This is a genomic window from Actinoplanes sp. ATCC 53533 (assembly GCF_003947245.1).
This window is the reverse complement of record NZ_QHHV01000158.1, coordinates 1-57,671: the sequence shown is the minus strand read 5'-3', so window position 1 is coordinate 57,671 and position 57,671 is coordinate 1. Positions and strand designations below refer to the sequence as shown.

Sequence of the window (57,671 nt, the reverse complement as noted above, 5' to 3'; positions counted from 1 at the left end):
CCCGCTGGTGGTATCCGAAGCCGTCCCACCACGGCGACGTGCTGGCCGCCGTCGGCGCAGCCCTCGGCGAGGACGCCCTGGTGGTGCCGGCCGGCCGGCTGGTCGACCTCGGCCTCGTGGCCACGGATGGTGTGCTGCTGGACCGCATCGGCGAGGTGGTGGCGATCGCGCTGGGCGACCGCTTTCCGCTGGTCGATCCGGCCGACCGCTACGAGCACGGCTCATTGACGGCGGACGAGATGCTCGCCCCGCTCGCCGTCTGGGCCCCCGATCACTGACGCAACAGCTACCCGAGGAGGAACCACCGATGGCGCACGCCACCTTCCACGACAAGATCGGAAACGTCCAGGGTCTGGACGTGCGGCCGGGGCAGACCCTGCGGGCCCTGCTCCAGGCCAACGGCATCCCTCGCAACGCGGTGCTGACCTCCGTGAACGGAGCCGTGGTCACCGAGGAGATCGGCGTGATCGGCCCGGACGACCACGTCGAGATCCGCCAGGTCCGCCACTACGACCTGGAGATCACCCGGCAGCCTCCCCGCCGGATCTTCTCGGCCCCCGCGCCGGTCTACACCAAGTCGGTCATGTTCGACGAGCGCGGCAAGCTGGAGGTGCGGTCCGAACAGCTCGACGCGTTCGGGTTCGTGGAGTACGTCGAGCGGACGTTCGTCGAGAGCATCACCTCGGCCGGCCTGATCGAGCCGGGGGCGGAGATCATGACCGGGCTCTCCGGCGGCCGCGACAGCGTGGCGTTTCTCAAGCTGCTCGAACGCACCCGCGCCCAGCTGCCCGCGTTCACCATGGTGGCCACCACCGTGACCGGGACCCCCGACTGGGAGGAGCCCGCGACGTTCCACGCCGCCCAGCTCGCCTGCGAAGGGCTCGGCATCGACCAGGTGCTGGTCACCGCGGACGAGATCCAGGCCACGTTCAACCTGGACCGCCCGTACATCGACGTGATGAACGAGGTGGTGACCGGCGAGTCGGCCATGTTCAACATGGTGATCGCGCACCACACGCTGCGACGGATGGTGGAGATCGAGGCCGAGCGCCGCGGGGTGACGACGATCGCGCTGGGCTTCAACGCCGACGACCTGGTGGCCAGCATGGTCACCTGGTTCACGACCGGGTTCCGGATGGGCCCGATCCCCAAGCGCCGGGTCGGCCCGTTCACCTATCTGTTCCCGCTGTTCCACATCACCAAGAAGGAGCTCACCCTCTACCTCGACCTGGTGGCGCCGGAGCTCAACCAGCAGGGCGCCCCGGGCCGGTTCACCACCGGGCCGGCGGAGCGGTCGTTGGCCTACGCGATCACCGACCACCTCTTCGACCTGTGGCCCGGCGTGGACTACTACCTGTTCCCGGCGCTGGACAACGTGCAGCGCTCGATGATGCCGGCGGCCGAGGACGAGTGCGCGGTCTGCGGCGCGGCGTTCCTGCTGCAGGAGGGGGTGGACAACCCGGTCGCGATCTGCGATGTCTGCTCGTTCTTCGCCCGGCACAAGTACACAGTGAGAGACAGCCGCTTCATTCGCTGACGCAGGCGAACAGCGGTACGGGCCGCATCCCGTACCGCATCTTGAAGTCACCGTTGCGGCGGCCGCCCTCGACCAGCGCCAGGCCGCGTTCGAGGGCGATGCGGATCGAGGTCGACCACAGGACGTAGTGCGGGCTGAACCCGTCAACGGTGGCGTAGCGGAAGCCGGCCACCCACATGTGCAACCGATCGTCGTCGACCAGGAGCACCGCCGCGCCGAGCAACTCCCGTGGGCCGTCGATCCGCACCACGAGGGCCTGCCGGCCGAGGCCGAGGACGAAGTCCGGAAAGCGGTTCGGAGAGTAGAACTCCTCGTTGCCGAACTTGGCCGCGGTCAGCCGGCAGACCTCGCACACCTCGTCGAGGCCGGCCCGATCGGGCGCGGCCACCGAGACGACCGCCCCCGCGTCGGCGCAGCGGCGAAGGTTACGCGCGAGGTTGTGCCGGGCCTTGCGGTTGAGCGACGCCAGGTAGCCGGCGAAGCTGCCCAGGCCGGCCAGGGGCAGCTGGTGCCGCGTGTCCACCGGCACGACCGTCCAGCCGTGCCGGCGGGCGACGGCCAGGACGGGGTCGCGACCGTCCACATTCACCAGCCCGGCCAGCACCGCACCCTCGTCCGATCGAAGCCGCGCCAGCCGGTCCAGCACGGCCCGCCCGATGTCTTCGGCCCGCTCGGGCCGGTCGGCGAGCATGGGTATCCGGGTGTCGTAGCAGTACCAGACGTGGCCGAGCAGCGCCCTTCCGGCCGTGGGGAGTTCGGCCGGAAAGACGCCGAGGGGGTCGAACGCCCGCTGCAGGTAGCAGGGAAAGACCGCCACCGGCTCACCCGACCGGTAGACGGTCAGGTAGCGGACGGCGTCGACAGGGCCGACCGGATAGCGCTCGTAGGACCGCAGGTAGTCCAGCCCATAGAAGAGCGGAGCCCGGGCGCCGGCCACGACGCGCTGCCAGTCGTCGACATTGACCGACCCGATGGTGTGGGCGACCTCGACGGTCACGTCGGACCCGCTCACGGCTCCGCCCCGACCGGAGCGGGGTCACCGGCCAGCCAACCCGTGTCCCGCAGGACGGCGAACAGCCGGGTGGCGAGCGGCACGGAGATCGGTAGTTGGCTGGCGAACGCCGCCCACCGGATGGCCGCCCCGGCGCCCCGATGGCCGTCCAGCGAGTGGGCCAGGGCCACGAACGTGGCATAGGCGCCCGGCCCGTCGAGCGCCAGCTGCTCCGACAGCCAGGCCCGGTCAGCCTCGCTCGCGTCCTCGATCAGCGCGCGCAGGTTGAACGGACCCGGCCAGCCCGGAATCAACGACGGCCCCCGGTCGACCACCGCCGGCTCGCCGGCCACGGCCTCGCCCGCCACGGCCTCGCCCGCCACGGCCTCGCCCGCCACGGCCTCGCCCGCCACGGTCTCACCCGCCACGATGACGTGGAGGTGGTCGGCCAGACCGTCCAGCCATCGTTCGGCCGTCCGGCGGCGGTCGTCACCCGAGCCACCATCCAAGCTGGACAGAGAGCCCACCGAGGCGACCGCGACCCGGCGCCGATGCTCGAGCAGATCCGCACGCGCGTCGTCGCACCAGGGGTCGAAATCGCCCGGCCCGGCCTCGCGGGCGCCGGCCGGCGGCTGGAGGCACGACCGGATCAGCTCGGCCCCCCAGGCCGTGGTCAGGCGCTCGATCTCGGGCAGGTCGGCCGCCCCGGCCTCGCAGATCGTGGCCAGCGCGCCGCTGGTCACCGCGACCACCCGCCGCAGTTCGGCCCGGTCCACCTTGTCCAGGGTGTCGGCCGAGGTGTGATGGTACCGGTCCGGCCAATGTCCCAGTTGGACGCTGGGCCGGCCTATCGACCGGTCGGCCGGCAGCAGGTGGTCGGAGGCGCCGACGAACGGCGTGGCTCGCCACGACCAGGTGTCACAGGCCACGGCGGAGCTGAACGACCGGCCGGTGGGCGGCAGCGACTCGACGCACCGTTCGACGACCGCGTTGAGGTAGGACGGCAGATGGTCAGGGCTCCGTTCGACGATCAGCGGGCCGCCGCAGACCCGCTGGTCCTCGCCGACCATGTCGAGGTTGATCGCGAGGTCGAAGCCGGTCCGGGCCGGGTCGGCCCGGTGCTCGTGCAGGTGGGCGGCGAGCCCGACGAACTCCGGCCCCCACACGAACCACAGCCCGCGCCGCAGCTGCGACCGGCGGGCGGCTGCGGCCCGCGCGACGGCGAGCAGCGCCACCACTCCCGAGGCGTTGTCGTTGGCGCTCGGCGCGGGATGACACAGGTGCGCGCAGAGCAGGACACCGCCGGGTCCGCTTCCGGGCAGCCGGCCGGTGACCACCGGCAGGCCGGCCCCCCGCCGCACTGACACCGTGACCCGGGCCGATCCGCCCGCCGCTGCCGCGGCGATGATCCGGCGCAGCTGCGACGGCGAGACGCTGAAGCCGAACAGGGTCGACCCGTTCGGCAGCTCCAGGCGCCGGGCCAGGTCGTCATCGGACGGTCCGCCACCGACCACCACCCCGATCGCGCCGGCCTCAGCCACCGCGACGAGCGGCAGCCCCGGTGTGTCGACGACGACGGTGCACCCCGGCAGCGGCCCACCCGACCATCGCGACCACAGCACGAGCGGCGTGACCACGCCCTGGTCGGCGGTGGGCGCCGACTGGAAGGCCAGCCGGTAGGGCTGCTCCGGATAGGACACCACCGGCTCGTCCGGCCGGCCGTCGACCCCGAGCAGGGTCAGCTCGGCCCGCTCGGGGGTCCACGACATCGGTGCGGCGAACGTCCACCAGCGCCGTTGGCCGTCGGCCGGGTAGCGGTGCACCTCGACGTCGTCGAGCCCGGCGGCGACCGCGCGCTCGGCGACATAGACGGCCGCTCCCTCGGCGCCGGCCGACGCCTGGTAGCGGTCGAAGGTCACCAGCTCGCGCAGCTCACGTCCGGCCAGGTCGGGATCGAACCCCTGATATGCGGCCCGGACGAGCCGCGTCACCCGACTCACGGCCGGCCACCCATGCCGTCCGAGCCGCCCAGGCCGCCCAGGCCACCCGGGCCACCCAGGCCGCCCGGGCCACCCAGGCCGCCCGGATCGCCCAGGCCGTCCGGACCACCCAGGCCGTCCGGGCCGTCCGGGCCTGCGTCCGGGCCGTCGACCAGGCCGAGAAACCGTTGGTACCGTTCGGGCGAAAGAGGGACTGCCAGCTTGACCAGCGGGTAGCGGGCCGCACCCGGCGGGCCGAGGCTCAGGTGCTTGGCCGCGAGATGACGCGACCGGAGCAGACGCTCGGCCGCCGGCCCACCCGGCGTGGTGAGCCACGGCAGCGCCTCGTGGTGCGAGTCGACCGGGACGCCGGCCGCCCGCAGCCGCCCGGTCACCGTCGGCTTGACCTCGGCGATCCGGCGCCGAAGCGCGCCGAAGACGTCTCCCTGGGCGAGCAGCCGCAGCGCGAGGTCGTAGGCGAGGGCAGACGTGCCCAGCCCGGCCACCGCCAGCCGAACCCGGAGGGTCGCGGCCGCGGCGCCCAGCGCATAGCCCACCCGGAGTCCGCCGCAGCAGTACCCTTTGGACAGACCGCGCAGCACGACCACGTTCTCGCACTCGTCGATCAGGGCGGCCACGCTCGCGGCCGGCCCCAGATAGCTCGCCTGCGCCTCGTCCACGATCACCAGCGTCTCGACGGCCACCGAGCTGAGCGCCCGGACCGTGGCCTGGTCGACGAGCCGGCCGAGGATGTCCGGCGACTCGAGCACGACCAGACTGGGCCGCTCCCGCCGAATCGTGTCGACAGCCCGGTCGAGATCGTCCCACGGGTCGATCGGCACGACCCGGGCGCCGAGGCGGCTGGCCCACGTCGGCAGGTCGGGGTGGCCGAGCCGGCCGGCACAGACCGGCGCCGTGGTGGCCAGCGTCGCCAGCTCCCGCAGCAGACCGCTCACGCCCGCCCCGAACGTGATCTGCTCGGCGACCACCGTCCGGCCGAAGTGCCGCGACAACGGCTCGGCGGCGTTCTCGGCGCCGTAGGGGTCGAACACGTCGAACCGGCGGGATCGCTCAACCAGGGACGGAGCTCCCGGCCCGGCGAGTCCACGCCAGGCCCGATCGATCGCCGGCCACACGAACTCGACCTCGTCCGGCGACCACCGCAGATCCAGCGCACCGAACGGAAGGTCCGCCTCCCGATAGCTCTGTACCGCCAGGTCCGGGCCCCTTTCGACACTCACAGCTGTCTATCCTAGGCCCGGGCGGCTAGCCGACTCGGACCATTTCGGAGGAGAAGTTGCCCTGCGCGCTGAAGGTGTAGAGGTCTTTGCCGGTGCAACGGTATTGGCTCGGCTCGGGAAAGAACGTGACCGGCGTCTTGGCGTTGACTTTTCCGTTACGTCGCAGCGTGTCCACCGCGTTCGACTTGGTGACGGTGTCGGTGATGGTGCCGTCGTCGGCGTAGTACCGGCTGGATACCGTGCCGCGGTGAACGTCTGACCAGGTGTTGCCGCGATAGCGGGCAATCCGTGGTCGCATCTTGCTGTAGTCGGTGCGTGCGGTGCCGTCGGCCCGGAAGATGACGATGGTTCCAGCGCCGCCGGTGTACAGCACGCGGGTGTCGTCGATCAGGCCCCACGCTCGGTTCGTCGTGGTCCGCCAGGTGCCCAGCAGGCAGGGATCGATGCCGGGTCGGTAACTGGGCGATGGGCTCGCCGATACCGATGGGCTCATCGCCAGGGACGGGCTCGGTGCCGGTTGGGACACCGGTCCCTCGCCGCGTTGGGTGGCGAGGTTCATCACGGTGACGGTGAGCGCGATGACCCCGGCTACCACGGCGGCGGCCCCGGCGATTCGCGGGCCGTTGGCGACCGGCCGGGTGGGCGACACAGGCAGTGGCCCGGGCTGCGGGTAGGTGCCTGCGGGCACTTCGCTGCAGGCGGACCGAGGGTCGGTTCGGGGCTGCGGGGCCGGCAGCTCAGCCATGGTGTCCGCAGCCACCGGGTCCGCGGCCCTTGTGGTCGGGTCTTGCGGGCCGGCGACAGTGGTGGGGATGGCGAGACCGGGTGCGGGCTTTTCCTCGTGCGCCACCGTGGCGGGATCAGCCTCGGTCGGAGTGACCGCCGTCGGGGCGGACGGCTCGACGGTGCTTGCCGGTGGCGCCGCCTGCTCGGTGTCGGATGATCGCTTGCCCTGTGCCGCCTGGAGATCCGTCGGTGCCGCCTGGAGATCCCCCGGTGCCGCCTGGAGATCCCCCGGTGCCGGCTGGAGATCCGTCGGTGCCGGCTGGAGATCCGTCGGTGCCGGCTGGAGATCCGTCGGCGCCGCGATGGTGGGTGGCGGGGCGACGAGAGTGGCGTCGATGGTGTCCGGTGTGAACCGGCGTCGTCGCCGCCGCCGCGAGGACGTCGGGGTTTCCGGCGGCTGCGCCGCGATGGCCAGCAGGGGTGCTGCCCGGTCGGCGGTGAGCCGCTGGTCGGCGTCCTTGGCCAGCAGTCCCTTGATGACGGGCCACAGCTGCCCGGCGTGGGCGGGCGGTTTGGGTTGGCTGGTGAGCACGGCGGCGAGGGTGGCCTGGGTGTCCTCGCCGTGGAATGGCGGGCGGCCGGTCACCGCCGCGTACAGGGTCACGCCCAGTGCCCACAGATCGGCGGCCGGCGTCGCCGGCCGGCCGTTGATCCGCTCGGGCGACAGGTACGACGGTGAGCCCACCATCTGCCCGGTCGCGGTCAGCATGGTGGCGCCGTCGACGGCGGCGATGCCGAAGTCGGTCAGCACCACCCGGTCTTCGTCGAGGAGGATGTTGGCCGGCTTGACATCGCGATGCAGGATGCCGTGCCGGTGCGCCGCACGCAACGCGTCCAGCACTCGCAGCCCGATCTCGGCAGCCTGCCACGCGGACAGCACACCCTGCGCTCGAATGGCCTCGGCCAGGGAACGGCCGCCGACCAGCTCCATGACGATCCATGGCCGCCCGTCATCGGTGACCACGTCGTGCACCGTGATGATGCCCGGGTGGCGAAGCTGAGCGGCTGCTTGCGCCTCCCGCAGCGCCCGCCGGATGAGCGGATCCGCGGGATTGTCGCCGGTGGAGGGGAGGTGGATCTCCTTGATCGCGACATCGCGGTGGAGCAACCCGTCGCGGGCCTGCCACACGACTCCCATCCCGCCCCGGCCCAGCTGCCGCACCAACGCGTAACGGCCGGCCACCACCCTAGCCGCGTCCTGGGACATGCCCGGAACTGTACCGGTGCCCGTGGACCGCCCGTACCCCGCCAACGATCCGATCTGGAGCCTGCCGACCGCTTCGTTACCGTAGGCAGCGAGGGGGCCCGATGTTCATCATTGCGATCTTGGTTGCCGCCGGCTCGGCCATCGCCTTCATCTGGCCCTGGTACGTCCAGGGCCGCAAGGAATACCGGCGGCTTGTCGACGCGCCGCGACTGACGGTCCGCGCCCTCAACGACCTGCGGGAGCTGCCCGAGTGGGTCGTGCTCGAGGCCCGCACCGGCGCCGGAACGGTGACGGCTCCCCTGTCCTCGACGGGCTGCGCCTGGTATCAGGTGACGGCGGGCAGGACCCGGCCGCAGGGTGATGCCGGCATGGAGTTCATCGTCAAAGTTCTGCACACCGCGACCTCGCCGGACAGCGGAATCCCGCTGGTCGATCCCGGTGATCCGGAAACCGTCGTCTGGCTGAGAAACGATCTGGCCGACAAACGCCTCGGCTACACGATCCCGACGCTGACCACGCTGACTGTCAACGAGCGGATCGGCATCGCCGGCCGGTCCGACGCCGCCGGGTGGCTGCACCTGCGGCAGCTCCAGGCTGACGGCCATGTGTCGGTAGCGGACCTCGCCCTCGGCGTGGGCGACGAAGGACTGACGGTGGTCGAGGAAACCGCCCCGGCGGACACCCCGGTCCTCGTCCTCGGAAAGCCGGAGATGCGGGACATCGGCATCGTCCTGTCCGCCACCCCCGGGTGGCGGACCAGGCTTGAGGGCGTCAGCACGTGGCCGGACTCGGAGGTACGGCGTCGATTCGCCTTCCGGGTCACCGTGTACCGGCGGCTACTCATGGGAGCGATGATGGCGATTGTTCTGATTTGCGGTGGGGCGATCGGCTGGAGCGCGATCTTCGAGGAGGGCTGAAGCCCCGGTCCGGCCCGAACCGGGGCTGACCTCCGGTATCAGGTTCGTAACCTGCGGTTCATCTGCCCTTGACATGGGGAATGCCGGCGTAGAGACTCCGACTACGTAGTCAAAGACTACGTAGTCAACCCAGAGTCCGGGAGCGTCATGTCCGAGTCCTCAGGTGCCACTCCAGCGTCCCGTCCCGCTCGCCCCGCCCGGGCCAGCAGCACGGATGTGGCCCGGCTGGCCGGCGTCTCGCAGAAGACCGTCTCCCGGGTCATGAACGAGGAGCCGCACGTCAAGGACGACGTGCGGCGGCGGGTGCTGCAAGCGGCGGCCGAGCTCGGCTACCGCCGCAACAACGCGGCACGCACGCTGCTGTCCGGCCGTTCGCGACGGATCGGCGTGGTGGCCCTCGGCTCCGCCCTGTACGGGCCGTCGTCGCTGCTGGTCGCCCTCGAACGCGCCGCGCACAGCACCGGCTACGCACTGAGCCTGGCCAACACCTTCGAGGACGACCCGGCCGAGGTGCTCTCCGCCGTCGACGCGCTGCTGGAGCAGGGGGTGGACGGCGTTGTCATCTCCGAGCCGATCGACATGGGCGACGTGTCCTTCGCCGTGGACGTCCCCGTCCTGAGCCTGGGTCACTTTCCCGGGCTGCGCGCGCCCCGGCTGATCACCGTCGGCGAGGAGGAGGACAACGCCGCCGCCGGGGCGGTGGCGACCGAGCACCTGCTCTCCCTGGGACACCGCACGGTCCGGCACGTGGCCGGCCCGCAGCGGTGGTGGTCGGCGCGGGGGCGGGTCGACGGCTGGCGGCGCGCGCTGAAGGTCGCCGGCGCCGAGGAGCGGCCCTACCTCGAAGGCGACTGGACCCCCGAGTCCGGCTACCGCGCCGGGCAGGAGCTCGCGCGGGATCGCGACCTGACCGCCGTGTTCGTCGGCAACGACGACATGGCCATCGGGGTGATCCGCGCCCTGCACGAGGCCGGGCTGTCCACGCCCGGCGACGTCAGCGTCGTCGGCTTCGACGACATCCCGAGCGCGGCCTACCTGGTGCCGTCGCTCACCACCGTCGCGCAGGAATTCGACACCATGGCCAGAAACGGTCTCACCCGGCTGGTGCGCGTGATCGAGAACCCCGCCGACGAGGGGCCCGGCGACGACACATCGACACCGCGACTGGTCATCAGATCGTCCACCGCGGCACCGTCGAGGTGACGGCGAAAGCCGCCACCTCGACGGAAATACACCCGTCATAGAACAGCCGCTCCGCCACTGCCATGGCCGGAGCAATGCCACCGAGGAGTTTACAACGTGATCCAGATACAGCCAAAAACGGTCGGGAGACGGGCTTTGCTGGCCGGCGCCCTCGCCTTCACCACGGTCCTGGCCACCGCCTGCGGCGGCGGCGACTCCGACACCGCGACAACCGCCCCGGCCGTGGCCTCGCAGGCCGACATCGACAAGGCCCTGCAGACCCCCACCGAGCTGACCTTCTGGACCTGGGTGCCGAACATCCAGAAGGAGGTCGACCTGTTCCAGCAGAAGTATCCGGCGATCAAGGTGAAGGTCGTCAACGCGGGGCAGGGCGAGCCCCAGTACACCAAGCTGCGCACCGCCCTCAAGGCCGGCACCGGCGCACCCGACGTGGCGCAGATCGAGTTCCAGTACATCCCGACCTTCTCCATCACGAAGAGCCTCGTCGATCTGCGGGCCTACGGCGCCGACACGCACAAGGACAAGTTCGTCGACTGGACGTGGGGCCAGGTCACCGGCGCCAACGGTGAGGTCTGGGCCTATCCCCAGGACACCGGCCCGATGGGCATGCTCTACCGCCAGGACATCTTCGACAAGCACCAGATCGCCCCGCCGAAGACCTGGGACGAGTTCGCCGCCGCCGCCGAGAAGCTGCACGCCGCCGACCCGGGCGTGACCATGACCAACCTCGCCGCGAACCAGAACGGCGTCTGGATGGGCATGCTCTGGCAGGCCGGCGCGAAGCCGTTCGCCACCACCGGGCCGGAGTCGGTGAAGATCAACGTCAACGACGCCGCCTCGAAGAAGGTCGGCGCCTACTGGGAAAAGCTGATCAAGAGCGGCGCCGTCTCGGCGGACCCGGACTTCACCGACGCCTGGTACCAGTCCCTGAACCGGGGCAAGTACGCCACCTGGCTGACGGCGGCGTGGGGCCCGGTCTTCCTCACCGGCAGCGCCGCGAGCACCTCGGGCAAGTGGCGCGCGGCGCCGCTGCCGCAGTGGGACGCGAGCAAGCCGGCCTCCGGTAACTGGGGCGGATCGACCAGCGCGGTCGTCACTGGCACCAAGAACCCCATCGCGGCCGCCAAGTTCGCCGAGTTCCTCAACACCGATCCGGCGTCGACGAAGATGTTCGCGAGCGAGCAGTTCCTCTTCCCCGCCACCAAGGCCCTGCTGGCGGACGCCTCCTTCACCGGGCAGAAGCCCGCCTTCTACGGCGGCCAGGCCGTCAACCAGGTCTTCTCCGAGATCAGTTCCACCGTGGACCCCCAGTTCCAGTGGCCGCCGTTCCTCGACCAGGCGGTCAACGACTGGGACGAGACCGTCGGGAAGTCCTTCGCCGACAAGGGTGACGTCGGCGGCGCGCTCGACGCGTGGCAGAAACGGATCACGGACTACGCCGGCAATCAGGGCTTCAAGGTCGAAACGAGCTGACGCTGCGGCTCCCGGGCCGTCGGGTCCGGGAGCCGGCACCCCGCATCCTCCCGAAGAAGGGCAAGTACCGTGAGCATCTCGCCCGGGCTGCCGGGGGTTCGCCGCCGTCGCGTCAACCACGCCAACAGCGGATACCTCTTCGTGGCACCGTTTCTCCTGATCTTCGTCACCCTCCTCATCCTGCCGCTGGCGTACGCGGCCTACCTGAGCTTCTTCAGGGAGCAACTCATCGGCGGCACCGTGTTCGCCGGCTTCGACAACTACACCCGCGCCCTCGGCGACGAGCGCCTCATCTCCGGCTCCGTCCGGGTCGCCAAGTTCTTCCTGGTCCAGGTGCCGATCATGCTGGCGGTGGCGGTGCTGGCGGCCCTCGCGATCGACAGCGGGCTGCTGCGCTTCGCGAAGGTGTTCCGGCTCGGCATCTTCGTGCCCTACGCGGTGCCGGCGGTGGTCGCCACGCTGATGTGGGGCTACCTGTACGGCCGCGACTTCGGCCCCTTCGCGCAACTGGCGGACACGTTCGGCGGCACCGGGCCGGACTTTCTCAGCTCGGGCCTCATTCTCGGCTCGATCGGGAACATCGTCACCTGGGAGTTCACCGGCTACAACATGATCATTCTGTACGCCGCCCTGCGCACCGTGCCCACCGAGTTGTACGAGGCGGCCGCGGTGGACGGCGCCGGCCCGCTGCGGATCGCGTGGAACATCAAGATCCCGGCCCTGCGGCCCGCGCTGCTGCTCTGCCTGATCTTCTCGGTGATCGGCAGCTTCCAGCTCTTCGCCGAGCCGAACCTGCTGCAACGCCTGTCGCCGAGCGCCATCGACAGCGCCTACACCCCCAACCTGTACGCCTACACGCTGGCCTTCACCGGCCAGGAGGTGAACTACGCCGCGGCGGTGTCCTTCCTGCTCGGCCTCGTCATCGTCGTCGCCTCGTCCGCCGTCCTGTTCGTGACCAGCCGAAGGAGCCGGCGATGAGCACCACGCGGCGCAGCAATCTCCTCACCCTGGGCATGCTGGCCCTGCTGATCTACTTCCTGTTGCCGCTGTTCTGGCTCGTCGTCGCGTCGACGAAGAGCACAGCCGACCTCTTCTCCACCTTCGGGCTGTGGTTCAGCGACGACGTGTCGTTGTTCTCCAACATCGGCAAGACGTTCACCTACGACGGCGGCGTCTACTCCCGGTGGATGCTCAACACGATCATCTACGCGCTGGTCAGCGCCGGCGGCGCGGCGCTGCTGAGCGCCCTCGGCGGCTACGGCTTCGCCAAGTACAAGTTCCGCGGCAACAACAGCCTCTTCGGCATGGTGCTGGGCTCCATCATGGTGCCGACCACCGCGCTGGCCATCCCGACGTACCTGCTGTTCAGCAAGGTGGGCCTGGTCAACACGCCCTGGGCGATCATCCTGCCGTCGCTGGTCAGCCCGTTCGGGCTCTACCTGATGCGCATCTACGCGCAGGACGCGGTGTCCGACAGCATCATCGAGGCGGCGCGGATCGACGGCGCGGGCGAGTTCCGGATCTTCTTCCGGGTCGCGTTGCGCTCGCTGGTGCCGGGACTCGTCACCGTCCTGCTGTTCACCCTGGTCGCGACCTGGAACAACTACTTCCTCCCGCTGATCATGCTGAACGACCCGGCGCTGTACCCGATCACCGTGGGGCTCGCCTCGTGGTCGTCGCAGTCGGTGGGCGGCAGCGGGTCGACCGGCGACCTGCTGGCCCTGGTCGTCACCGGCTCCCTGTTGTCGGTGATCCCCCTGATCGCGGCCTTCCTGTTGCTGCAGCGCTACTGGCAGTCCGGTCTGACCACCGGCGGTGTCAAGGAGTAGCCGGGCAACACCCGAGAAGTCTCGAACCTCAAGCACTGGGAGTGTGTCCATGGTGGAGCAGTTGCCTCCGCGCGTGCTGTTCGGCGCCGCGTACTACCACGAATACCAGCAGACCGACCGCCTGAAGGAAGACCTCGATCTGATGGCCGAGGCGCGATTCTCGGTCATCCGGGTCGGTGAGTCGGTGTGGTCGACCTGGGAGCCCGAGAACGGCGTGTTCAACCTCGATTGGCTCGAGCCGGTGCTGGACGCGGCCCACGAGCGGGGCATCTCGGTCGTGCTCGGCACCCCCACGTACGCCGTACCGCCGTGGCTGGCCAGGCACTACCCGGAGATAGCCGGCGAGCGGCGGACCGGCGAGCGGATCGGCTGGGGCGCGCGCCAGGAGGTCGACTTCACCCACTCGGCGTTCCGCTTCCACGCCGAGCGGGTGGTCCGCAAGATCGTCGCCCGGTACGCGGCCCACCCCGCCGTGATCGGCTTCCAGGTCGACAACGAACCCGGCAACGAACTGCTGCACAATCACGGCGTCTTCCAGCGCTTCGTCGACCACCTGCGGCAGACCTACGGCGACGTGGAGAACCTCAACCGCGAGTGGGGGCTCGTCTACTGGTCGCACCGGCTGTCCACCTGGGCCGACCTGTGGACCCCCGACGGCAACCTGCAGCCCCAGTACGACGTGGCGTGGCGCCAGTTCCAGGCCGACCAGACGACCGAGTTCATCGGCTGGCAGGCGGACATCGTCCGGCAGTACGCCCGGCCGGAGCAGTTCGTCACGACCTGCCTGTCCTACGAGCGGCCGGCCGTGGAGGACGACCGGCTCGCCGACCGGCTGGACGTCATCGCGGGCAATCCCTACTACACGATGCAGGACGCGCTGGAACTGCCGGATCGCCGTGCGGCGGCGCAGAACTGGACCACGTCCGGCACCTGGGCGCTCTACCTGAGCGCCGACCGCATGTTCTCCTCCCGGCAGGAACCGTTCCTGGTCACCGAGACCAACGCCATGCACATCGGCTACCCCTGGGACAGCCGTCCCGCCTACGACGGACAGTGGCGCCAGGCCGCCTGGGCGCTGGTCTCCCGGGGCGCCCGCATGATCGAATACTGGCACTGGAACACCCTGCCGTTCGGCACCGAGACCTACTGGGGCGGGATCCTGCCGCACAGCGGCCGCCCCGGGCGCACCTACCGCGAGCTGGCGCGGCTGGGCGCCGAGTTCGAGGCCGCCGGCGACCTGGTGGCCGGGCTGACACCGGACGCCGAGATCGCGATGGTCTACTCGGCGCCGAGCAAGTGGCTGATGCAGAAGTACCCGGCGCTGGCGCAGCCCGACGGTGGCCCGGACTACGACGCGTACCGGGGGATCTTCGACCCGTTCTACCGGGGGGCCTTCGACGCGGGACTGAACGTGCGCATCCTGCACAGCCGCGGGCTCGTCGAGCGGCCCCCCGGCGAGACCGCCGCGCGGCACCCCGTCCTGATCGTTCCCGGCCTGTACCTCGCCGACGACGCCACGATCGACTGGCTCGTCGGCTATGCGGCCGCCGGTGGCCACCTGGTGCTGGGACCGCGTACCGGATATGCCGACGAGCAGGCCCGGGTCCGCACCCGGACCGCGCCCGCCGGCATCGCGGCGGCCGCGGGCGTCGGCTACGACGAGTTCAGCAACCTGGCCGATCCCCTGCCCGTGCGTGCCGCGCCCGGCTCGTCGCTGGTCCTGCCGCCGGACGCGGCGGCCGAGCGCTGGGCCGACGCGCTGGAGACCACCGGAGCCGAGGTCCTCGCCGGATATTCCCATCCGCACTTCGGACGGTGGCCGGCCGCCACCACCCACCCGCACGGCCGGGGCCGCATCAGCTATCTCGGCACGGTGCCGAACCAGCCGTTCGCCCGGGCCCTCTGCGACTGGCTGGTCCCCCGCCGCGGCGGCGACTGGCGGGACCTACCGGAGAGCGTCACGGCCGCCGGCGCGACGGCACCGGACGGGCGCCGGGTGCGCATCGTGCACAACTGGTCCTGGAATCCGGCGGCGGTGACGCTGCCGGCCGCCGTCCGCAACGTGCTCACCGGCGACCGGCTGGACGCCGGCGCGGAGCTGCTGCTCGGGCCGTGGGACGTCCAGATCCTGGCCGAACCGGCCGAACCGGCGGAGCATCGGACCGGTGCGTAGCCGTCCTCACTTCACGGCCGAAGTGATGGCCTCCGCGATGGACTGCGCGATCTCCTCGGCGGTGGACGGCCGCGCCTGCCCGCCGGCGGGCGTGGCCAGGTTGGCCAGCTCGATCCGGACCGTGCCGCCGGGCTCGACGACGATGGTGAAGCCCTGTTCGACCTGGTTGCGCGCCGCCCGGCGGGACAGCCAGGCCGACAGCGCCTGGATCGCGGCGCCGCTCGCGACGAGCGCCACGGTGATCAGCGTCAGCTCGCCGTAGTGGGTGACCGACCGCTCCGGGCCCTCGACGGTCTCCACCGAGTCGGGCGGCACGGCCTCGGTCAGCTCGTCCAGCTCGATGCCGTGCAGGCCGTCGACCCGCAGAACAGCGTGGCGTCGCATGGGCGTCACCTCCGTGCCGGTCAGAGGAAGGGGACCAGGACTTCCCGCTTGCCGGGGGACTCGTGCACCCGCGGCGGGAACCCGTGCTCCTCCCAGCGCTGATTCAGCGTAGTCAGCAGGGACGGCAAGTCCAGCCCGCGCCGCTGGAAATGCTTCTCCAGCTCGTCGCGGTAGGAATTCATGCTGGCCGCCAGGCCGAGGAGCGCCACCTGCCGCAGGGTCTCGGTCGAGCCGAGCAGCGGCCGGAGCCCGTGGTCGGCCATCAGTTCCGAGCACCGGTCCATCGCGTCGTATCCGGAGCTGTATCGCAACGCGATGTCGTGATAGACCTTGTCGACGACGGATCTCAGGTGCTCCCGGACGTGATCCCGGTTCATCCGCAGGCCCCAGTCCTCCGCGACGATGGTGTCCGCGGTGAACTGGAGGTTGCGGGCCATCGATTCCCGTTGCTCGCGGGAGGCGAAGGACGTCGACAGCGAGTCACGCAGCGCCTGCTTCTGCTCCGGCGACCCCAGGACCACGGTGACGGAGTGCAGTTCGTCGCCGCGGCTGATCGCCGCGACCCGGCTCAGCGCCTGATCGCCCGACATGCCGAGCAGGATGTCCAGGGTGTGCGCGCCCTTTCCCGGGTGGACCAGGTCGTCGGGGGCGACGGTGAGGATCTGGTGGCCCTGCCAGGTGACCGTCCCCCGCTCGTCGACGTCCACCTCGACCGACATGATGGTCACGAACCGGCGGAGGGCCATCAGCGAGTTGAGGCTGTCGACGGCGTGGTGCAGCGCGAAGTCGCTGATCCGCGCGGCCGGGCTGGACCGGAAGTCGTCGATCCGTTCCTGGATCAGCCTGCGCGCCTCGTGATGCTGGCCGGGCGTGCGCAGCATCCCCGCCCCCTCGACGGGACCAGCGCTGTCCAGCGCGTCCTCGAAGGCGGTGAGGTCCGCCGGGGTGGCCTCGAAGAACTCGCTCATCCTGGCGTTGAAGCGGCCGAGCAGCCGGTTCGTGCTCAGCACGCAGTTGTTGATCGGCGGCGCCAGGAGTTCGGCGGCCAGGTCCAGGTCCTCGAAGAAGAAGTTCCGCACGTAGGTCAGCACCATGTCGGACTCCCCGTACAGCCGCGGGTCCTGCCGGAAGAGGTTGCGCCACATGCTCTTGACCGCGAGGTAGCCGGGCAGGTAACCGCCGCCCGTGCTGCGGAAGGGTGCCCGCAGCAGCGAGGCCTTGGTGGTGACGGCCCACTCGCTCAGGCGGGCGTCGTAGAGGATCTGACTGGCGATCATCGTGGTGGAGAAGGGCTCGATGAAGCCGCGCTCCCCCTGCTCCGCGAAACGCTCCGGGCCCCCGAAGTTCCACGCGACCGCCAGCGGCAGCGGGCTCCAGGCCCGGCTGGCGAACCGGGACACCGCGTCGTACTCGGCGAACAGGGCGAGCCCCTCGGCGAGCGGCCGGAACAGCTCGCTGACGGCCTCCAGCCGGATGACGTCGTCGTGGATGTGCAGGCCGAGCTGATCCCGTACGGTCCGCACCGTGCCGCCCAGGCGCGGGCGCGGATCACCGACCAGGGCGCGGACCGCCTGGCCCAGCAGCTGCAACATCAGGGTGGGCGACGCCTTGCCCGGTGCGGCGCGCTGCGCCGGATCCGGCTCGTCCTGGAGCATCAGGTACGCCATGGCGTTGAGTTCGGCGCGCCCGGCCACGTACATCTGCGCGTGGACCACCGCCGAGTTGAAGCACCAGTTGTGCGTGGCCTCGTGCAGGAAGGTCAGCAGGCGGTCGTTGCCGGACGCGATCGGCGTCAGCCACGGCCGGGGATCCTCTCCGGGCGCCGGCGTGATCCGGGTGACGTTGCTGATCCAGTCCGTGACACCGGAACCATCGCCGGAACAGTGCAATGCGACTGCCATGCTTCACTGTCGTCACCAGCAGCCACGGCGGCCATCGTGCAGTCGCCAAGCGGACACGGGGTGGATGTCCAATCGAGGACATTCCGCTGACGGCCACCCGGCACCCGCGCCGCCCCGGCCCTCCGCGGAGGGCCGGGGCGGGCTGTGCCGGGGGTACGGGCGTCACACGCCGCGCGGGGCGACGGTGAGGCTGGTGAGGACGCTGCCCCGGCCGAGCTTGCCGATGAGCCGGGCCTTGCCGGTGGTCAGGTTCACCGAGTAGATCCGGCTGCCGCCGGAGCGGGAGAACGCCGCGATGGCGTCCCCGTCGGCCGCGATGTCGAAACCGCCGGCGCTGTCGACGTTCAGCTTCAGCTTGCCGGTGGTGCGCAGGGTGCCGTCGTTCGGCGGGTTCTGGACCGCCAGCGCGTCGGTGCCGGTGTCGACGTCATACAGGATCGTGCTCGCCGTGCCCGCCCGGTTGTTGGTGTACGCCGCGTGCGCCACCTTGGGCTTGGTGCCGGCGTTCCGGTCGCCGGCGGCGTACGCCAGCGGCTTGTCCACGCCCGCCACGGCCCCGGTGTCGGGGACGAGGCGCAGGTTCTGCCCGGTCGAGGTGACCACGCGCAGCCGGTCGACCACGGGGTTCACATCAAGACCCACCCCATTTCCGTACGCGGCCGGGCTGAACGGGGTGCCCACCGCGGTGGCGGCCGCGGTCCCCGGGTTGACCGTGTAGATCTGGTTGGTGCTGCCGAGCGCGTACAGCTGCCCGTTCGCCGGCCGCACGTCGATGCCCAGCACCTTCTCACCGGACGCCAGCCCGGTGATCGGCCGCTGCGCACGGATCCGCAGGGTGTCGCGGTCGAAGCTCACCAGGTCGTTCCTGGCCGTGGTGGCGTAGACCGTGACCGGAGCGCCGGCCGAGGCGGCGATGCCGACGACGGTGCCGGGCAGCTTCGCCTTGGCGGTCGCCCGGCCGCTGCGCAGGTCGACGCGGACCAGCCGGGTGCCGTCGCCGCCCTTGATCCGGACCGCGGCCAGCGCGGTGTAGTCCGCCTCGCGGAACGTCGCGCCCTTGGCGGCGCCCACGATGTCGAAGCCGTCCAGGCCCACGACGTCGATGCCGAGCCGGCCGACCGGGAAGAGCATGCCGGTGTTCGGCGAGACGACCGGGGTGACGCCGGGCTTGGTGCCCTGCAGCACCAGGCTGTCCTTGGTGCTGTCGATGTCGTACAGGGCGGTCGAGGTGGCGCCCGCGACGCTGTTGGTGTAGCCGGCGGCCGTCACACCCTTGCGGCTCAGTGCGGTGTCGACGCCCGCCACCGCACCGGTTGTCGGGTCGATGCGCAGGTTCTGCCCGGTGTCGCTGACGATGCGCAACCGGTCGACGGTGGGGTTGAAGTCGACGCCGAACCGCTTGCCGGACAGCGCGGTCGCGAACGGGGCGCCGACCGGGCCGGCCGCGCCGCTGATCGGGTCGATCACGTACAGCCGGCCGGTGCTGCCGACGGCGTACAACTGGCCGTTCGCCGGCCGGGTGTCGATGCCCAGCAGGCGCTCGCCGCCGGCGAGGCCGGTGATGGCCACGTTGAGCTCCTGCCGGCCGGTGCCCAGCTTGTCGAACCGGTAGAGGCGGTTGTCCTGGGTGACGACGAAGAGGTCACCGCGGTTGCCGTAGCCGTCACCCGCCGTGCTCTTCGCCCCGACAAGCTCGGTCGCCGGCTCGTCGGCGCCCGAGAACGGCGTACCGATCGAGACCGTCCCCGTCGCTACCGCGACGATCGCCGCTCCCGCGGCCAGGGCGGTCGCGGCCAGCGACACCCGCTTGACCGTTCCTACTCTCGAACGCATCAGGTTCCTCCCTCAGTGCCCCGGCCGTCCGGCCGGCTTCTGTCGGGACTTCGGAGCGGCGCCCGGGGTCGATGGGTGCGGGTGGCCGAGTGGCACGAACGGGGGAGAAAACCCGATCACGCGCCGAGGTGGTCGAGCCGCTCCCGGAGCTGCGCGGCGTCGGGATGGCCGAGCTCGTCGAAGATGGACAGCGCCTGATGCCAGGTCCGGCGGGCGGCCTCCGGCTCGCCGGCGGCATGCTGGGTGTCTCCGATGTGCACCAAGGTGTCGGCCTCGTAGTAGCGGTCGCCGACCTCGCGGCTCAGCCGCAACGCTTCCTGGTAGGCGTCCTTGGCCGGCCCGAACTGGCCGAGCCGATACCGGGCATAGCCGATGCTGTCCAAGGTGATCGCCATACTCGCCCGGTCATCGACCTGACGCTGCAACGCCAGCGCTTGCTGGCAATAGTCGAGGGCCAGCAGGCAGTCGTCGAGCTGGAGGTGATACCAGCCCAGGTTGTTGAGGGCGATGCCCTCGCCGCGCGGGTCCCCCGCGATCCGGAAGAGCTCGAGCGACCGTTCGGCGGGCTTGATCGCATCGCGGTGGCGGGACTGCTGCTCGGCGAGATAGCCGAGATTTCCGTGGATGTTGGCCTGTCCGCTGTCATCTCCGAGCTGCTCGTAGATCTCCAGGGCCACCCGCGTGGGTGCGTCGGCTTCGTCGAATCGATGCAGCCGGACGTAGGCGCGGCCGAGGTGCCGGCAGGTGAGCGCCTGCCCGGGCAGGTCGGCCGCGCGGCGGGCGGCGGCCAGGGCGGTCGTCAGGACCGCGACCCAGTCCAGCCAGTGCCCCCGCCGGTCCAGATAGTCCACCAGGCTCCAGGCGATCTGCCAGCTGTGGACGTCTCGCCCGGTGGACCCGGCGAAGTCGACGGCAGCGACCAGCACGCGATGCTCGGCGTCGAACCAGGCCCGCGCCTCGGCCCCGTCGATCAGCCGCTTCGGCGTAACCGCGGGCCGGACCGGCGCGATGACCGGCGGATAGCAGTGCGGATTCAGCAGGATGGCGGCACGGTGCCCGGTCTGCAGGTAGTGGTCCAGCGAACGGTCGATCGCATCGTCCCGCTCGGCCGCCGAGTCGACGGTGTGGGCGAGTTCGGCGGCGTACACCCGGAGCAGGTCGTGGAAGGCGTACCGGGTGGGCACGTGCTCGTCGAGCAGGCTCGCGCGCACCAGCTCGGCCAGCGCCTGCCGCGCCTCGGCGGCCGGAACCCCGGCCAGGCTCGCCGCGGCGGCCTCGCCGATGTCCGGGCCGGGGTGCAGACCCAGCAGCCGGAACATCCGCGCGGCCTGCGGCCCGAGCCGCAGATAAGACCACGAGAACACCGCCCGGACGTCGGCGGCCGCGTCTCCCCCGTGCCACACCCGCAGGCCGCCGTCGTTCTCGCGCAGCTCGCCGGCCAGCGCCGTCAGGGGAAAGCTGGGATGGACGGCGCCACGGGCGGCCACCACCACCAAGGCCAACGGCAGCCGGGCGCAGGCTGCGATGATGTCCTCCACCCCGGCCGGCTCCGCCTCCACCCGGGCCGCGCCGAGGCGGGTGGCCAGCAACTGGCGGGCTTCGGCGGGACTGAGCCGATCCAGCCTGATGGGGTGGGCGCCCTCGTTCGCGACCAGGCTGGTGAGCTGGTCGCGGCTGGTGACCAGGGCCAGGCAGCCCGGCGCGGCGGGCAACAGCGGACGGATCTGGTCGGCCGTGGCGGCATTGTCCAGCAGGACCAGCATCTGCCGGTCCGCCAGCAGGCTGCGGTAGAGGCCCACCTGGGCGTCCTGCCCGGCCGGAATGCCGAGCGGCGGCACGCCGAGCGCGTCGAGAAACATCCGGATGGCCTCGGCCGGCGTCATCGCCGACCCGGCGGCGGCGAAGCCCCTCAGGTTGACGTACAACTGGCCGTCGGGGAACCGCTCCGCGACCCGACGGGCCCAGTGCACGGCCACGGCGGTCTTGCCCGCCCCCGCCGTGCCGGACACGGCCGCGATCACAGCGCCCTCGGTGGCCGCATCCAGCAACTCGTCGAGCCGGTCGAGCACGGCCTCGCGGCCGGTGAACCCGGCAACCCCACCGGGCAGCTGACGGGGAACCACCCGCGCCGGGGCGGCACCGGCACGCAGCAGCTCCTCCACCCCGTCCCGGGCGGTGGCCAGAGCGCCCTGCTCGGCCGCGGTGGCGCCCAGCAGCCGCACCAGGATGTCGAGACGGTCGGTGGGCGGCAGGACCTTGCCGGTGAGATATGCCCCGATGATGCCGTGCGACCAGCCGGTCCGGGCGGCCAGCTCGCGATAGGTCAGCGGGGCAGCACCGCGCTGATGCGCCTGACGGCGTCGCAGCCAGCGCAACCGCAGGGCCAGATCGGCGACGCTCGCGGCATGGGTCAGTGAGGGCTGGTCCGAACCGTCCCACTCCGTCGCCAAGCTCCGCACACCCATCCCCCGGGAACAGCCGAAATATAGCCGAGAAGCCCGGCCGACGGCATGCGAGCGTCCCAGCAGGCGGGCAGCACACGCCATGACCTGGTCGCCGGTAGGGCGCCACCGGGACGGGTCTCGAAGGCCGCCGCGATGTCCCCCAAACGAGGCCGTGGGAACGGACCACTCCATGATCGGACATCCCGTAGGGTAGCGGCGCTTGCTGTTTCGGCGTTAGGAGTCCGTGGACATGCCCGAGCTGCCCCGCGCCGTCTGGCGCCGCAGCGCCCGCTGCGTCAGCGACCATCACTGCGTCGAGATCGCCGACCTCGGCGACGCGGTCGGCCTGCGAAATTCACAGCGTTCGGAGCTCTCGTTGACCTTCTCGAAGCAGGTCTGGCGGGGTTTTGTCGACCGAGTCAAGGCCGGCGACTTCCACTCCGTACAGGATTGATCAGGGCGCCGTCGGGCGGTCGTTGATATCGTCCGCATCGACGAGATGCCGCCGCGGAGGCTTGGCCCGCCGCCGACTCGGCTGACAGAATTCGCGGGTTCGCGTCGGCGGGCCCGCATGGATGGCCCGCAAATACTCCTCGTTGATCACTACGACAAAGCGCCCCCGCCGATTGGTCAGCCTGGCCCGCATCTGCCACTGGCCGTGCTGGTGCCAGAACAGTCGAGGGATCTCGCTCTGAAAGAAGCTCCCCAGGTAGGCACGCGCCTGCGCCTCGGACAGATCCCTCAGCTCCCAGGCGATCTTCCACGACTTGATCATCCGGTTGCAGTAGTAGAACAACGCCTCGTCTATCTCATCCGGCGCCATCCGGGCTCCCCAGCACTGCCGGTACATGGGCTCGTCCATAGCCAACTGCACCAGTTCGTCGGTCATGTCGAAAAGGGCCTGCAGCCGAGCGCGGTGGGCCTGCCGATACTGCCCAAGGACCACCACGCCGAGAGCAACAGCCGAGATCACCGCCGAGGCAGCCCCGTACGCCTGGCCGATGTCGCTGATCCGGGAATAGTCGCCCTCCGAGGTGAACAAGCGTCCCAGGATGAGTGGGATCAAGAGCACGCCGACCAAGGCCAGCGCGAAGGCGAATGCAGCGATCATCAACACGAGCAGTCGACGGAAGGTGCTTCTGTCGTGATCCTTCAGGTTCGGAGAATCCGAAGCTCTCATCTCGACTCCCGGAGCGCTTTTCCGCCAGTGTGCCTCCCGAATGCGAGCTCAGCCGCATTCATTCACTCTTCAAAATTTTGGCTAGATAGCAGTCTGCCAGCACGCAATGAGACTCTTCCCGCATTGACATAGTGCAACCGAAACCGTGATTCAATTCCGGCCAGAGCTACGAGGCGGTGGAAGCTCACCCGTACTCTGGTTGCGGTTCGGCACGGCTGGAACGGATCCGGCAGGCACGACCGTATCGTTGCGGCCAGGTCGCCGCATCGCCGACGCCGGATGCCGCATCTCAGGCAACCTGGGAAAGGGGTTCGGTCCGATGGGCTTCATGAAGGCCGTCACCTACACCCGCTACGGCGGGCCTGAGGTCCTGCGACTGGCCGACGTGCCCATGCCCGTCCCGGGCGACCAGGACGTCCTGATCAGGGTGCGGGCGGCCGAGGCGACCAAAGGCGACTGTGAGCTCAGGAGCTTCCGGTATTCGGTGAAATGGTTCTGGCTGCCGCTCCGGGTCGCGGTGGGAATCAGCAGGCCGAGGCGTCGCATCCTGGGCATGTACTTCGCCGGTGAGGTGGTGTCGGTGGGTGGGCGGGTCACCCGCTTCGCCCCCGGCGACCAGGTCTACGGCTCCGCCGGCCTGCGCCAGGGCGCCTACGGCGAATACGTCGCCCTGCCCGACCGCGCCACCATCGGACCCAAGCCACGGACCATGACCTTCGCCGAGGCCGCCGCTGTCCCGCTCGGCGGGCTCAACGCCCTGCACTTCATGCGGCGCGCGAGCATCAAACCCGGGGAGCAGGTGCTGATCAACGGGGCCGGCGGCAGCATCGGCGCCCATGCCGTCCAGATCGCCCACTCGATGGGCGCGCAGGTCACCGCGGTCGACCACGGGATCAAGGAAGACCTCGTCCGAGCCCTCGGGGCCGGCGATTTCCTCGACTACACCACCGGCGACGTCACGACCACCGGGCGAAGGTTCGACGTCATCTTCGACATGGTCCCCGGGAGCCCCTACCGCCGTCTTGTCGACATGCTCAACCCGGGCGGTCGCTACCTCAATGGAAACCCCCGGCTGTCGGTGCTCGCCCGCTCGGTGCTGACCACCCGCTTCACCGACAAGACCGTCACTGTGGCGTTTGCCCCCGAAACAACGGAAGACCTGGCAACGCTCACCGAGATGATCGAAGCCGGCGAGATCCAGTCGATCGTCGACCGGGTCTACCCGATGACGGAGGCGGCGGCTGCCCACCGCCGGGTCGAAACCGAGCAACGACTGGGGGCGATCGTCCTCACCATCGGCGAGCCGGCCGGGCCGACCGGCCCGTGATCGCGTGGCGGCCGGAGACCGAGCCGTCCGTGCGGCAGGGAAGAGCACGCGGTGCGATGATTCACGAGTGACGATCACGGCCGGCTTGGTGGTGTGGGATGTTGACGGCACGCTCACTCCCGCTGACCTGCGCCGGCTTCGCAGAGCCATCGCTGCGGCGCCATCGCGTGAGGGACCCCGCCGACGGGGTTTCGAAGGCCGCCGCGAACATCCGGGCCGCGACCAGGCAGATCGGCACCGCCAGCGCCAGCGTGACCCAGAATGCCGGCAGGCCCGGCCCGGCGTGCGGCGCCACGATCCGGCGGCTGATCAGCGCGACGATCGGCAGATGGATCAGGTAGAGGCTGAACGAGCAGCCGCCGAGCGCGCGCAGTGGCCCGCTGTCCAGCAGCCGGACCAGCCCGGCCGGGCGCCGGGTAGCCACCGCGGCCAGGAGCATGGCGATCGCCGGGCCGGCCGCGAGGTCCACCCAGTAGTAGTGCCGCACGGTCCAGACGGAGCCTTGGACGGCCATCAGCAGCAGCACCGGCGCGGCGGCCAGGGCGGCCAGCCGGCACCACGGCAGGCGGCGGATCCGGTCGCGGGCGGTGACGATGCCGGCCGCCAGGACGCCGAGGGTGAACAGCGGCGCGAGCTCCAGCGCGTACCCCGTGGTTTTGTCTGTTGTGGACACCTCCGGGCGGAGCAGGCCGATCAGCATGACCGGCACGGTGACGGCGGCGAGCATCGCCGTCGCGCCGGCGCGGCGGCGGAGCAGCAGCAGGAACGGGAACACCAGGTACAGGCCGGCCTCCACCGCGATCGACCAGAACGCGCCGTTCGGTGCCGGAGCCGCGAGGAAGTCCTGCATCAGCAGGCCGTAGACGGCTACCGACCGGACGGTCGGCGGCGCGCTCAGCGGCAGGGACGGCACCGCGCTCGCGATCATGAGGCTGACCGCCAGCGCCGCCCAGTACGGCGGCAGGATGCGGCGCGCCCGCCGCCGGGCGAACCGGAGCGCGCCACCGAGGCGCCAACCGTCGCGGGCCGGCGAGATGGCCAGCGAGAAGCCCGACAGCACGATGAACGCGACGACCGCGAGGCGCCCGTGGGTCAGCCAGCCGAGCCAGCCCGGGCCGGTGTTGGCCGGGTAGCCGGGGAAGGTCAGCAGCCAGCAGTGGTGCACCACCACATACAGGGCGGCCAGACCGCGCATCCCGTCGAGCCCCACCACCCGGAGGCCGCCGGGCGCGCACGGCGAAACGACCGTCAAGACGTGCTCCTGTCCACAGTGGGGATCGCGCGCACGCTTGCGCCCGGGCGCGGCGAGAAGCCGGTCCGTTGGTCAAGGACGAGGTGTGTGCCTTACAGCGTGTGCCTTACGGCGTGTCCACCCGCCGCCATTTCCAGCCGTCGTCGGAGAGCAGCAGGCCCGGCGACAGGGCCAGCAGGTAGCGACCGGCCGCCGGATGCGACACGATCGGGACCTGCCGCCGCAGCTCGGCCGGGAACCCGGGCAGGGTGACCGCGGCATAGCCGCCACCACCGTCACGGTCGGCGAGGAATCCCTGGCCGGTGTTGACGACGTGCCCGCCGTCGGCGGTGACGAAGCCCGCGTCCGGGACCTCGGGCACCGAGTCGCCGGATACCCAGGACGCGCCGCCGTCGGTGGTGCGGTGGGTGTCCTTGCGGAGGTCCGCGCGGTAGGTCAGCACGTACGCCGTCCCGTTCGGGCCGGCCGCCACCGTCGGCAGGTACATCGTCGCGATCATCCCGTCGTGCGCCTCGGCCGCTACGCCGTCGGTGAACACGCGCGTACGCCAGGTCCGGCCGCCGTCGGAGCTTGCCGCCACGGCCGGCTTGCGGGTGGCCGGGTCCAGGCCGGGCACCCACAACCCGGCGCTGAGCGGCACGCTCGTCTGGCCCGCCCACCCGGATTCGACAGTGATCCCGGGCGGCTGGTCGGCCAGCGGCGCGAACCGGCCGCTGACCGGGTTCACCGCGTAGATCCGGCACGGTGACGCCGGCCCGAGCAGCCCGCAGTCGACCGGCCGGGTCCCCGGCAGGACAGCGGCCACCGGTTCCGGGTCGATCGCGGCCCGGCGCCACGTCCGCCCGCCGTCGACCGTGATCCAGAGCCCCTGATTCGCCGACGGGCCCCGGCCACCATCCGTCGTCCCCGACGGCGAGGTCCGCAAGTCCTCCAGCTTGATCGAGCGTCTTTCCTTCCAAGCGAGGATGCCGTTGCCCAGCTCGACGATCAGGGCGGTTCGCACGTCGCCCGAAGTGTCCGACGTGTCCGGCGCGGGCGGCACCGGGCGCCGCTGCCAGGTGGCGCCGGCGTCCGGCGAGGCGTACAGCTGCGGGCCGCACTCCCGGCAGCGTTCCACCACCGCGTACAGGTCTTTGCTTCCCGTGGCCGCGACGCTGGTCACCCGCGGCCAGCCGGTGTCGGCGGCGCTGGTGGCCGGCGTCGGGACGGCGACCGGCGAGCCGCCGCGCGACCCGGTCGTGGCCACGTACCCCAGGCCGGTCACGACCAGCACCGCGACCGCCGCCGCGGCGCTCGACGCGGCGGTGCGGCGCCGGCGCACCCGGCGCGCGCGCCGCCGGATGTCGGCGAAGCCGGGCTGCCGGACCGCGTCGTCGGCGTAGGCGCGCAGTTCCTCGAACTGCGGTGCACGCATGCGTGGCTCCTCGAACTGCGATTCACGCATGACGTGCCTCCTCGGGCAGCGGGGCGGGGTCGTCGTCGGCGAGGAAGCGGGCGAGCGCGGCCCGGCCGCGGGCCAGCCGCGCCTTGACCGTGCCCACCGGCACGCCGAGCGTGGCGGCGATCTCGCCGACGGGCAGGTCGGCCAGGTGGTGCAGCACGACCGCCTCGCGGGTCGCCGGCGCCAGCCGGCGCAGCGCGGCCAGCAGTGCCACCCGGTCGGCGGACAGCCCCGGCACGGCCGGCGGGGCCGCCTCGACCCGGCCCGCGCGGACGAGCCGGTCGAAGAGCCACCGGCGGCGGTAGCGGGTGCGGGCGACGTTGAGGGCCACCACGCGCAGCCACCGCTCGGAGTCGTCGGCGTCGAGGAAGGATGCCGGCGCGGCCAGCACCCGCGCGAACGCCTCCTGCACCGCGTCCTCCGCCTCGGCCAGGTCACCGATCAGGCCGAACACCTGCCCCACCAGCCGCCGGTAGTAGACCTCGTACGCCTGGCGCACTGAGTCCTCGGCTTCCACAGTTCTCCCCGGTCGACGGTCGTTTGGGAAAGGACCAACGGCGCGGCCGCGCGGTTGCGTCCCGCAGGCGATTTTCTCGACGGTACGGCGGACGGGCTCAGCGGCGAGGGAACAGCCTGGCGTGGAGCTCCGCGGTCTCCGGCGACGGTGGCACGCCCAGTTGCTCCTCCAGGAGGCCGACGAGGTGCTCGTACTGGCGCAGCGCACGCCCCCGGTCGCCCAGCGCGGCGTGGCACCGCATCAGCCCCCGGTGCGCCGCCTCCAGCAGCGGATCGTGCGCCACCAGACGGGCGAAGACCTCGGCGGCCTCGGCGAAGCGGCGGCCCTTGGCCAGCAGACCGCCAAGCGTACGGAGCACGTGCTCGTATTCGCGCCGCAGCTCCTCGCGGTGCGGCTCGGCCCACGCACCGACCGGCACGTCGCCCAGGAAGTCGCCGGGGTAGCGCGCCGCGGCTTCGGTCAGCGCGCCGATCGCCGCCGGGGTGCCGTCGTGACCGCGGGCCGCCGCGGCGGCCGTCCGGAAGTCCTCGACGTCATACCGCAGGGGCAGCACTGGCTCGACCCGGTAGGTGCCGCCGGCGTATCGCACCCGCGCCGCGTCGCCCAGCGCGCGGCGCAGGAACCGCAGGCAGGTGTGGAAGCTGTTGCGCAGCTCAGTGCCGGAGGCCTCCGGCCACAACGCCAGCCCGATCTCGGATTTCCGGCTGCCGGGCCTGGTCAGCAGGTAGAACAGCAGCTCGCGCGGTTTGGCGTAGGTCCAGTCCTCCGGGGTGAGCTCCCGGCCCGACACCGCGACCAGGCCGCGGCCCAGCGCGCGGGCGACGAACTCGGCCGCGGGCGCGGCCTCGGCGAGCGCGGCCGGTTCCCCGCCGAGCACGGCCGGTTCCCCGCCGAGCACGGCCGCGACGGCTTGTTCCACCGACAGGGCGCGCCCTTCCATGCTCGCGCGCTCCACCTGGGCCGGGCTCAGCGCGGCGTGCACCGCCCGCGACCGCTGCTCGTGATCGGCGAGGTCGCACGGCGGGACCGGGGTGCCGATCATCTCGCGCAGCCGCGCCGCCGCCGCCAGCAGCCGGGCGCTGCCGGCCGGGTCGTCCTGCTGGCCCGCGAGCGCGTCCAGCACGCACGCCGTACGCCATCGGTCACCCAGCTCGTGGTGCACGCCGAGGCTGTGGCGCAGCAGCCGCACCGCCTCCGCCCGCTCGCCGCGGGCCGCCGCGATGAGCCCGAGTTGTTCCTGCGCCCAGGCGGTCGCCTCGCGCAGGCCGAGCCGGTCGGCGATGGCCAGGCTCTGCCGCAGCAGCGGAATCGCCCCGTCGGGGTCGCCCCGGCGAAAGGTCGCGGCGGCGAGGTCCACGAGGGCGCCCGCCAGACCCTCGTCGTCGCCGAGCTCCCGGAAGCGACGCACCGCGTCGGTGGACGACTCGATCGCCGCGAGGTGGTCGCCCTCCAGCCAGGCGGTGAACCCCATCGACTTGATCGCCCGCGCTTCCGCGGCCGGGTCGCCGCGGCGGCGCCCGACGGCGAGCACCTCCCGGTGGTGTTGCCGGGCCTCCGCATACCGGCCCTGCTCACGGGCGATGCTGGCGAGGCTCTGCAGCGCGGCGGCGGTGCCGCGATCGTCGCCGATCCGGGTGTAGAGCCGGTGGGCCTGCGACAGGCGCGCCACGGCCTGGTCGTATTCGCACTGCAGGAACTCCAGCGTGCCCAGCGCCGTGAGGGCCTTGGCTCGCGCCGCCGGGCCGGTGGTGCCGTCCGTCGCGGCGACGGAGGCCGCCAGCCATTGCCTCCCCTCCGCATATTGCCCGCTGAGCCGCCAGTACCGGCCCAGCGCCCCGGCCAGGCGCGCCCCGAGGCCCGGGTTGTGATGACGGGACCAGCTCAGCGCGGCCCGGATGTTGTTGCGGTCCCGGTGCAGCCCGTCCAGCCACAGCCGCAGGTCGCCGCCGGCGAGGCCGTGCTCGGCGCGTTCCGCGAGCTCCAGCATGAAGCAGGCGTGCCGGATGGCGGTGGTGCCGGCCCGGTCGCCGAGATGCTCCGCGGCATACTGGCGCACGACCTCGAGCAGCCGGTAGCGCTCCTCTTCCCCGTCCGTGCGGGCCTGCACGAGCGACTTGTCGACGAGCCGGCCGAGCAGCTCCAGGGTGTCCAGGACGCCGGCGTCGTCGCCGGCCACGGCCGCCGCGGCGGCGAGGGTGAACCCGCCGCGAAAGACCGACAGCCGCGCGAACAGGTCACGCTCGGCGGCGGGCAGCAGGTCGTAGCTCCAGTCGAGGGTGGCCCGCAGCGTGGCCTGCCGCGCCGGGACGTCGCGGCCGGTGGTCACCAGCAGCGACACCGCGTCGTCGAGCCACCCGACGATCCGCGGCAGCGGCAGGACCCGTAACCGCGCGGCGGCGAGCTCCAGCGCGAGCGGCATGCCGTCCAGCCGGCGGCAGAGCCGGGCGAGGTCGGCGGCGTTGGCGTCGGTCACCGCGAAGCCGGGCAGCACCAGCCGGGCCCGGTCGGTGAACAGCCGCACCGCCTGGCTGCCGGCGAGGTCGGCGGCCCGCGGCGCGGGCAGATCATCCGGTACGGACAGACCCTCCAGCCACCACGTGGTCTCCCCCGCCGCGGCCAGCGGCTCCCGGCTGGTCGTGAGGATCCGCAGCGCCGGGCAGGCCCGCAGCAGCTCGCCCGCCAGGGCCGCGCACTCCGCGACGAGGTGCTCGCAGTTGTCCAGCACGAGCAGGCCGTCCCGCTCGCGCAGCTGCCCGACGATCACCTCCAGCAGGGACTGGCCGGGCACCTCGACCGCCCGCACCGCGTCGGCCAGCGCGGACAGCAGCAGGGCCGGCCGGTCGAGCTGGGCGAGCGACACCCACCAGGTGGGCTGCCCGCCGGTCGCGGCGAGCCGGTCGCGGACCACGTGCGCCAGCCGGGTCTTGCCGCTTCCGCCCGGGCCGACCAGGCTCAGCAGCCGGGTCCGGCGCGCGGCGGCCAGCAGGGCGGCGATCTCGGCCTCGCGCCCGACGAAGCGGGTCAGCGGTGCGCCGGCCGCGGACGGCGCGACGGCGGTGTGCGGTGGTGTTACGGCTGTTCCGACGGTCATCTGCACGGCTCCGGCGCCGGGGACAGGGCGGCTCACCGCGAACGGCGAGCCGCGCTCCAGAGTCGAACCTCCCACCGAAACGGTCAAGGCGATTGTCGGTTACCCGGCCCGTGACCTGCGTCCCCTCGCGTCTCCCCGCACACCACCCCGCGTCGCCCCCCGCAGCCGCACCGCAGCATCGATTCGTTCACGGCGCCCGGATGCCCGGGCCCACCACCACCGAGGGAGTACCCACCGATGCGCACCAACCCGTTCCGCCGGCGCCTGCTCCAGCTCGCCGTCTCCGTGGCCGTCGTGCCGGCGGCGCTGCTGCCGCTCACGGCGAACCCGGCGGCGGCCGGCAAGGCTGCCGCCGCCGAGACGTTCACCAAGGTCGAGGGCGCCGCCGCCGACGCGGCGGGTCTGCAGCCGACCGTCGACCTCTACCGCACCCTGCTGGGCGATCCCAACAACGGCAGTACGCCGGGCAGCCAGCCGGCGGGGCGCCGCGAGATCAACTGGGACGGCACGCCGGACGCCCAGTCGGCGCCGAACCAGCTGCCGCGCGACTTCTTCAACACGACCGTGCCCCGCGGCGCCGTATTCTCCTCCGGCGCGGGCAGCAAGTTCCAGGTGAGCGCCGACTCCGACAACCCGACGCTCACGCCCGTGCGCTTCGGCAACCTCAACGCCCAGTACCCGAACATCTTCGGCACGTTCAGCCCGCAGCGGCTGTTCACCCCGCTGGGCACCAACCAGATGAGCATCAAGTTCTTCAGCCCCGGCACGACCACGCCGGCCACGGTGAAGGGCTTCGGCGCCGTCTTCACCGACGTCGACAAGGCGAACACCACCAAGATCGAGCTGTACGACCAGTGGGGCACCCGCCTCTGGTGGCAGGCCGTGCCCAAGGGTCCGACCGCGTCCAAGAGCCTGTCCTTCCTGGGCGTGAAGACCAGCGCGGACGTCTACGAGGTGCGCATCACCACCGGAAACGCGTGGCTGAGCAGCACCAACACCGACACCTCGGCGCGTGACGTGGTCGTCATGGACGACTTCCTCTACGGCGAGCCCACCGCACTGTCCTGATCGGAACACCCGCGAACTGGCGGGCATGCCCGGCCCGGCCGCAGGTCGCCCTGCGGCCGGGCCGGGCACGTGGTCGCGCGGTGGGTCCGGGACGATCTCGTGCGGTTGTCGGCCCGGATGACGCGTACGGGATGGGTCAGCCCCGGCTGTATTTCTCCCACCAGGTGAACGCCGTCCGGTAGGCCGTCGGTGTGTCGTCGGCGGCGTGGTTGGCCAGCCCGTTCTTGCCGAAGTAGTAGTCGTGGATCTGGTTGGCGGCGGGCGTCGCCAGGTCGGTGTCCGAGACCGCGGCGGCGTGGATGTGGTACGGCCACGATCCCTGGGACGGGGTGCGCAGCCAGGCGGCGAAGCCGACCGTGCGCAGCGCCCGCACCGTCTCCCAACGCTGGGTCGTGGTCAGGTTCGTCGCCGTGATGTCGACCACGCCGCCGCCGTCGTGGGTGCCGGCCGACGTCGGGTCCGTCGTGCTGTAGGAGCCCTGGTCGAGCGCCAGGCTCCAGGACAGCATGCCGTCGGCCGCCGCGAGCATGTCGCGGGTGCGCGCGTTGACCCGCGCGCCGCCATAGCTGCTGCTCCGCGAGCCGGTGGACACCGGCCTGGTCACCGTGAACCGGCCGCTGCCGAGGCTGGTCAGTGAGGTGGGTCCCGGGTAGCCGTTCGCGTCGAGGCCCGAATACCCGAGGGATCGCTGCCAGGCGGCGTAGGCGCTGACCGTCGAGGTCCCGTAGTGCCCGTCGACCGCGCTGGACGCGAGCAGGCCCTTCGCGTTCAGGGCGCGCTCCACCTCCAGCACGTGGGCGGACGCTCCCGGGGTGAGCCCGGTGTCGGCCTTGGGCGGGTCGACCTGGGCGGCGAGCAGGACCATCTCCATGTCCACGGCCGGGAGCGCCGTGGCCCGCTCGGCCAGCAGTGCGTTCGCGCCGATCGCCGCCACCGCGACGGCCGTGCCCCGGGAGAGCAGCCATCGCCTGGACCGGCCGGTTTGCAGGGCGCGAGAATTCATTGTCGAGTCCATTCTGTACGGAGAGGCTGCGCTCGGATCACCAAACCAGAGCGCGGCGCGGCGGGGTAGGTGCCGAAAGGGCCACCAATTTCTCCCTGCGGCGGCGCTGCCTCAGTGCCGGCGCAGGCCGGCGATGACCAGGTCGACCATGCGGCGCGCGTGGTAGCGGGTGTCGTTCTCCACGCCGATGCAGAGATTGCCGACGCCGCGCAGCAGGTCGTAGGCGGCCAGGTCGGGGACGATCTCGCCGGCCTCGGCGGCGGCGGCGAGCAACTGGGCGCACACCGGGACCAGGCGGTCGAGGAAGTAGGCGTGCAGGCTCCCGAAGGCGGCATCGTCGGACTGCAACGCCCCGGCGAGGCCGTGCTTGGTGACCAGGAAGTCGACGAAGAGGTGGATCCAGCGCGCCAGGGCGGCGTGTGGCGTGGCGCTGGTCGCCAGCAGCGCCGGGCCCGCCTCGGCGCACGTCTCGACCTGGTGGCGATAGACGGCGACGATCAGATCGGCCCGCGTCGGGAAGTGGCGGTAGATCGTGCCGACGCCGACGCCGGCCCGCGCGGCGATGTCGCGCACGGGCACCTCGACGCCGGACGCGAGGAAGGCCGCAGCCGCCGCGTCCAGCAGGGTCTGCTCGTTGCGCCGGGCGTCGGCGCGCTTCCGCGGGACCGCCGGCCCCGATCCGCTGGCGTTGTCCGCCACTGCGCCGCCACCTCCACTTGGCAAACGGAACCATGTTCCGTATATTGGTTAACGGAACACGGGGGCTCCGCTTGTTCAGCATGACAGAGCCGGCGGGCCGGACCAAGCCACGTGGGAGGAAAATCATGCAGTACCGCACCTTGGGCCGCACCGGTGTGCAGGTCAGCACGCTCGTGCTCGGCGCGATGAACTTCGGGAAGATCGGCAGCACCACCCAGGAGGAGGCCACCGCGATCGTCGACGCGGCGCTCGACGCCGGGATCAACCTCATCGACACCGCCGACATGTACAGCGACGGCCAGTCCGAGGAGATGGTCGGCAAGGCCATCGCCGGCCGCCGCGACGACATCGTGCTGGCCACCAAGGCGGCCATGCCCATGGGCGACGAGCGCAACCATCGGGGCAGCTCGCGCCGCTGGCTGGTCACCGAGCTGGACAACAGCCTGCGCCGGCTCGGCGTCGACCACGTCGATCTCTACCAGGTCCACCGGTGGGACCCGGCCACCAGCGACGAGGAGACGCTGTCGGCCCTAACCGACCTGCGGCGGGCGGGGAAGATCCGCTACTTCGGCTCCTCGACCTTCCCCGCCTACCGCATCGTGCAGGCCGAGTGGGCCGCCCGGGAGAATCACCTGGGCCGGTACGTCACCGAGCAGCCCAGCTATTCGATCCTGCAGCGCGGCATCGAGACCCACGTCCTGCCCGTGACCGAGCAGTACGGGCTCGGCGTGCTGGCGTGGAGCCCGCTGGCCTCGGGCTGGCTGTCGGGCGCGATCCGCGCGGGCCGGGAGATCACCACCAGCCGCTCGGCGATCATGCCGCAGCGCTTCGACACCGCCGTCCCCGCCAACCGGGCCCGGCTCGATGCCGTCGAGCGGCTGGTCAGGGTCGCCGACGAGGCCGGCCTGACCCTGATCCAGCTCGCGCTCGGATTCGTCACCGCGCACCCCGCCGTGACCAGCGCGATCATCGGCCCCCGCACGACGGACCACCTGCGCGCTCAGCTCGCGGCCGCGGACACCGTGCTCTCCGCCGACGTGCTCGACGCGATCGACGCGATCGTCGCTCCGGGCGTCGACCTCGCCGCGCACGAGAAGTTCGACACGCCGCCCGCCCTGCTCGACCCGGCGCGGCGGCGCCGCTGATCGCGCTACCAGGCGTCGGGGTTGTGCACCTGGTCCGCGACCGTGGCTACCCCGTTCGGGTAGTGCCCCGGCCAGTCGGTGACCACGTGCAGCAGGGTGCGGGACATTCCGCCGTCGGGGCGGCCGCCGCAGTCGCCCAGCCGGGCGGTGGCCAGGCGCGGCTGCTCGGCCAGCAGCCGGCGCAGGGCCCCGGCGTCGCCTGTGTGGATCGCCTCGACGGCGGCGACGGTCAGGGGGCCTCCGTGCCAAGGACCAGGATGTCGCCGTTGTCTGCCACACCTGACGCCGTAGCGGCCGAGCCCGCCGGTATCGTGGGGTCGGGCGCGGCCGCGACCCGAGTCCGGATGGGAGTACCGCACTGGTGCACGGGCCGGCAGACGGGGTGCGGCTCCGGCCGGCCCGGCCGGGCGAGGCCGAGCGGCTCAGCGCGTTGGTCATGCGGTCCAAGGCCGCGTGGGGATACGACGAGGCGTTTCTGGACGCCTGCCGGGAGCAGCTGCGGATCCGCCCCGGCGACGTCATCCGGCGGCGCACCGTGGTCGCCGAGCGGCGCGGGAGACCGCTCGGTGTCGCCACCCTGGACGGCGACCCACCGGACGGCGAGCTCGGACTGCTCTTCGTCGAGCCGGACGCGATGCGCCAGGGCGTGGGCCGGGCCCTGTACCGGCACGTCCTGGCCGAGGCCGGCCGGCTCGGGTTCCGCCGCCTCGCCATCGACGCCGACCCGCACGCGGTGCCGTTCTACCGGGCCGTGCACGCCGAGCCGGCGCCCCTGACCGGGCCGCCCGCCGCCGGACCGGCTGCCGAGGATGCGCTGGTCCCGCTGCTGGCCTGGCCCCCGGCCCGCGAGCCGTCGTGGTCGGCGGCCTGGGACGGCGGCACCCCACCGGTCATCGTCGGCAACGCCGCCGAGTTCAACGGCCAGTTCGGCCAGGATGTCCGCGGCCCCGACCACTATTCGTGCCTGGCCGCGTTCTGCGCCGCCCGCCCGGCGCTGGTCCTGCTTCCGATGCCCGTCGAGGGCTGGTGGATCGAGCATGTGGGCGCCGTGCTCGGCTGGGCAGGCGTGCGAGTGCACAGCGGGCTTGCCGGCGACGCCCGGGTGTGCGCCGCGGTCGGCGCCCGGCCGGAGCTGCTGCGCCGCGTGACCGCCGAGCATGCCCGGGTGCTGCCGTGGGGGTGGACAGCGGATTTCGCGGCGATCGCGCCGGGCCCGCGCGACGCGCTGCGGGCCGTGCGGCGCTACGAGTCCAAGCGCCACGCGCACACGCTCTTCCGTGCGCTGGCCGGCGAGCATCCACGGATCGCCGTGCCCGCCCAGCGGCCGCTGGGCTCACCCCGGGCGCTGGCGCGGGAACTGGCCGACGGACGCCGGGTGGTGCTCAAACGCGAGTACGGCGTCGGCGGGGCCGGCGACCCTGATCGTCTCCGGGGACACCCCGGGGCTGCGCCCGCTGCTGCGGCGCTGGGCCCGCGACGGGGCGCTGGTGGAGGAATACGTCGAGGGTGACGAGGTCCACCGCGACATCACCTTCGATGCCGTCGTCGGCGCCGACGGCTGGGTGCATCCGGTGGGCGCCGGGCTCATGCACGTCGACGGGACCGCCTACCGCGGCGTCACCGTCGGCCCCGGCGTGCTGCCCGACATGCTTGCCCGCGCCGCGGCCGGGTTCGGCACCGCCGTGGGCCGCGCGCTGGCCGCGGACGGCTACCGCGGATGGTTCGACGTCGACTTCGTGGCCACCGCGTCGGGCCGGCTGGCGCCGACCGAGATCAACCTTCGCCTCACCGGGCCGGCCGTCGCGTTCCATGTGCAGGCCGCCCTCGACCGCCTGCGGGGCGGCCGGCACATCGTGCGGACCGCGGACCAGCTGCCGCTGGGCGCTCGCCTGCCCCCGGCCGCGCTGCGGGAGCACGTCGCCGACCTCGCCCTGCGGTGCCGGAGCCTCGGCGCCACGCTGCTGGTCACCATCCCGACGGCCGCGTTCGACGCCGCGCCCTATCTCGGGGTGGCCATCGCCGCCCGGACAGCCTCGGTCGCGGCCGCGGCCGAGACCGCCGTGCGGCAGGCCAACGCGGCCCTCGGTGACCTGTTCCGCGACCTCGCGCTCAGTCCGTCCGGCGACCGCCGTGCGGCAGGCCAACGCGGCCCTCGGTGACTTGTTCCGCGACCAAGCGCTCAGTCCGCCCGGCGACCGCCGACCGCGAACGCCGCCAGCGCCGCCGCGGCCAGCATCAGCGTGACGTTGAAGCCGTAGACGAGCGCCGCCTGGCGGGGCCAGTCGGCCTTGGCGGCCAGCCGGTAGAGGTTGTCCTGCGGCCACCACGCCACCAGCAGCCACCCGATCGCCAGGTGCGCGAGCGCGGTCCGCCCGGCCGGGCGCCCGAGCCGGGCCAGCGGCGCCCGGCCGAGGAACAGGAACGCGACGCCGGTCCCGAACGACAGGCACTCGATCACGTAGAGGACCCGGAACAGCCCGCCCACGGCGAGGGCACCGCTGCCACGTCGGTCGAGCCTGGCCACAGGTGGTCGGTGAGCAGCAGGGCGGCAGCGGCGGCGGCCACGACCAGAAAGAACGCGGCCACCGCGCGCCCGGCCGGGCCGGCCGCCGCACGGCCGTGCTTGCCGACCGCCGTAGCGGATAGGGGCGGCAGCGGCAGCGCGGCACGGTCCACCGCGCCGGAGTCGGACCGGGGCAACGCCCGCATCGGCACCACGGCGCGCGGGACCGACTCAGCCGGCAGCCGCGCCTCGGCCAGGAAGCTCCGGATCTGCTCGGGCGTGGCATCGTCGGTCTCTACGTAGGCCACCAGGATGTCGCCGGAGTGTCCGGCGGGGACATTCACGACGGCGCATCCACGCACCAGCGGATGGCGCAGCAGCACCGCCTCGACGTCGTCGTGCTCCATGCCCGGTCCTCCACGCGACTTCGGCCGATCGGTGCCCGGCCACCGTGGTCCGGATCTCGATCAGCGTAGTCGGCCCGGCCCAGCCGGCTGAGCAGGCCGGCTGAGCCGGGCGTGGTCACGGGCGGTCGGCCCGCCACCGGTCGTGGTGCACCGCCGCCCGCACGTGCCGGCGCTGCCGCCAGCCGTGCCGTTCCAGGTCGGGCGTCTTCTCCAGGTGGGTCACCGGGCCCAGGCAGAGCCAGGCGACCGGCCGGATGTGCTCCGGGATATGCAGCAACTGCCGCAGGAACTCCTCCCGGTAGAACGACACCCAGCCCACGCCGAGCTCTTCGGCGGTGGCGGCCAGCCAGAGGTTCTGGATCGCCAGGCAGACCGAGTAGAGCCCGGCATCGGCGATGGCGTGCCGGCCCAGCACCGACGGGCTGCCCCGGTCGGCGTCGTAGGTGACGACGATCGACATGCTGGACTCCAGCACGCCGTCGATCTTGATGCGGGCGAAGCGGTCCGCCGCTTGCCCGGTCAGGCCCGCCGCGAACACGTCCCGTTCCTGCTGCACGTGGCGGTGGAACCCCTCCCGCAACTCCCGGTCGCCGACCAGGATGAAGTCCCAGGGCTGCGACAAGCCGACGCTGGGTGCGGCATGGGCGGCGGCCAGGATCCGGTCGAGCACCTCCGCCGGGACGGGCGCGCCGGTGAACTGCCCGCGCACGTCCCGACGGCGGTGGATGACGTCGTACAACTCACTGATCATGGGCCACCCTACGGGGTCAGCCGCAACTGCCCGTCCCGTACGGTGCCTCGAGCTGCGTGGTCACCGGCGCTCCGGCGGCCGTACCGGTGACCTTGACGGTCACCGTGCCGGCCGGCACCGCCGCCTTGCGGGTGTTGAAGGACTGGTAGGCGGCCTTGCCCGGGGCGACGCCGGTCACCGTTCTTGATCCGTACGGCGTGAGCAACTCGATGGTGAGCGGCACCTCGCCGGCGTTGCGCACGTTGACCGCCAGGTGGACGTTGGCGCCGACGCACTGCGTTCGGGCCTGGGCCTCCACCTCCCATGCCGGCGCCGTCTCAAGCTCCTGCTCGGCCCGGACCGCCTGCGACACGACGAGGTCCCGCTCCGCCGCGGTGAAGACGCCGGCCGCCACGAACGCCTCGGCGGTGCCGGTCACGGCGGCGACGAACGTGCCGTGGCTGGCGAAGGGCGCCTGATCCCACACCAGGTCGAGAAAGGTCGGTCCGTCGGTGCCCGGCGACGGGATGCCCGCCACGGGTACGTCGTACTTCGGCAGGCCGTCGTTGCGCTTGCGGTTCGGCACCCCGGTGTCGATGGCACCGAACACGATCGACGGCTCGACCCGGCGGAAGTACGACGAGACGGGCTGGGTGTCGCTGACGTGGTACGGCCGCAGCGTGAACCCCTGCGCCGTGAAGGTCGGGTCACCCGCCGGTGTGGTGCTCTCGTGGGTGATCGCCGCGCGGGCGTAGTCGCCGTCCCGCTTCAGGTGGCGGTAGAGGGACAGCTCGCGGAAGTTGCCGCCACCCGGGTTCCCCACGATCTGCAGGAGCACCGGGCCCCAGAAGACCGCCTGGGTGTCGGGGCGGTCCAGCGCCCGTTCGATCCGGAGGCTGAACGGCATCCGGATCTCGACGACGTCGCCGGGCTGCCAGCTCCGGCTCAGCGTCAGATAGCTGCCCGGTGCGGCGGTCCCGGTCTCCGCGACCCCGTTGACCGTGACGAGGAAGCCCTTCCGCACCCAGCCCGGCACCCGCAGCTTGAGGTCGAGCCGGCCGGTGCCGTCGATGGTCAGCCTGGTGCTGTCCGCCCGCGGATAGGTCGTCTGCTGCGTGACGGTGAAGCCCTTCTCGGCCCAGGTCAGCGTCGAGGCCGCGTACAGGTTGACCCACAGCGTCGTGCCGTCGGCGGACTTGAGATAGATCGTCTCCTGGTACTTGGTGTGGTTTTCCAGGCCGGTGCCGCCGCAGCAGGTGCCGGTGTTGCCGTAGCTGCGGGCGGATCCGGGCGTCAGCGGCTGGAAGTAGGTGACCTGCGGGTCGCTCGTGGTCGTGGTGTCGGCCCGCGACCCGGCGATCATGTTGAGCAACCCGCGCTCGTAGTAGTCCATGTACGCCGGGTCGTGCTCGTGCAGGAACAGGTTGCGGGCCAGCTTGATGAGGTTGTACGTCGTACAGGTCTCGGCGCCGCCCTGCGCGATCGCGTTGGCGATGTTGTCCCGGTTCTGGAACAGCTCGGTATTGTTGTTCGAGCCCGGATAGTTGCCGCCCGCGCCGCCGCTGGCGAACGCCCGGTGCGGGACGACCATGCCGTAGAAGTTCTTGGCGGCCGTGAAGTATTCCTGGTCGCCGGTCTGCTCGAAGACGCGCAGGTAGCCGATGAACTGCGGCACGTGCGTGTTGGCGTGCAGGCGTTCCGGGCGGCGCCGGCCGGGCCTGTTCTGCGGGGTGACCACGAGGATGTCCCGGTTGTCGACGCAGGCGCCGAACAACGACTCCCGGTTGTCGAAGCACTTGGCGGTCGCCACGTGCTTCGCGTCGCCGGTGAGCGCGGCGATCTCGGGGAACACCTCGTTCGCGCCGCCGAACTCGCCGCCGATGTAGAGGTCCCACATATAGTTCAGGTTGTCGCGGGTCAGCGGGCCGGTGTAGTCGGGATGGTTCTTGTCCCCGAGGGTCAGCGCGAGGTGGGCCCAGTCCGCCATCTTGACGACGACATCGCGGGCCTGCGTGTTCCCGGCGTGATAATAGGCGTCGAGCAGGCCACGCATGATCTTGTGCTGGGTGTACCACGGCGCCCAGGTGTTGGTGTCCGCGTTGCCGCCGTAGACGGCCCAGCGCGGCGGGCCCAGGCGCAGCACCGCGTCCTCCGGGATCGCGCCGAGGTAGCCGGGATGGGTCGGCACCCAGTCGTCGGCGCCGCTCTCCCGGGCCGCCACGATGCCACCGTCGCGATGGTTGGCGGAGGCGTCGGTGAGGGTGGTGCCGCCGTCCTCGTCGAAGCGGTACCAGGCGATGCTCCCGCCGCCGGTGCCGCCGGCCGGGGAGTCCAGCATCGACAGCAGCTCCGCCCGGCTCAGCGCCCGGTCGAAGATGTGAAACTCGTCGACGGTCGCGTCCAGGAAGGGGTCGCCGTACTGCGACCGCCCGATCCACCGGTTGCCGGGGTTGCCCAGGCTGGCCGGGTTGAGCGTCATGCTCGTGTTGGTGCCGACCACCTGGCCGTTGACGTACAGCGTCCCGGTGGTCTGCGCGAGCGTGACGGCCAGATGGACCCACTGGTTCGTCGGCAGCGCGGCGGTGCCGTTGATCCGCTGCTCCTGGCCGGATCCCCCGACGGTGATGGCGAAGCGGGGCACGTCACCGGTCACCCCGGCCCGCGGGGTCAGGAACATGTTGACCGTGGTGTTCTGACCGAAGTCGAACAACCGGCTCCAGCTCTGCGTGGACCCGAGGTTCACCCAGGTCGCGATGGTGAAGTCGGCGAGCTGGTTGATCGCCTCCTGCGGCAGCGTCACATACTGCGCCTTGCTCGGCCCGTTCAACCGCAGCGCCTTGCCGTAGCGGCCCGGCACCCGGTCGATCTGCGGCTCCGGCGGCTCCTCGCCGCCCGGCCCGCCGGTGCCCATCCGGGCGGTGATCGCGGCCTGGCATGCGGCGAGCTCGGCGACCATCCAGTCGAGCTTGGACTTGTAGACCGCCTCACCCTGATCGGCGTACGCCTGCGCGAGCGCGGTCAGGTGATGGCCGGCCCAGTGTCCGCTGAGCAGCCCGCCGTCCTCCCAGCCGCCCGGCACCGCGACACCCGCCGGGTTCGGCCGGCCGGCCTGGTTGTTGAACAGCACGAGGAAGCGGCGTTCGTCGTACTCACGCAGGAAGGCCTTCATGCGGTCGCGCTTCTCCTGCAGCAGGCCGCTGCCCAACCGCACGTCGCTCAGCGCGAACGGCCTGACCGGGGCGGTGCTGCCCGGACCGAGGGCGGCGGCGAGCGGAACGGCCGCGGCGGCGAGCGGAGCAGCCTGGGCGTCGGGCGCCGTGAACACGCTGGTGCCGGCGACCGCGCCGGCGGTGAGGGCGGACGCCTGGAGGAGTTGACGTCGGTTGAACGGAACCTCGTCGAATCGGGCCACTGAAGGTCGTCCCTTCCACGGAAGCAGCACCTTGCCTGCGCGCCTCGAAAACCTTTTCGGGAATGCTGTCAGCAGGTTCCGCCCGTGTCAACGCTCGTCTTGGAGGGACGGCTATTGACCAGCAGGAAGAGTGCGCGATCCGGCTCAGCCGGACCCGCCGAAACATTTCGGAGCGACAGGTCGCGACAAGACAAATGCTGCCACGGCGCGGCGAGGCGCCGCCACCCGAGCAGGGCGGGCTGTCGCCGGGATCAGCGATCCGGCCGAGTCAGTCGACCCGGGACTCGTCGCCGACCTGAAGCCTGCCCACGTGAGCCAGCCACCTCATTGCCTCGACCGGCAGCCCTCACCTGGGCCAGGGCCTTCTTCCCTTCGGCGCATAGACGCAAATCAGCGGACGATTCGCACTCACCATGAGGTCCAGGCCCTCACCCGGGTTGCTCCCGAGACTCCAGATCAGTTCGTTCGCATAGGCGGACAGCGCGCCCTCTTGATCCATGAAGACATGCGAATAGCTGAGCCACCAGCCGACCGGAAACCACGATCCCCCGATCGCCGCACCTATCGCCTCGGATTCATCTCGATGTCTGTTGCCCACACCCACCGGGTCAACGAGGAAGGGTTCACCGTTGCTGAAGTTCGGACCGTCCTCACGGGCCGGTCCGATCTTCAGGCCACAGAACGACTCCAGAAAATCGACGATCACGGAACTCTTGGTGTATCCCTGCGCTTCCAAAGCCTGGACAGCAGCGGACACATCAACACGTCGCCCAGGATGCCAGCCGGCGGACAGAAGGGCAGAAACCGTTGCGGGATCCAGACGTGACCTGAAGTCCGCGGGTTCACCGGCCACTAATAGTTCACCCCCAGGTCATCCATCACTCGCCGACAGGCTCTGCACGGGGTAGCAGGCGAGCCGTGATCCCCCTTCGGCGTATCACTGACGTGCACCGTGGTCATCGTTCCGCCGCGAACCCCCGCCTCGCACTCTCGCGCATATGCCTTACTCAAGCACTGCATCTCCGCGCACCCACCGTTCATCGGGTGATCGTGCTCCTCAAATTTGTCTGCCATATCATCCGGAACGGCAACAGGTTCCTTGTTGTCCGACCGATAGACATGACCGCTCTGAGATTCATATTCAGCGGCGAAGTCGCTGCCCCGCATTTCACCTCTGTCGGCCTGCGCGTCGAGGGACGCCTCGCCGCAGTTGTGGACGAGGACCGGCTCGTCGCCTGCGATCACATAGTACGTGTGGCTGCGACCGGCGGTTACGCTACGTCACGCCTGGCTTCACCTGCGACTTCAGGCGGGTCCGCCGTCCCGAAGAACCACGATCATCGATCGTGACAGCAACGTTGACAGCAACCCCCACGCACCAGGACGACCGGAGGCGGACCGCTGGACACGACCGAACCCGCGGAGCACTTCTACGCACCCGAAGGAGATTTGGCAGCGGCCGGCGCCGCGAGGATACGAGGCCGCCCCTCCAGCCTCAAGGGCGCTACCCGTCTCCCAGCGACCGCCCTACGGGCGGCCCTTGACCCCGGAGACCTCTACGGCCCCGCAGACGCCAACACCGCGCGGGCAGACGCCTACGGCGCCCACCCAACCGCGCCGCGCCACCGACCGCCACCAGGAGAGTCGAGCAGCAACGGGTGTCAGCGAGGTCGCTTTTAGATAGCTTCGCACCACTATCAGTTGAAGAGTCTGGCTAAGAAAAGCTATACGTAATCAAGAAGCGGCCCGGCACAAGGCCGGGCCGCGCGCACGCGCTCAAGGCCTACGGCCCGCGCGCACGCCACACTCAACCGATACCACCTCGCGCGATCCGTGGAATGCGGCCCTCACGAGCATGTATCGACCTTCGTAAATATACTTGATCACCTGACATCAGCCGTGACAGCAACGGAGGCGCACGCGGAGCACCGTCGGCGCACGAAAATGCCAACGACGCCACATGCCGCCGATGTTCCGCTTGCCACTCGGAGCCAGATTTAAAGCGGCCGCCAAGAATAGAATTTCATTCACTCCACGCTCGCGGATCACCCCCCTTGCCTAATACAAGTCCAAGCTCATTCAGATAAGACAACTGCTCTTCGTTCATATCTTCGCTAGTCAGTCTACCGAGCGAACTCACCAACCCCGCGCGCAACGGGTGAGTTTCCGAGATTTCGAGAATCGCGTGTAGCTGCGCCTCCCGCACCCGAGAATGCCTCTCGACAGACGCCATATTGGCTAGCACGAGAACGACCGATTCAGCTTCCTCACGATCGAATACGGTCGCCCAGTCGCTCGCGTTCTCCGCGCCTGCCTCCCGCCCCTCTACGTCAACTGCCATGATGCGCCTGAGCAGCTGTATCAGGTCCTCAGCACCGACAGCCATCACAACCCCGGGAACTGGCTGGGCCAAGGTATGTGCGTCGCATTGGCTGCGTCAGGATTGCAGTTGGGGCTATTTGGATTGTGAGATTGATGGTGGAACAAATTCCCGGCTTCATCTTGATATTGACGACCAATCTGCACCCTATATGCCTCGCCTGTCGCGGAGTTGGATCCGGCCGGCGCTGTACCGTCGGGACCATGAATCCGAAGACGCACGGTCTTTCCAGCATCATTGGTCCATTTGAATTCTAGCCCATACTGCGACCCGCCATTCGGGTGCGGCGTAAGTTCCCGCACGCTCGCGTTATCGGGAACGATACTCATCGGGTCCTTACCTCTGAGATCATATCCGCCGCAGTTGTGCACCAGCACTGGCGTGTTGCCAGCGAGCACATAGTACGTGTGAAGGTCGCTGACCGTCAGGTTGTGAACAGCCGCCTGTCGACTGGTCCACCGTTCGATCGCGGTGATCTGCACGAAGGTGCCGGCGCTGGTCTGGAGCCACTGACCAGGCTTGAGAGCCGAAAACATCCTGCTCCCACTCTCCATCGCCGGCCGTAAACCCGACAAGACCTGGTACGACACCGTCATCAGGACCGTGGGACTCGCCGACCGGCTCGGCCACCGGCCCAGCCAACTGTCCGGCGGACAACAGCAACGTGTCGCCTGCGCCCGCGCTCTCATCGCCAGACCTCTGCGCGAACCCACCCCCGACACCGTCCTGGACCGGCTCAAGCACCTCGACTCGGCGGTGAATCTCTAACGGGGCGCTGCCCCAGCCCGACGAGGCGTGTGTGGTGGTGGGGCTCCGGTCGTGGGATAGACGGTGACCGGTTTCCCGGTCCCGTTCGTTGAACCACTCACAGTGGTTGGTTGCCGTGAGGCGATCCTCAACGACCGGAGCCTTGTTATGACGCTACCGCGCAGCGCCGGTGATGTCCTGGGCCGTCATACGGCGTTCGAGATCGAGTCGATCGATCGGATGTACTGCAACGTGTACCAGCCGCGGTTGCAGCACCCGAAGGCGGTAGCTGGGTTCATCCGGTATCACTTGGGCTGCCCGGTGATCTCCAGCGCGGTCCTCGCGCCGATCAGTGAGGCGTTCGTCACCGCGATCAAGACGTTCGCGCGGCAAGGCCGGATCCCGGTCGTCGACTTCGTCAAGGGTCAACGCAAAGACGACGTGATGCATGAACACCTGGCCGGTTTCACCGCTGACGAAGGGGTGGTGTTCATCGGTCGCGCTCAGGAGAAGAACGGTGTGTTCCGCACCGAGAAACGCCGCAACTCCCTCGGGCTGAGCTACCCGTGGATCGTGCGGGCCACCGCGATGGTCAACCAGTGGTACTTCTACTGCGTCGACACCGACTTCGGTCCGTTCTTCCTCAAGTTCAGCTCCTACTTCCCGTATACCGCGAAGCTCTGTGTCAACGGCAACGAGTACGCCAAACGCCAGGCCGTCAAGGCCGGGATCGGGTTCACCGCCCTGGACAACGGCTTCGCTACCTGTGAGAACCCGACCGCGGTGCAGGCCATCTGCGATCAACTGTCGGCGGAGAAGATCGATGCTCTGCTGCGTAAATGGCTGCGGATCCTGCCGCATCCGTTCACCGACGCCGACCAGGACACCGGCTACCGTTACGACATCTCCATCCTGCAGGCCGAGTTCTGCCTGACCCAGACACTGCACCGGCCGGTCGACGGCAGGATCTTCTTCGACCAGGTGATCCGGGACAACCTCGACATCGGCCGACCCGACCAGGTCAGCCTGATCTTCGACCGGCGCATCCAACGCGGACGTCAACACCCGACCCCGGGCCGGTTCAGGACCCGGATCATCACCGACGGTGTCACGCCCAGCCTGCACATCGACTACAAGACCAGCAAGATCAAGCAGTACCACAAACTCGGTCGTGCGTTGCGCACCGAGACCACCATCAACGACACCCGCGACTTCGCCATCGGTAAACGGCTGCACAACCTGCCCGCCCTGCGGCAGATCGGCTTCACCGCCAACCGACGCCTGCTGCGCGTCCAGACCATCAGCCACGACCCCACCGACGGCGCCACCGCGATCACTACCATCTGCCGGCCCGTCACCACCGACACCGGTACCCGCGTGCCCGGGCTACGCCTGACCGACCCCCGCGCCCATGCCCTACTGGCCACCCTGTGGCAGTTCCGGCTGCAACCCGCCGGGTTCACCAACCACGACCTGAAACACCACGTCGCGGCCCTGCTCGGACACACTCCCGACCAGATCACCACCAGTCAGAGCAGCTACGACCTGCGCCGGCTCCGTGTTCACGGCCTGATCACCCGGATCCGCGGCACCCACCGCTACCAGGTCACCGACACCGGCCTGCACCACGCCCTGTTCCTCACCCGCCTACACGACCGGTTCCTCCGCACCGGCCTAGCCGAACTGTCCGACCCCGACCCACCAACGCCATCACCGTTACGCACCGCCGCCCGCGCCTACCAACACGCGATCGACGGCCTCAGCCGACACGCCGGGCTCGCAGCCTGACCCGGCCGATCCCCGGTCACCACACCAAAACCGGCTCTCGATCAACAAAACCTGACTCAAATTTCACGGCTCCCGCCGCTCAAGCCCTCTAGTGCTCCGCGCCACGCTGAAGAGTCTGCTCTCCCGCAAGCTCCGCCTCGCACTGTCCGGCTTCGCGATCATTCTCGCGGTGCTGTTCTCCGCCGGCTCGCTCGTGCTCGATGACGCGCTCGGACGCGCCTGCCCTGGGCAGCGGGCGAGGCGTTGCTGGTCCTGAAGTCAGGCCGGGACCGCGGCCTGACCGACAATCCGCGGATCGCGGAACTGCACCGGCCACCCGACCACGTGGCGATCAAGTACGCCCGGCTGGAGAAGCTGGCCAGGGCCGCGCGCACGCCCGGTCCCCGGGCCGAGCCCGCGCCGCACCATCGCAACCCTCGACACATCCAGGGTAAGTACATCGTGAGCGTGCTGGACGTCGCGATACCTCAAGAGGTAGCGGCACGGGTCGGCGCGACGAACGTCATGCTGCTGGACGGATGCCTCGGCTGCACGCTGACAGACGAACAGGTGGAAACATTACGCGCCGACCCCGACGTCGACTACATCACCGACGACGCCGTCCTCGACCTACGCTGACCGAAAGAAGCACCGCTCAGCCGACATAGATCTTGGTCGCGACCGAGAACTCCTCCGCGCCCGAGACAGCGAACACGACCAACGAGACGAGCGCGACCACCGCCGCCACGACAACCATCCGCAGGAACATCGACGACATGCTCATACCGGTTCCCCTTCCCCGTGTGATCCCGCCACAGTAGGACGGCGGCCACCGCACGGCTGTCAAATCTTGGACTGGGTGCCGGAAGCCGAACACAGGGTGCTGCGCCAATTGGGCTCGGCGGCCTCAGACAAGGAGCCATCAGGTCTCCATCAATCCCCCACAAACCAGAGGTAGAGATGTGATCCATTCTCGACCTGATGGCAAAGCCTTTCGATCTCCAGCGCCAGTTCCTCGCCCAGCGCCTCCCTGAGCCATTTTCATCGTGGCGGTGCAGGTCACGGGCAGTGCGGGAGGCCGGTGTCCACGTAGGACGAGGCTCCCGGTAAGACAGCAATCGACCAAGATCAGATGCCCCAACCGGGAGCCTCGCTGTGCTGTCTTACCCTGCCGCGATTCCGTTGTCCACCCGCAGCCTGAACCACCTCGCCGCCCTCATCCGCACCCACCGCCAGCAACGCAGGTCCCGGTGGCGGCGCCTCGACCCCGGCCAACAGGCCCTGCTCGCCCTGGCCCACCTACGCAACGGCGACACCCTGACCCGCCTGGCCGCCGGATTCCAGATCGGCGTCACCACAGCCTGGCGTTACGTCCGCGAAGCCATCGACCTGCTCGCCGCCACCGCCGACGACCTGACCACGGCGATGAACCGGATCCGGCTGCTCGCCTACGCGATCCTCGACGGCACCCTGATCCCGATCGACCGGGTCGCCGACCAGAAGCCCTACTACTCCGGCAAACACCGCCGTCACGGCGTGAACGTGCAGGTCATCGCCGATCCGGCAGGCCGGATCCTCTGGGCATCGGCCGCCCTACCCGGCTCCGTCCATGACCTGACCGCGGCCCGCACCCACGCCATCATCGACGCGCTGACCAGGGACAAGGTGATGACCTTCGCCGACAAGGCATACCAGGGCGCCCGCGGCAGCATCCGGACCCCGTTCAAACGCCACCGCTACCGGCCGAAACTCTCCGCCTGGCAGAAGAAGGTCAACCTCGCCCACGCGAAGATCCGCGCCATCGGCGAACGCGCCAACGCCACCCTCAAGACCTGGAAAGTCCTCACCCGGCTGCGCTGCAGCCCGCACCGCGCGACCCCGATCGTGCAGGCCATCCTCGTCCTACATCACGTCGAGAACCCGACCTACCGAGGATGAAAAGGCTCATGGATCATCGGCCACTCTCAGTCGGGATAGAGGTGAAGGGCGGATCGATACGTGATCGACCCGCCCAACAGCGATGATCCGCGCCAAATCCACCCGACTTGCGCTTGCCCGTCACTAGCCGTGTTCAGTTGAGGGCGGGCCTCCAGGCTCGTCGCGGACGACCCACTGCCCCACAGCGATCAGCCTGCTGCCATCGAAGAGCTCGATGGCAGAGCGAAGATCAATCGAATCCTGGTATTCCTCCGGAAAGATCAGGTCGAGCTCGACGTCATACTCCCGACCCAGCTGGAAGACTTGTTCCTCTCGGGCGGACCGCACGATACAGCTGGTGAAGCGATTTCCCACCTTCAACTGGGGACGAACTCCGCTCATCGCCGGGGTCGTGCGCCCGCCCTCGGATGTCGGCAGGAACGTCACTCGCGCTCGCACCGGCCGCTACCGCCGCATTCCGTTACAAGACATGCTGAATCCCCTGGAGAGCCTCATGGAATATGTCATTTTGTCTGCCGGGTTGCACGGTGACGACACCGTTTCGGAAGATCGACACGTCGATATTCCTGGAGAAGTCGAAGTGTGCTAGCGCACTCCGCTGGACGGTCACCTTGAGGATCGCAACCTTACTCGAATCCCAGTCGGCATAGGCCAGTGCCTCGTCTTGGGTAAAGGCGAACTGTCGGCCTTCAAGGCTGTTGCCACCGGGATGGAATCCTCCAGTCGCCTCGACGCCCTGGAACTCCCGCACGCCCACGGCGCGGTAGAGGTCGACCGTGTCGCCCTCGCCTTGCACGCTCTTCGCGGACTCCGCGGCATCATTGTCGCAGTTGTGGACGAGGACCGGCGCGGCGCCAACTACTACGTAGTACGTGTGGATGTCGCTGACCGTCAGGTTGTGAACGGCAGCCTGCCGACTGGTCCACCGCTCGATCGCCGTGATCTGCACGAAGGTGCCGGCGCTGGTCTGCAGCCACTGACCGGTCTCGAGCTCGGTGGCCCGGATCCACTCGCCCAGTTCGGGCACCCAGAAGGGGTGTCCGTCGGTCGCGGTTACCTCGGCGTCCGCGGTGTCCTTGTCCCCATCGGTGTCGATGGTGACCTTCACCAGGTGCTTGACGCCCTCACCCTTGATCTCGGCGGTGACCGTCTCCACCCGGCTTTCGCCGGTCTCCGGATCGGTGGCCTTGACCTCGTCGCCGACCTTGACGTCCTCGATCGGCTTGGCAGAGCCATCCGCCATGAGCACCTTGGTGCCCGGGACGAAGCTGTTGCATTTGCCGCCCTCGCCGCCACCCGACTTACCGGCGCCGCCTCCGCCGCTGCTGCCGCCGCTGCTGCGCGCGGAGCTACCGGAGGAGCCCCCGGGCTTGGACCCGCCGCCCTTGCCGCCACCACCGGATGAGGCCCCCCCGGGGTTGGCCTTGGCCTGGGCGTCCTTCTGCACCGGGTTGCCGGTCTTCTTCGAGGCGTTGGCAGCCTTGTTGCTGGTCGTATTGGCCTTTTCGGCGGCCTTCTTCTGCGCGGCCTGTGCTGCCTTCTTGGCCCGCTCGATCGCGGCCTTCTTGGCTTGCAGCGCCATGCGTTCCGCCGCCCGAGCCGCAGCCAGGACCGCTTCTGCCGCCTTCTTCGCCGTACGCCAGGCCTGGATGGCGGCGATGGTGCGGTCGATGGCCTTGGCGATCTTGCCGATCTTCATGACCTTGGCCCATGGGATGGCGCCGAGGATCAGGCTGCCACAGGCCCACAGGTCGCCGCCGAAGCAGTTCATCGCGTCGGTGAGTCCGATGAACTCACTGAGGATGCCCCAGGCCGCGGAGAGGATGATCGAGGTCAGCGACTTGTTGGCGTTGGCCTGTGCCTCCGCGACCTGAGCGGGGGTCAAGCCCACGCCGGCCAGCGCGGCGGCCATCTCCGATGCGGTGAGCGCGACCGATCCGACCGACAGGCCAGTGGGGTCGGAGTGCGTCACCGGATTGTTGTGCGCGTAGGCGTAGCCGTTGGACTGCAGCGGGTCCGCCAGATCGAGGACCGGGTCGGCCGACAGGAAGCGGCCCACCACCGGGTCGTACAGACGGGCGCCGAGCGGGACGTAGCCGGACGCGTCGTCCCGGTTGGCGCCGAGGAAGCCGTCGTTGGTCGCGATGTGCATGCCCAGCGGCACGGTGCCCCGCTGGTTGCCGAACGGATCCTGCTTGCGGATCCGGACCTGCATGCTGCCGCTGAGGTTGACCTCCGCGTACGGCGAGCCCTGGTGGTCACCGACGACGGCGTTCAGGCCGGCGGCGCCGAAGCCGTAGGCGTTACGGACCACCGTTCCACCCGGGACCGAGTAGGAGCGCTGGGTGTTGACCGGGGCGCCGCCCTGCTGGACGGTGAGCTCGGCCTCGCCCAGGTACAGGGTCGCTTGCTTGCCCTGAACGGTCAGCAAGCGCGAACCGCCGGGACCGTAGATGTGGCGGGTCTCGTTCTGCGCCTGCCACAGCTGCGCCGTGTTGGTGCTGGCACAGGCCGCGAGCACGATCGGGGTCGTGTCCGCGGTGGCACCGTCCTTGGCGGCGACGCACAGACCGGACGCGGGGTGGCTGAGCTGGTTGGTGGAGGACAGGCGCTTGATCTGCTGGGCGGCCGAGCCGTCACACTTCTGCAGTCCGAAGGCCGATCCCGCCGTGTTCGCGGCCGGCTGCAGGCACCAGCCGTCATGGACGGACATGGCGCCGACGTTGGCGTCGGACTGCCCCGGTGTAGGGGTGAACCGCCACTTCTGGGCGAGGCCACCGTTGCAGGTGTACAGCTGGATCGGCTGCGCGGCCACCGGCATGGCCGACTTGAGGTCGAGGCACTTGCTCGCCAGACCCACGTAGGACGTCTTGCCGTTCTCGCCCTGACCGGAGATCCGCTCGATCTTGCCGTCGTAGGTCCAGGCCAGTTCCTGCTTGTCGCCGTTCTGCTGCGAGGTGACGGTCTTGGTCTCACCGGTCAGCTCGTAGAGCCGCTCGGCCTCGGCGGTGATCGCGGCACCGGCCGGGGTGGTGTACTTCTTCGTCACCTTGGTCAGGGTGCTGGGCTGGCTGCCGTCGGCCTTGCCGTAGGTGTAGCCGGTGGTGGCGTCCTTGGCGGTGGCGCCGGTGATGTCTTTCTGCACCAGCTTGGTGCGGTTGCCGAGCAGGTCGTACTCGTACTCCTGCCAGTAGCCGGTGTTGTCCTTACCGGCCGCCACGTTGACGGTGCCGTCCGTGCCGACCGGGCCGGCGGTGCAGGATTCCTGGTCCTTGGCGGTCCAGGCCTTCTTCAGCTGGCCGAGCGGGTCATGCGTGAAGCACTGCCGCTCCTCGATGCCGACGGCTTGCTCGCGGACAGCCGTGACGTTGCCGGCGTCGTCGTACCCGTAGGAACGCTGGGAGACGAGGTTGCCACCGACGATGGTCTTGTCGTCGGTCTTCTCCCGGTACACCTGCTGTTGGGTGAGCGCACCGCTGGCGTCGTCGTAGTTGGCCAGGGCCCATACCCGGTAGGGCTGCGCGCCGAGCGTCGAGCGCATGAGCTGACCGTGCGGGGAGTAGGCCGTCTCGGCGCCGTACCAGTCCTTGCCGGACACCGACAGCGGCAGCCCGTCCTTGGTGTAACGGACCAGCAGCTTCTCCTCGGCGAAGCCACCGATGGCAGGCAGCGTCGCCGACTCCGTCAGGCCGGTGTCGGTGTAGGAGTAGTTGTACGAGTAGGAGGTCTTCAGCCCCCACGTGCTCGCCACGGTCGACGGCAACGTCAGCGTCGTCGAGGTCGGCTGGTAGTCGTCGGTGTAGCCACCGATCGACTGGGTGTACGGCAGCCCGTCGGTGTAGCGAGTGGCAGTGGCGGGCAGGCCTTTGCCGCCCGGAGCGTTGTCATAGGTGAACGAGGCCGTCAGCTGGCCGGATTTGTTGTTGAGCCGCTGCTCCGTCGGCCGGGACAGGTCGTCGTAGTCGTTCCAAACCGTGACGCCGCGGGCGTTGGTGGCGGTGAGCGGCCGGTCGTAGTCGTCGTAGCTGGTGCTGGTGACGCCACTGTCGGGGTCGGTGGCCGCGATCATCCGGCCGCGCCGGTCGTAGGTCCAGGACCAGGAGATCTTCGCGTTCTCCGAGTTGGTGGCCTTCGCCAGCTGACCACGCGCGTCGTACTGGTACGACATCGAGGTGAAGGCCGTGCGGGCGGCGTCGGTGAAGGTGTCCACCCGGCTGGTGCGGCCCAGGGCGTCCGAGTAGGTCCGGTACGAGACGGCGCCGGTCGGGTTGATCACCGTGGAGAAGTCCGCGCCGTACTCGTACTTGGTGGCCCGGTTCGGCATCTCGTCGCCGCGGAGGATCGGCAGTTCCTGGACCACCCGGCCGAGCCCGTCGTACTTGTAGCGGGTGGCGTTCGGCACCGGCGCGTCCGGCTTGAACAGCTGGCCGTTCGGGGTGCCCGCGGTGTAGTACGCGTTGTTGGTCTCGAAGACCTCGCCGGAGCTGTTGTAGAGCGTGTCGGTGATCAGGCGACCGCCGCCGGTGCCCTCCTCCTGGCTCTGCCGCTGCCGGCCCATTCCGTCGTAGATGGTGACGGAGGTCTGAATGCGACCCTCGTGTCCACGCGTCTTGGTGGTGACGTACGGGGGCTTGCGCTGACCGCTGTCGGGGTCGGTGGTGGGCGTGGTGTAGATCGCCTCGAAGTCCGGCACCGCGCTCGTGGCGCGGCCGGGTCCCCAGGCCTTCTGCATGCGGCCCAGCGGGTCGTACTGCGCCTGGCTGACGTGCCCGTTGACGTCGGTCGTCTTGATTCCGACGCCGCGACCCGGCTCTACTTCCCGGACCTGCTCGTGCTTCAGGTGGTTCTTCTCCCGGACCCGGAAGGCCTGGCCGGTGTCCGGCTCGTAGGTGATCGTGGAGGTGCGGCTGTCCCGGTCGGCCTTCGAGGTGACCCGGCCGATCCCGTCGAAGACCGTGGTTCCCTCGAGCTGGAAGCCCGTGCCGTCGGCCTTCAGCGAGTAGGTCTGGGTCGCGAGGCCGCGCGTGGTGGCGGGGAGGACGGCACCGTAGGCCAGGCCGTCGTAGGCGGTCCGGCTGGCGGAGCTCAGCGACGTCAGGTCGTCGAAGGTGGCGTCCGCACAGCTCGTGGCGCTGGTCCGGACCTGCTTGGTCAGGCCGATGATGTTCTTGCCGGTGTGGTGGACGTATTCCATCTTGGCGCACGACTCATCGCCGGTCTTGCCGGTGTCGCCGAAGGACTCGATGTCCGTGGGCAGACCGTATTCGTCGTCGTACTTGGTCCGGGTCTCGACCTTGCGCTCGGTGCGCTTGTCCTCGCCGGTGCCGGACGACTTAGTGAAGGTGACCTGCTTGGGCTCCAGGACCCGCCAGGCCTGCAACGGGCTGATGTCGTCGGCGCCGCGGTCGCGCCGGGCCAGTTCGACAGCCTGGGGGTACGTGATGCTGCGGGTGAGCCAGTCGTCGTCGGCCGCACCGGCGGTGGAGTAGGTGAGTTCCTCGGCGATGCGGCCGGCGAACGGTTCCCGGTCCTTGGCGATCTCCGCGCCGGTGATGTCGTCCACGCCCACCGTGTCGCCCATGCCGCGGAAGTAGCGGGTGACGGACTTGGTGCGCTTGGCGCCGAAGTCGGCGTTGTCCTCCCCGGTCAGCACAGTGAGCTGCTGGAAGCCGGCGAACTGCGAGTATGTGCGGGTGGACTTCTTGGTGAACTCGCCCTCGGCGAGCTTCCAGCCGGCGCTCTTGTACGCGTAGTTGGTGGTGGTGCCGAACGCACCGTCCACGGCGGGCAGTTCTTCGACGCTCGCCACGACGTACTTGTGGAACCAGTCGATGTCCTCCACCGCCGGGTCCGGGTGCCAGAAGGCCGGGTAGCAGAGCCGGGTGTTGGTCCTCAGCTCGGCGGTGTCGGCCTTGCCGGGCAGCCCGGAGCCGCTCGCGCAGTTACCTTCGGGCTTCTTGTAGCTGATGACGGTCTCGCCGCCGTACTCGTTGATGACCCGGCCGATCCGCAGCCGGGAGAAGCCCGGCCGCGGGTCGTTGGCGCCCCGCAGGACCCGGTTCGGCATGTTGTCCACGTTGGACTCGAAGCGCACCGGGTTGAGGGTGGTCTTCTCGTCGTCGGTGCCGTTGCGGCCGTAGCCGGTGCGGGCGATCGACTCCAGCCAGAGCGCGGTGTTCGGCCCGGTCTTGAGGATCGGGAAGGACTGCTTGAGCTGATAGTCGTCGACCGCCTGGCGGGCGGTGGTGTCGGTGCGCCGCTGCGCCATCGTGGTGATCTTGTCGAGGCGCTTGCGGGAGAAGAAGGTCGGCGCGGCGTTCCAGCACAGCACCTTGGGGGTGGGTGCGGCACAGCGCAGGTTGGCCGGGGTGTCGTACCAGTGGCGGTAGTCGCCCGGGTTCTTGCTGGTGAAGTTCTCCTCGCTGCAGGTGAGGGCACCCTTGTCGTAGCAGCGTTCCTTCACCGTGAAGGCGACCCGGGCCGGCGCGACGGCCGAGAACAGGTTGTCCTTGCGCTGGCCGTAGTCGATGTGGGTCAGGTAGCCCGCGCGGTGGTACGGAACCGGCTTCTTGAAGTCGAAGTTGCGGGCGTAGTAGTTGCTCTCGCGCTCCCACCACAGGCTCATCGCGTTGCCGTGGACGTCCTCGACGTAGTCGAGCGCCCAGCGCCATCCCTCGGTGCAGAAGGACTTCTTGTAGTCGTCGATCGTGGTGCCCTGGTAGCAGGGCTCGTCGGAGTGGTTGCTGTAGACGGGCACCGTCAGCACGGACTTGGTGACCGGGTCGTCGGCCGCGTCGCCGTGGTCGGACCAGCCGGGCAGGCGGTTCCGGCCGAAGTGGTACTTGGTGCCGTCACGGGTGGTGACGACCCAGTACTCGCCGTCCTTGTCGCCGTTGGCCAGGCCGGTGTCGAACTTCTGCTCGATCACGGAGCCATCGCCGTTGGCGGTGAACCACTTCTTCTTGCCCTCGTCCCACACCAGTTCGGTGCTCGCGCCGCCGAGCGACATGGTGGCGTTCTTGGAGGCCCAGCACAGGTCGGCCGTGCGGTGCTTGGTGTTGTTCGCGCCCGCTTTCTTCGAGTCCTGCCGGCAGTTGGCGTACGTGCGCGTGATCGCTCCCGCGCTGTAGTCCCAGCCGTCGCCGATCCAGGAGGCCTGGTTGTTGGTCGCCGAGGTGCGGCCGTCCACCGACTGCGACGAATACCCGAGGTTCACCTTCGGGATGAGGCCGCCGGCGGTCTCGGGCACCTGCACCTGGTACGAGTACGTGAACGCGCCGGACGACGAGCCGGCCGCCCAGGAACCGGAGGACAGCAGCGGCGTGGCGGTGAAGTCGCCGGCCGCCGACGCGCCGGTGTCCATCGCGCCGACGACGCCGCCGTTCGCGTCCACCGCGGCCCGGGTCATGACCCCGCCGCCGGCGCCGCCGGTGCCGGAGTCGTCGAGCAGCCGGTCGAGCGGCACGTCGGCGCTGACGATGCGCCGCTTCGACGCCCCCTTGGCCGCCTTGACGGAAGCGGAACTGCTGGCGGCCGACTTGGCGGAAGCGGAAGCCGCGGCGGCGGAGACACCGGAAGAAGCCGCGGCGGCAGCGGGCACGATCTGCACCTCGCTGGGCACGGCCTCAGCGGTCACGGTGGCGGATTCCTCGCCGGCCTCGCCGGTGGACTCGCACTCGCCGGTGCCGGGCGCGTCGTAGACACAGTCGGGCAGCATCACGATGCCGAACCGGTCGGCGGCCTGCGGGCCGTAGAGGTCGGCGAACGCCGTGTAGTCGACGCTGAGCGCGACCTCGGCGTCCGCGCCGGCGGTGACCGGCGGGACGATCTTCATGATCAGGCCGGCGACGTCGGAGGCCTGCGACGCCTCGGGCGCCGCGAGGTCGACGGTCCAGTTGCCGGCGAGATCGGCCGGGTCGCCGCCCTCGGGCACGCCCAGGGCGATCGGCAGATCGTCAACCGGCTTGCTGTCGCCGGGCTCGAGCCCGGTCAGGTCGACCACGCCGCTGTCTTCCTGCCACGGGGCGACGGCAGTCGGCTGGTACTCCTCGACCGGCACCTCGTCCGCGGTCGTGAGGTCGACCTCCGCCTGCTCATCCTGCTCGGCAGGTGTGTTCGAAGGCAGTTTCGGCAGGGTGACCGCGGTTCCCTCGCGGGACATGCCGTCACCCGGGACGCCCAGCGCCTGAGCCGGCAGGCTCGTGACGACCAGCGTCGCGGACAGGCTCAGGATGAGCGCCGTACGGAAACGGCGCGGCCGACGAAGGCCTGACCACCACAGCGGACCTGTTCCACGCATAACGAGTCGACTCCCACCCAGGCGCGCAGACGAAATGAGGTGTGAAAACACCGGGAATGCAGACGCCATCGACGGACGAGGCGCATGCGTGGGGGGACTCTCCAGCAGGGAGCGACCAAACTCAACATTACCGAGAGTCACCTAATCTAAATTTAAGTGATCCACGTCACTCAAATATCACGACCATGATCAGGCATAGCCGAGTTATGGGATTTAGCGGATAGGCGGGATATTCGGCGCGTCTTCCGCCACCAAGATCACCTAAATCGCCGATGTCTGGCCTAACCGGATCGTTGCGGTGCGCGACATTACGGATGAGTAACAACCACGGGGTAGACGACCCGACCCGGTGCTTGCGATCGTGTGCGCGCTTTCTGCCCCGACCGTCCGCCGGACAGGGCTGCCTGTGCCACCCCCCTTTCCGCTGGTCCCACGGGAGTAGACCGCCGTGACTGTGCCTCGTCCCTTCAGTTTCTTCGTGCGTTCGCGTACCAGGCTGATCTGCACCTCCGGCCTGCTGTTGGCCGCACTCATCGCCGCCACGCTGCCGTGGTGGCCGTCGACAGGCGACCGGCCTCCCGCGCACGGGGAGGGTGCCGCGCCGGGCTCCGTGCAGTTCCGGGACGAGGCGGCCGCCCTGGCCGAGGCCCGTCGGTCCAAGCAGGACGTGCTCATCGACACCGACACCACCGCCACGTCGCAGACCTGGGCGCTCCCGGACGGGCAGCGGCGCACCCGGACCCACGCGGTGCCGCAACGCGCCAAGGACTCCCAGGGACGGTGGGCGCCGGTCGACCTGAAGCTGACCAGCGCCAAGGACGCCCCGGGCGGGCTGACCGTCCGGCCGGGCAACCCCGCTACCCCCGT

43 protein-coding genes and 3 pseudogenes (1 of these 46 running past the window's edge) are annotated in these 57,671 nt (G+C 70.3%); 20 read left to right on the top strand and 26 right to left on the bottom strand.

The genetic code is table 11. The annotated features are described in order from the left end of the window. Both DMB66_RS41790 and DMB66_RS41785 read left to right on the top strand, forming a co-directional pair. Positions 1 to 278, top strand: partial view of an alkaline phosphatase family protein gene (locus DMB66_RS41790; RefSeq protein WP_125809665.1) — the final stretch only. 919 nt of this gene lie to the left of the window's left edge; 278 of the gene's 1,197 nt are visible here — the last part of the coding sequence; its start codon lies beyond the left edge, outside the window; it ends in the stop codon at positions 276 to 278. Between the two features lie 29 nt (positions 279 to 307). Then, positions 308 to 1,537, top strand: a complete 1,230-nt coding sequence (locus tag DMB66_RS41785; protein WP_125809664.1) for a hypothetical protein — start codon at positions 308 to 310, stop codon at positions 1,535 to 1,537. Here DMB66_RS41785 and DMB66_RS41780 read toward each other — a convergent pair. Genes DMB66_RS41780 through DMB66_RS65655 form a run of 4 tightly spaced genes read right to left on the bottom strand, consistent with a single transcriptional unit; the run spans position 1,527 to position 7,741 of the window. Continuing rightward, positions 1,527 to 2,549, bottom strand: a complete 1,023-nt coding sequence (locus DMB66_RS41780) for a GNAT family N-acetyltransferase (RefSeq protein WP_125809663.1) — start codon at positions 2,547 to 2,549, stop codon at positions 1,527 to 1,529. The genes DMB66_RS41785 and DMB66_RS41780 overlap by 11 nt on opposite strands. Further along, positions 2,546 to 4,528, bottom strand: a complete 1,983-nt coding sequence (locus DMB66_RS61710) for a DUF4910 domain-containing protein (protein ID WP_158647540.1) — start codon at positions 4,526 to 4,528, stop codon at positions 2,546 to 2,548. Before DMB66_RS61710 ends, DMB66_RS41780 begins: the two co-directional genes overlap by 4 nt. Then, positions 4,525 to 5,748 carry an aminotransferase class I/II-fold pyridoxal phosphate-dependent enzyme gene (locus tag DMB66_RS65660; protein WP_125809662.1) on the bottom strand — a complete coding sequence of 408 codons (1,224 nt, stop codon included), beginning with the start codon at positions 5,746 to 5,748 and terminating at the stop codon, positions 4,525 to 4,527. Before DMB66_RS65660 ends, DMB66_RS61710 begins: the two co-directional genes overlap by 4 nt. Positions 5,749 to 5,773: 25 nt before the next feature. Beyond that, positions 5,774 to 7,741, bottom strand: coding sequence for a serine/threonine-protein kinase (locus tag DMB66_RS65655; RefSeq protein ID WP_125809661.1), 1,968 nt, complete (start codon positions 7,739 to 7,741; stop codon positions 5,774 to 5,776). A gap of 101 nt (positions 7,742 to 7,842) precedes the next feature. On the opposite strand from DMB66_RS65655, the gene DMB66_RS41760 reads away from it, so the two are divergent. The 6 genes from DMB66_RS41760 (at position 7,843) to DMB66_RS41735 (ending at position 15,336) form a co-directional block, all read left to right on the top strand. Next, on the top strand, positions 7,843 to 8,658 hold the full coding sequence (locus DMB66_RS41760) for a hypothetical protein (protein WP_125809660.1): 816 nt from the start codon (positions 7,843 to 7,845) through the stop codon (positions 8,656 to 8,658). A 147-nt stretch (positions 8,659 to 8,805) separates the two neighbouring features. Beyond that, positions 8,806 to 9,861: a LacI family DNA-binding transcriptional regulator gene (locus tag DMB66_RS41755; RefSeq protein WP_125809659.1), complete on the top strand. Its 1,056-nt coding sequence runs from the start codon at positions 8,806 to 8,808 to the stop codon at positions 9,859 to 9,861. Positions 9,862 to 9,996: 135 nt separating this feature from the next. Then, positions 9,997 to 11,334, top strand: coding sequence for an ABC transporter substrate-binding protein (locus DMB66_RS41750; protein WP_199752934.1), 1,338 nt, complete (start codon positions 9,997 to 9,999; stop codon positions 11,332 to 11,334). Positions 11,335 to 11,403: 69 nt separating this feature from the next. Then, a complete protein-coding gene (locus DMB66_RS41745; protein ID WP_125809657.1) occupies positions 11,404 to 12,312 on the top strand; it encodes a carbohydrate ABC transporter permease in 909 nt (302 codons plus the stop codon). Then, entirely contained in the window at positions 12,309 to 13,163 is an 855-nt protein-coding gene (locus tag DMB66_RS41740; protein ID WP_199752933.1) for a carbohydrate ABC transporter permease, read from the top strand. The genes DMB66_RS41745 and DMB66_RS41740 overlap by 4 nt, the downstream gene beginning before the upstream one ends. 49 nt (positions 13,164 to 13,212) lie before the next feature. Further along, complete coding sequence (locus tag DMB66_RS41735; RefSeq protein ID WP_199752932.1) at positions 13,213 to 15,336, top strand: beta-galactosidase; 2,124 nt, start codon at positions 13,213 to 13,215, stop codon at positions 15,334 to 15,336. 6 nt (positions 15,337 to 15,342) lie between these two features. Here DMB66_RS41735 and DMB66_RS41730 read toward each other — a convergent pair whose 3' ends face one another. The 4 genes from DMB66_RS41730 to DMB66_RS41715 all read right to left on the bottom strand — a co-directional run bounded on the left by DMB66_RS41730 (position 15,343) and on the right by DMB66_RS41715 (position 21,904). Continuing rightward, positions 15,343 to 15,720, bottom strand: a complete 378-nt coding sequence (locus DMB66_RS41730; RefSeq protein ID WP_125809656.1) for a hypothetical protein — start codon at positions 15,718 to 15,720, stop codon at positions 15,343 to 15,345. A 20-nt stretch (positions 15,721 to 15,740) separates the two neighbouring features. Beyond that, entirely contained in the window at positions 15,741 to 17,621 is a 1,881-nt protein-coding gene (locus DMB66_RS41725; RefSeq protein ID WP_125809655.1) for a hypothetical protein, read from the bottom strand. Positions 17,622 to 17,783: 162 nt separating this feature from the next. After that, positions 17,784 to 19,454, bottom strand: coding sequence for a DUF4394 domain-containing protein (locus tag DMB66_RS41720; RefSeq protein ID WP_125809654.1), 1,671 nt, complete (start codon positions 19,452 to 19,454; stop codon positions 17,784 to 17,786). Positions 19,455 to 19,570: 116 nt separating this feature from the next. Further along, on the bottom strand, positions 19,571 to 21,904 hold the full coding sequence (locus tag DMB66_RS41715) for a tetratricopeptide repeat protein (protein ID WP_158647539.1): 2,334 nt from the start codon (positions 21,902 to 21,904) through the stop codon (positions 19,571 to 19,573). A gap of 244 nt (positions 21,905 to 22,148) precedes the next feature. Here DMB66_RS41715 and DMB66_RS41710 point away from each other — a divergent pair, with 244 nt between their 5' ends. Beyond that, positions 22,149 to 22,352: a DUF397 domain-containing protein gene (locus DMB66_RS41710; RefSeq protein WP_125809652.1), complete on the top strand. Its 204-nt coding sequence runs from the start codon at positions 22,149 to 22,151 to the stop codon at positions 22,350 to 22,352. Here DMB66_RS41710 and DMB66_RS41705 read toward each other — a convergent pair whose 3' ends face one another. Continuing rightward, the gene (locus DMB66_RS41705; RefSeq protein WP_125809651.1) at positions 22,353 to 23,078 is read right to left on the bottom strand and encodes a DUF6082 family protein; all 726 of its coding nucleotides are present in this window, start codon (positions 23,076 to 23,078) and stop codon (positions 22,353 to 22,355) included. Positions 23,079 to 23,406: 328 nt separating this feature from the next. Here DMB66_RS41705 and DMB66_RS41700 point away from each other — a divergent pair, with 328 nt between their 5' ends. Next, positions 23,407 to 24,405, top strand: coding sequence for an NAD(P)-dependent alcohol dehydrogenase (locus DMB66_RS41700; protein WP_125809670.1), 999 nt, complete (start codon positions 23,407 to 23,409; stop codon positions 24,403 to 24,405). Positions 24,406 to 24,466: 61 nt separating this feature from the next. Here the strand turns inward: DMB66_RS41700 and DMB66_RS41695 are convergent, their stop codons facing one another. The 4 genes from DMB66_RS41695 to DMB66_RS41680 form a co-directional block, all read right to left on the bottom strand. Beyond that, positions 24,467 to 25,657, bottom strand: coding sequence for an acyltransferase (locus DMB66_RS41695; protein ID WP_199752931.1), 1,191 nt, complete (start codon positions 25,655 to 25,657; stop codon positions 24,467 to 24,469). A gap of 106 nt (positions 25,658 to 25,763) precedes the next feature. Continuing rightward, the gene (locus DMB66_RS41690) at positions 25,764 to 27,101 is read right to left on the bottom strand and encodes a hypothetical protein (RefSeq protein ID WP_125809650.1); all 1,338 of its coding nucleotides are present in this window, start codon (positions 27,099 to 27,101) and stop codon (positions 25,764 to 25,766) included. Continuing rightward, a complete protein-coding gene (locus DMB66_RS41685; RefSeq protein ID WP_125809649.1) occupies positions 27,094 to 27,615 on the bottom strand; it encodes a sigma-70 family RNA polymerase sigma factor in 522 nt (173 codons plus the stop codon). The genes DMB66_RS41690 and DMB66_RS41685 overlap by 8 nt, the downstream gene beginning before the upstream one ends. 97 nt (positions 27,616 to 27,712) lie before the next feature. Then, a complete protein-coding gene (locus DMB66_RS41680) occupies positions 27,713 to 30,706 on the bottom strand; it encodes a tetratricopeptide repeat protein (RefSeq protein ID WP_125809648.1) in 2,994 nt (997 codons plus the stop codon). Positions 30,707 to 30,943: 237 nt separating this feature from the next. On the opposite strand from DMB66_RS41680, the gene DMB66_RS41675 reads away from it, so the two are divergent. After that, positions 30,944 to 31,774 carry a hypothetical protein gene (locus tag DMB66_RS41675; protein ID WP_125809647.1) on the top strand — a complete coding sequence of 277 codons (831 nt, stop codon included), beginning with the start codon at positions 30,944 to 30,946 and terminating at the stop codon, positions 31,772 to 31,774. A 136-nt stretch (positions 31,775 to 31,910) separates the two neighbouring features. On the opposite strand, the gene DMB66_RS41670 is transcribed toward DMB66_RS41675, so the two are convergent. Beyond that, positions 31,911 to 32,777 carry a peptidoglycan-binding protein gene (locus DMB66_RS41670; RefSeq protein ID WP_125809646.1) on the bottom strand — a complete coding sequence of 289 codons (867 nt, stop codon included), beginning with the start codon at positions 32,775 to 32,777 and terminating at the stop codon, positions 31,911 to 31,913. 111 nt (positions 32,778 to 32,888) lie between these two features. Beyond that, positions 32,889 to 33,476, bottom strand: a complete 588-nt coding sequence (locus DMB66_RS41665; RefSeq protein WP_125809645.1) for a TetR/AcrR family transcriptional regulator — start codon at positions 33,474 to 33,476, stop codon at positions 32,889 to 32,891. 125 nt (positions 33,477 to 33,601) lie between these two features. Between DMB66_RS41665 and DMB66_RS41660 the strand changes: the two genes are divergently transcribed. Beyond that, entirely contained in the window at positions 33,602 to 34,621 is a 1,020-nt protein-coding gene (locus DMB66_RS41660; protein WP_125809644.1) for an aldo/keto reductase, read from the top strand. A 5-nt stretch (positions 34,622 to 34,626) separates the two neighbouring features. Here DMB66_RS41660 and DMB66_RS41655 read toward each other — a convergent pair whose 3' ends face one another. Then, a complete protein-coding gene (locus DMB66_RS41655) occupies positions 34,627 to 34,980 on the bottom strand; it encodes a hypothetical protein (protein ID WP_125809643.1) in 354 nt (117 codons plus the stop codon). A 2-nt stretch (positions 34,981 to 34,982) separates the two neighbouring features. Here DMB66_RS41655 and DMB66_RS63040 point away from each other — a divergent pair, with 2 nt between their 5' ends. Together DMB66_RS63040 and DMB66_RS41645 are read left to right on the top strand one after the other, a co-directional pair. Further along, a complete protein-coding gene (locus DMB66_RS63040; protein WP_199752930.1) occupies positions 34,983 to 36,131 on the top strand; it encodes a GNAT family N-acetyltransferase in 1,149 nt (382 codons plus the stop codon). Next, positions 36,109 to 36,780 carry a hypothetical protein gene (locus DMB66_RS41645; RefSeq protein ID WP_125809642.1) on the top strand — a complete coding sequence of 224 codons (672 nt, stop codon included), beginning with the start codon at positions 36,109 to 36,111 and terminating at the stop codon, positions 36,778 to 36,780. Before DMB66_RS63040 ends, DMB66_RS41645 begins: the two co-directional genes overlap by 23 nt. Before the next feature lie 20 nt (positions 36,781 to 36,800). On the opposite strand, the gene DMB66_RS41640 is transcribed toward DMB66_RS41645, so the two are convergent. From DMB66_RS41640 to DMB66_RS41620, 5 genes are all read right to left on the bottom strand, one after another. Next, positions 36,801 to 37,106, bottom strand: a complete 306-nt coding sequence (locus tag DMB66_RS41640) for a hypothetical protein (RefSeq protein ID WP_125809641.1) — start codon at positions 37,104 to 37,106, stop codon at positions 36,801 to 36,803. Next, positions 37,076 to 37,531 (bottom strand): hypothetical protein, encoded by a 456-nt coding sequence (locus tag DMB66_RS41635; RefSeq protein WP_125809640.1) that lies wholly within the window; start codon positions 37,529 to 37,531, stop codon positions 37,076 to 37,078. Before DMB66_RS41635 ends, DMB66_RS41640 begins: the two co-directional genes overlap by 31 nt. 115 nt (positions 37,532 to 37,646) lie before the next feature. Further along, a complete protein-coding gene (gene bluB, locus DMB66_RS41630) occupies positions 37,647 to 38,282 on the bottom strand; it encodes a 5,6-dimethylbenzimidazole synthase (protein WP_125809639.1) in 636 nt (211 codons plus the stop codon). Positions 38,283 to 38,298: 16 nt separating this feature from the next. Further along, positions 38,299 to 41,673 carry a beta-L-arabinofuranosidase domain-containing protein gene (locus DMB66_RS41625; RefSeq protein ID WP_125809638.1) on the bottom strand — a complete coding sequence of 1,125 codons (3,375 nt, stop codon included), beginning with the start codon at positions 41,671 to 41,673 and terminating at the stop codon, positions 38,299 to 38,301. 346 nt (positions 41,674 to 42,019) lie between these two features. Next, the gene (locus DMB66_RS41620) at positions 42,020 to 42,526 is read right to left on the bottom strand and encodes an SUKH-3 domain-containing protein (protein WP_125809637.1); all 507 of its coding nucleotides are present in this window, start codon (positions 42,524 to 42,526) and stop codon (positions 42,020 to 42,022) included. A gap of 191 nt (positions 42,527 to 42,717) precedes the next feature. On the opposite strand from DMB66_RS41620, the gene DMB66_RS41615 reads away from it, so the two are divergent. After that, the gene (locus DMB66_RS41615; RefSeq protein ID WP_125809636.1) at positions 42,718 to 43,023 is read left to right on the top strand and encodes a hypothetical protein; all 306 of its coding nucleotides are present in this window, start codon (positions 42,718 to 42,720) and stop codon (positions 43,021 to 43,023) included. Between the two features lie 1,035 nt (positions 43,024 to 44,058). On the opposite strand, the gene DMB66_RS66200 is transcribed toward DMB66_RS41615, so the two are convergent. Together DMB66_RS66200 and DMB66_RS66195 are read right to left on the bottom strand one after the other, a co-directional pair. Next, positions 44,059 to 44,382 carry a polymorphic toxin type 30 domain-containing protein gene (locus tag DMB66_RS66200; protein WP_370320259.1) on the bottom strand — a complete coding sequence of 108 codons (324 nt, stop codon included), beginning with the start codon at positions 44,380 to 44,382 and terminating at the stop codon, positions 44,059 to 44,061. Positions 44,383 to 44,409: 27 nt separating this feature from the next. Further along, positions 44,410 to 44,577: pseudogene (locus DMB66_RS66195) on the bottom strand (hypothetical protein); the annotation flags it as partial. 4 nt (positions 44,578 to 44,581) lie between these two features. Here DMB66_RS66195 and DMB66_RS65360 point away from each other — a divergent pair. The 3 genes and pseudogenes from DMB66_RS65360 to DMB66_RS41595 all read left to right on the top strand — a co-directional run. After that, a pseudogene (locus tag DMB66_RS65360) lies at positions 44,582 to 44,752 on the top strand (ATP-binding cassette domain-containing protein); the annotation flags it as partial. 216 nt (positions 44,753 to 44,968) lie between these two features. Further along, positions 44,969 to 46,588: a hypothetical protein gene (locus DMB66_RS41600; RefSeq protein WP_125809634.1), complete on the top strand. Its 1,620-nt coding sequence runs from the start codon at positions 44,969 to 44,971 to the stop codon at positions 46,586 to 46,588. Positions 46,589 to 46,831: 243 nt separating this feature from the next. Continuing rightward, positions 46,832 to 47,206, top strand: coding sequence for a hypothetical protein (locus DMB66_RS41595; protein ID WP_125809633.1), 375 nt, complete (start codon positions 46,832 to 46,834; stop codon positions 47,204 to 47,206). Positions 47,207 to 47,222: 16 nt separating this feature from the next. Here DMB66_RS41595 and DMB66_RS65355 read toward each other — a convergent pair whose 3' ends face one another. Further along, positions 47,223 to 47,351: a hypothetical protein gene (locus DMB66_RS65355; protein WP_255441237.1), complete on the bottom strand. Its 129-nt coding sequence runs from the start codon at positions 47,349 to 47,351 to the stop codon at positions 47,223 to 47,225. A gap of 371 nt (positions 47,352 to 47,722) precedes the next feature. On the opposite strand from DMB66_RS65355, the gene DMB66_RS41590 reads away from it, so the two are divergent. Beyond that, positions 47,723 to 48,505 carry a transposase family protein gene (locus DMB66_RS41590; RefSeq protein WP_125809632.1) on the top strand — a complete coding sequence of 261 codons (783 nt, stop codon included), beginning with the start codon at positions 47,723 to 47,725 and terminating at the stop codon, positions 48,503 to 48,505. Between the two features lie 123 nt (positions 48,506 to 48,628). Here the strand turns inward: DMB66_RS41590 and DMB66_RS41585 are convergent, their stop codons facing one another. Further along, a complete protein-coding gene (locus tag DMB66_RS41585; RefSeq protein ID WP_125809631.1) occupies positions 48,629 to 48,931 on the bottom strand; it encodes a hypothetical protein in 303 nt (100 codons plus the stop codon). Between the two features lie 34 nt (positions 48,932 to 48,965). Next, a complete protein-coding gene (locus DMB66_RS41580; RefSeq protein ID WP_125809630.1) occupies positions 48,966 to 56,804 on the bottom strand; it encodes a ricin-type beta-trefoil lectin domain protein in 7,839 nt (2,612 codons plus the stop codon). A gap of 478 nt (positions 56,805 to 57,282) precedes the next feature. On the opposite strand from DMB66_RS41580, the pseudogene DMB66_RS41575 reads away from it, so the two are divergent. After that, positions 57,283 to 57,671, top strand: a pseudogene (locus DMB66_RS41575) (hypothetical protein); the annotation flags it as partial.

Excerpts from the sequence above, each read along its gene's own strand:
- DMB66_RS41580 (WP_125809630.1), bottom strand. The coding sequence starts at position 56,804 with ATGCGTGGAACAGGTCCGCTGTGGTGGTCAGGCCTTCGTCGGCCGCGC.
- DMB66_RS41700 (WP_125809670.1), top strand. The coding sequence starts at position 23,407 with ATGAAGGCCGTCACCTACACCCGCTACGGCGGGCCTGAGGTCCTGCGA.
- DMB66_RS41600 (WP_125809634.1), top strand. The coding sequence starts at position 44,969 with ATGACGCTACCGCGCAGCGCCGGTGATGTCCTGGGCCGTCATACGGCG.
- DMB66_RS41710 (WP_125809652.1), top strand. The coding sequence starts at position 22,149 with ATGCCCGAGCTGCCCCGCGCCGTCTGGCGCCGCAGCGCCCGCTGCGTC.
- DMB66_RS66200 (WP_370320259.1), bottom strand. The coding sequence starts at position 44,382 with ATGAGTATCGTTCCCGATAACGCGAGCGTGCGGGAACTTACGCCGCAC.
- DMB66_RS41730 (WP_125809656.1), bottom strand. The coding sequence starts at position 15,720 with ATGCGACGCCACGCTGTTCTGCGGGTCGACGGCCTGCACGGCATCGAG.
- DMB66_RS41725 (WP_125809655.1), bottom strand. The coding sequence starts at position 17,621 with ATGGCAGTCGCATTGCACTGTTCCGGCGATGGTTCCGGTGTCACGGAC.
- DMB66_RS41755 (WP_125809659.1), top strand. The coding sequence starts at position 8,806 with ATGTCCGAGTCCTCAGGTGCCACTCCAGCGTCCCGTCCCGCTCGCCCC.
- DMB66_RS41785 (WP_125809664.1), top strand. The coding sequence starts at position 308 with ATGGCGCACGCCACCTTCCACGACAAGATCGGAAACGTCCAGGGTCTG.
- DMB66_RS41705 (WP_125809651.1), bottom strand. The coding sequence starts at position 23,078 with ATGAGAGCTTCGGATTCTCCGAACCTGAAGGATCACGACAGAAGCACC.
- bluB (WP_125809639.1), bottom strand. The coding sequence starts at position 38,282 with ATGATCAGTGAGTTGTACGACGTCATCCACCGCCGTCGGGACGTGCGC.
- DMB66_RS41635 (WP_125809640.1), bottom strand. The coding sequence starts at position 37,531 with ATGGAGCACGACGACGTCGAGGCGGTGCTGCTGCGCCATCCGCTGGTG.
- DMB66_RS41680 (WP_125809648.1), bottom strand. The coding sequence starts at position 30,706 with ATGACCGTCGGAACAGCCGTAACACCACCGCACACCGCCGTCGCGCCG.
- DMB66_RS41670 (WP_125809646.1), bottom strand. The coding sequence starts at position 32,777 with ATGAATTCTCGCGCCCTGCAAACCGGCCGGTCCAGGCGATGGCTGCTC.
- DMB66_RS41720 (WP_125809654.1), bottom strand. The coding sequence starts at position 19,454 with ATGCGTTCGAGAGTAGGAACGGTCAAGCGGGTGTCGCTGGCCGCGACC.
- DMB66_RS41660 (WP_125809644.1), top strand. The coding sequence starts at position 33,602 with ATGCAGTACCGCACCTTGGGCCGCACCGGTGTGCAGGTCAGCACGCTC.
- DMB66_RS41760 (WP_125809660.1), top strand. The coding sequence starts at position 7,843 with ATGTTCATCATTGCGATCTTGGTTGCCGCCGGCTCGGCCATCGCCTTC.
- DMB66_RS41675 (WP_125809647.1), top strand. The coding sequence starts at position 30,944 with ATGCGCACCAACCCGTTCCGCCGGCGCCTGCTCCAGCTCGCCGTCTCC.
- DMB66_RS41735 (WP_199752932.1), top strand. The coding sequence starts at position 13,213 with ATGGTGGAGCAGTTGCCTCCGCGCGTGCTGTTCGGCGCCGCGTACTAC.
- DMB66_RS41740 (WP_199752933.1), top strand. The coding sequence starts at position 12,309 with ATGAGCACCACGCGGCGCAGCAATCTCCTCACCCTGGGCATGCTGGCC.
- DMB66_RS65655 (WP_125809661.1), bottom strand. The coding sequence starts at position 7,741 with ATGTCCCAGGACGCGGCTAGGGTGGTGGCCGGCCGTTACGCGTTGGTG.
- DMB66_RS41690 (WP_125809650.1), bottom strand. The coding sequence starts at position 27,101 with ATGCGTGAATCGCAGTTCGAGGAGCCACGCATGCGTGCACCGCAGTTC.
- DMB66_RS65355 (WP_255441237.1), bottom strand. The coding sequence starts at position 47,351 with ATGAGCATGTCGTCGATGTTCCTGCGGATGGTTGTCGTGGCGGCGGTG.